Origin of the sequence: Halomonas organivorans (assembly GCF_014192055.1) — a bacterium.
Taxonomy (GTDB): Bacteria; Pseudomonadota; Gammaproteobacteria; order Pseudomonadales; family Halomonadaceae; genus Halomonas; species Halomonas organivorans.
Genome location: NZ_JACHXM010000009.1, coordinates 110654 through 163858, shown reverse-complemented (window position 1 = coordinate 163858; position 53205 = coordinate 110654). Strand labels below are relative to the sequence as shown.

Sequence of the window (53205 nt, the reverse complement as noted above, 5' to 3'; positions counted from 1 at the left end):
CTGCGCCCGGTGTGCTACCAGAACCTGCCCCAGGGCCTGTTGCCCGAGGCCATCCGCGACGGCAACCCGGCCGGCGTCAGCCGCCTGGTCGACGGAAAGCGCGAGGCCTGAGGATCCCCACCGCGAGGGCCAACGGCCCAGCCAACCGGCTTTGTCTGCCGGCGGCCATCGGGGGATAATGGCGGCTCCATTCTCGACCGGTACGCCCACCATGTCCGATGCCGACCGCCGCCGCGCCCCCCGGGCGGCCCACTCCCGCCGCGAGCCGATGCGCCGTGCCCGCGAGCCCCGGGCCAGCGTCGGCGAAGTCGTCTACCTGCCGGTGGTGACGGTCAACGAGACCGGCGCCTTTCTCGACTGGGGCCACTCCCGAGACCTGCTGTTGCCCTTCGGCGAGCAGCGTTTTCGCCCCACGGTGGGCCGCCGGGTGCTGGTGATGATCCACGAGGACGACCGCGGTCGCCCCTTCGCCAGCCAGCGGCTCGATCGCTATCTGTCCGATCATGCCGAGGGCCTGGCCGCCGGCAGCGCCGTCGCGCTAGTGATCGCCGATCAGACCGACCTTGGCTACAAGGCGGTGGTGGACGGTCGCTTCTGGGGGCTGCTCTACCACGACGACGTGACTCGGCCGCTGCGCCGCGGCCAGCGCCTCGAAGGCCACGTGAAGCGGGTCCGCGACGACGGCCGCCTGGACCTGTCGCTGCTGCCGCCGGGCCCGGCGCGGCTCGACGTGGTGGGCGAGTCGGTGCTCAAGGCGCTGCGCGAGAGCGGCGGCTACCTGCCGCTCTCCGACGCCAGCCCTGCCGGCGAGATCAAGGCACGGCTCGGGGTCAGCAAGAACGCCTTCAAGCAGGCCATCGGCCGGCTCTACAAGCAGCGCCGTATCGTCATCGAGGCGGGCGGCATCCGCATCGCTCCCGGCGATGGTCGGGACTGAGCGCCTTGGAGTCCGCCATGGCCGTGCGGCATACTGCGAGCCATCATTCCCCGCCGGACCGCTCCGGCGCAGACGAGTAGACCGATGAGCCAACGCCCCCTCAAGGTCGGCGTGGTGATGGATCCCATCGCCGACCTCAGCTACAAGAAGGACACCAGCCTGGCCATGCTGTGGGCCGCCCAGGACCGCGGTGCCTCGCTGTACTACATGGAGCAGGAGGACCTGTTCCTGCGCGACGGCCGGGCCCACGCCCAACTGCGCGATCTCGAGGTGTTCCGCGACCCCGAGCGCTGGTTCTCGCTGGGCGAGGCCGAGGCGCGACCGCTGGCCGAGCTCGACGTCATCCTGATGCGCAAGGACCCGCCGGTGGACGGCCACTTCCTCAATGCCGTGCACCTGTTGGGCTTCGCCGAGCGCGAGGGCGTGCTGGTGGTCAATCCCACCCGGGCGCTGCTGGAGTGCAACGAGAAGCTGTTCGCCCAGCAGTTTCCCGAGTGCTGCGCGCCGACCCTGGTCTCCTGCCGCGAGACCGAACTGCGCGCCTTCCACGCCGAACACGGCGATGTCATCCTCAAGCCGCTCGACGGCATGGGCGGTAGCGGCGTCTTCCACGTGCTGCCCGACGGCCGCAACCTGGGGGCGATCATCGAGACCCTCACCGAACAGGGGCGTCGCCAGATCATGGCCCAGCGCTACCTGCCGGAGATCAAGGAAGGCGATACCCGCATTCTGCTGGTCGACGGCGAGCCGGTCCCCTATGGCCTGGCAAGGGTGCCGATGGCCGGGGAGACCCGCGGCAACCTGGCCGCCGGCGGCCGCGGCATCAGCCGCGAACTCACCGATCGCGACCGCTGGCTGATCGCCCGGGTACAGCCGATGATTCGCGAGAAGGGGTTGATGTTCGTTGGCCTCGACGTGATCGGCGACTACATCACCGAGATCAACGTGACGAGCCCCACCTGCGTGCGAGAGATCGACGACCAGCGTGGCACCGACATCGCCGGCCAGCTGATGGACGCCATCGAGCGTCGTCTCGCCGAGCGCCGCCGGGGCTGATTCGGGAAGGCAGCATGGCCGCCCCCGTCAACGATCCGATTCGCTACGTGCCGGTGACCCGGCCCTATCGCTACTGGTTGGCCTGGGCGGCGTCGCTGCTGCTGCATCTGGTGGTCATCGGCGCGGTGGCGAGCCGTCAGTTCGCTCCGGCGCCACTCGAACGCACCGGCCTGGACGTGGTCCTGGTGAGCCGGCCCGCCGAAAGCCCGGTGGCGGCGGAGGCGCTGGCCGAGGCCGCTCAGCTTGCCGCCGGCACCGCGGCCGAAACGCCCCCCGCCGAGTCTCGCACTGCCCCGCGGGCCCGGTCGTCCGCGACGCCGGCGACGGTCCCGGCCGGAGCGCCGGCCACCCCGACCGAGCCCGACGTGGCCGCTCGACCCGAACCCGAGGTGCAGCCTGAGCCGAGTGCTCCGCCTGCCGTCGAGCCGGAACCTCCGCAGGAACAACAGGCTGCGGAGTCCCCTGAACCCCGTCCCAGTGTGGCCCAAACGGAGAAGGACGACGCCCCAACGGCGACCGACACCCCCGTGTCGGGGCGCGACCTGCTGGCGCAGGCCACGGCCAGCATTCGCGAGCAGGGGCTGTCCGCCGACTATGCCGGCGAGGCGATGGGGCAGGCGCGGCCGGCGGCCCAGCAGGCCGCCGAGGCCCGCTATATCGATGACTGGACGCGGCGGGTCGAGGATTACGGGAATCGGGTCCATCCGGCGCCGCCCGAGCTGGAAGGCCAACTGCGCATCCGGGTGGTGATCGGCCGCGACGGTCAGGTTCGGCGAGCGGAAGTGATACAATCCTCGGGACATTCCGAACTCGACCAGGCGGCCCTGGACACCGTCCACGGCGCGGCGCCCTATCGCCCCTTCGACGCGGGCATGGGCGATCTGGACAGCCTGTCCATCACTCGCATATGGCGGTTCGGTGAAGGCAACGATTACGGCGTGCGCTAGGCTCCGCAAGGCCGCGCGCGCTGACATTTTGCGGACCGCGCCGGTGGCGCGCCGCATTCCGCTGGGGAGCTCCATGCAAAGCTTGAAAAATCACTTCCTGATGGCGATGCCGCACCTGGAAGATCCCAATTTCGCCGGCACCCTCAGCTACCTCTGCGACTACGACGACAAGGGCACCATGGGGGTGATCGTCAACCGGCCCCTGGAGCTGACCCTCGATGCCCTGTTCGAGCAGCTCGAGCTGGAGTGCACCGGCAGCCCGCACCTCAATGCGCCCGTCTACTATGGCGGCCCGGTGCACAAGGATCGCGGCTTCATCCTGCATCAGGGCGATAGCCAGGAGTGGGACTCGAGCCTTCAGGTGGCCGATGACATCGCGCTGACCACGTCCATGGACATCCTCCAGGCCCTGGCCGAAGGCCGCGGCCCGGAGAAGTTCCTGATCTGCCTGGGCTGTGCCGGCTGGGAATCCGGCCAGCTCGAACAGGAGCTCAAGGACAACGCCTGGCTGACCGTGGAAGGCCGTGCCGACATCCTCTTCGAGGTGCCGCCGGAACAGCGCCTGGGTGCCAGCGCCAACCTGCTGGGGATCGACCTGAACCTGATGACCCGCGAGGCGGGGCACTCCTGATGACGGGAACGGACTGTGCTCGCTCGGTGCGTTCGCCGGTCGGGTGCCGCATCGGGGAGCGATGCCGATGAGTGGCTGTGGCCAGCGTCTGATCCTGGGCTTCGATTTCGGCACCCGGCGCATCGGCGTGGCGGTGGGCAACGAGCTTACCGCCAGCGCCAGGGCCCTGGAGCCGCTGCCGGCTCGCGACGGCATTCCCGACTGGGAGCGTGTGGCGCGACTGGTGGACGAGTGGCGGCCGGACCTGTTCTTGGTCGGCCTGCCGCTCAACATGGACGGCACCGAGAGCGTGATGAGCACCCGCGCCCGCAAGTTCGGCAAGCGTCTGTACGGCCGCTACGGCATCCCCTGCGAGATGGCCGACGAGCGCGGCTCCACCCGCGAGGCCAAGAGTATCGCCCGGGAGGCCGGCCATCGCGGCAACTATCGCGACGACAGCGTCGACGGCCTGGCCGCGGTGCTGATCCTGGAAGGCTGGCTGGCCGACCGGGAAGGCCTGCCGCGCTAGTCTATCCTCGCCGTCTCTTCAACGAACCTCCGACACGGGATACTAGGCCGTGTCTGGCTCGTCACGGTACTTGGCCACGAAATCCCGCACTTCAATGCAGGTGAACGTCTCGATGAAGCCGGCGAGCGTCGCCGGGCGGCGGAAACGTTGCTCGAAGCGTTCCTCCGCATCGCCCTGGCCCCGCACCACGCAGGCTCGGTAGTGATCGCCCTCGCGGAAGACGTTGACGCTGGCGGGGCGGGAGGACTCCTCGCGCTTTTCTACCTGCAGCTCCCGCCGGCGCTCGAGCAGCGCGTTCAGGGCCCGGCCGCCTTCGAGCTCGGCCGGCGAGGCCCAGAGATCCTGGTCGCGATCGCCGTAGCGGAACAGCAGCAGGGCCGGCAGCGAAGTGAAGATGACATTGGCCAGCAGCCAGGTGAGTTCGGCGCTGGTGGGAGAGGTCGTGAACACCAGCCAGAGGTTGGCCGCAATGCCGATGGCGAGAACCCCGGCGAACGGCCGCCAGGTGCGCCAGCTCATGACCTGTCGGCCCAGCAAGTAGCCCCACAGGCCGATGACGCTCACCGCGCCGATGGCCAGCTGTAACAGCGAGAGCGGCGTGCCGCCGCCCATCACGACGGCGAGGACGCCGACCGCCAGCAGCACGGTGTAGAACATCGCCAGCAGAGCATAGGCACGTTGCAGGTTCATCGGCTTGTTTCTCCCCTGTCGCTTGCGCTTCCAGCCTGACCGATCGGCTGTCTTCCTGCAGCGTAGGCGAAACTCGCCGGCCGGGCTCAGAGGGCGATGCCAACGGTACTCAGCTTTCCCTGTCATCCACACCGACGGTGCTGGGCACGAACCAGGGCACGTCGCGCATGTCCTTCTCGACCAGGTCGTCGACCTGCAGCAGGGTGGCGAAGATTGCCATGCGCATGGTGAGCCCGTTGTCGGTCTGGCGAAAGATCGCCAGGCGCGGGTCTCCGTTGAGGTCCACGTCCAGGTCGTTGGCGTCGGGACGACTGTCGCGGGGCAGCGGATGCATGACGATGGTGCGATCGTTGCAGCGCCCGTCCATGAAGGCCTTGTCCACGGTATAGTCCCGCGACAGGCTGAAACCCTCGGTCATCTCGGCGGTGAAGCGCTCCTTCTGGATGCGCGTGGTGTAGACCACGTCCGCGTCAGAGAAGTCGCCGGCCAGGCTCTCGCGGACCTGCACGTCCAGCCCCTGGCGCGCCACGTGCTCGATCAGCGTGTGCGGCATTTCCAGACCCGGCGGGGCCACCAGGGTGACGCGCATGGGGCCGTAGAGGGCCAGCAGCTTGATCAGCGAATGCACGGTACGCCCGTACTTGAGGTCGCCGGTCATCAGCACGTGGGCCCCCTTCAGTGGCTTGCCCTGACGGGCGAACTCCTTGTGGATGGTGTAGATGTCGAGCAGCGCCTGGCTGGGGTGCTCGCCAGGGCCGTCGCCGCCGTTGATCACCGGTACGTTGGTGGCACGGGCGAACTCGGCCACCGAGCCCTGTTCCGGATGACGCATGACGATGGCATCGCAGTAGCCGCTCATTACCCGGCTGGTGTCGTAGAGCGACTCGCCCTTGGCCATGGAGGAGAAGGTGAAGCCGGTGGTGTCGCAGACGCTGCCGCCGAGCCGGCAGAAAGCGGCATGGAAGCTGACTCGGGTACGAGTGCTGGCCTCGAAGAACAGGTTGCCGAGCACCGCGCCCTCCAGCACCCGGGTGATCTTGCGGCGCTGGGCGACTGGCTCCATCCGCGCCGCCACGCGCATCAGGTGATCGACATCGTCTCGAGACAGGGAATCGACGGAGAGCAGGTGAGAACTCATGTGGGGGCCTCGGCTGGCGGTGGGGGTCGGGCGCTAGTTTACTCTCCGTGGTGCCTGGCTTCAGCCTTCTGCATCAAGCAGCTCCCCTGCAACCTCGCCGATACGGCGTACGGCCGCCTCCAGCTCGGCGGTCGGGGAGGCCGCGTAGCTGAGTCGCAGACAATGCCGATACTTGCCGGAGGCCGAGAACATCGGGCCAGGCGCCACCTGAAGGCGCTCCGAGGCCAGGCGCTCGTTGAGTCGCAGGCTATCGAATCCCTCCGGCATCTCCAGCCACAGCTGGAAACCGCCCTGGGGATGGCTGATGCGCGTCGCGGCAGGGAAGTGGCGTGCCACCCATTCGATCATGATATCCCGCTGGCGCCGGTATCGGCGGCAGATCTCGCGCAGGTGGCGCTGATAGCGGCCCTTGTCGATAAAGGCGGCGACCGCGCGCTGAGGCGGGGTCGCCGAGGCGCCGGTCGACACGTATTTCTCGTGCAGGGCCTGGTCCCGGTAGCGGCCCGGGGCGATCCAGCCGACGCGCAACCCCGGTGCCAGCGTCTTGGAGAAGCTGCTGCAGAGCAGCACCCGTTCCTCCGTGTCGCACGCCTTCAAGGCCAGGGGGCGAGGGTTGTCGAAGGCCAGATCGCCATAGATGTCGTCTTCGATGATGGCCACGTCATGGCGGCTGGCGAGTGCCACCAGGTCCCGCTTGCGGTCGTCGGGCATGGTATAGCCGAGAGGGTTGTTGCAGGTCGGCGTGACCAGGATGGCACGCACCGGCCACTGATCCAGCGCCAGTTCCAGTGCCTCCAGGCTCATGCCGAGGCGTGGATCGGTCGGGATCTCCAGCGCTTTCAGCCCATGGGCCGCCAGGATCTGCATGGCGCCGTAGAACCCCGGTGAGTCCACGGCCACCACGTCGCCGGGGGAGGTGAGGACACCCAGGGCGATGGCCAGGGCTTCCTGGCAGCCGGTGGTGACCAGGACATCGTCGGGGTGCAGCAGACAGCCCGAGGCCGTGGCCAGGCGTGCAACCTGCAGGCGCAGCGCCGGATCGCCGGCCAGGCTGTCGTAGCCGAGGTGACGAGCGTCTGCGGCGTGGTAGCGGCCGGACAGCAGCTGAACCAGCGGCCTGAGTGTCGCAGCGTCCAGGGCCGGCGTGCCGGAACCCAGTCGGTGCAAGGGCTGAAAACCGGGAACAGGTTCGACGATCGTCAGGACCTGGTCCCATTGCGATACCTCGAGGGGGCGCTGGGCGGGGCGTGACACCGTTGGCAACTGATCGAGGCGGCGTTGTGGCAGCACATAGTAGCCGGACCGAGGGCGCGCCTCGGCAAGCCCCGACGCCTCCAGGCGCGCGTAGGCGGCCTGCGCGGTGGTGATGCTGATACCTTGCTCACGGCACAGGGTGCGAATCGAGGGTAGCCGGTCGCCGACGGGATAGATGCCTTGGGCCATGCGCTGGGCGAGGAGGTCGGCGATCTGCTCGTAACGTCTGGGAGCGCTCATCGTTCGGAGTTCCGGGAGTCGGCGGTACAGAGGGAGGGAACGCTTGCGGTACAGCGGCGCCAGCGGCAAGACTGTACCGCACATAAACTTATATCCTGAATCTGTACCGATCAAGGCGCCGGACTTAGCCTGTCGAAACACTCGAGTTCGACAGGAGCCCGACCATGATCCGCAATCCACTGAGAGCCTGGGCGCAGGCATGGCGTCGCCAAGCCCTGCGGCATCGTACCCGCCGTCATCTGAGCCGTCTGGACGAGCGTTTGCTCAAGGACGCCGGCATCAGTCCGGCCCAGGCTCGACGGGAGGCTGGCAAGCCGTTCTGGCGGCGCTGAGGCACTGAGTAGCGAGGCTTACCCTTGCCGCGCGAGGATCTTGCCGTCTTCCGGCGTCGGGCCGCACTCGCTGAAGATCCGCTTGTGGCAGGTCTGGCAGGTTCCCGGGTCCAGCGCCGGGGCGATGGCGGCGATGGCGGCCTCGGGCGTCTCGAAGAATCGCTCCTCGCCGAGCCGGCCCAGATCGCCGCGACGGCGCAGCTCGTCCAGCACCGTGCCCTTCAGCGAGCTGATCATCAGCTCGCCGCCCCGGCCGCGAAGGCGCCGAGCTTCCTGGAGCAGCATCTCGGTGCCGGCGGTGTCGATGAAGTTGATGCCCTTGCCGATGATCAGCATTCGGGTGCCCGGTGCAGCGCTGAGCGCCCGCAGGCGGCGCTGCACGTGGTCGGTGGCGCCGAAGAACAGCGAGCCGTCGATACGCAGGATCTTCAGCTGCGGGCACTGGGCGAGGTCGTAGCGCCGGACGTTGCGGATATGGCGGCGCGGGTGATCCTGGCGCGGTGCCACCTCCATGACGGTCGGCCGCGAGGTGCGCTTGAGGTAGAGCACCAGCGACAGCAGCACCCCCACGTAGATGGCGAATTCCAGCGCCACCAGCAGGGTGGCGGCGACGGTGGCCGCCAGGATCAGCGCCTCATGGCGGCTGGCGCGAACCAGGTGGGCGATGTGGTGGCCGTCGATCAGGTTCCAGGCGATCAGCAGGATGCCGCCGGCCATGGCGGGCAGTGGCAGGTAGGCGGTGATGCCCGGGGCCAGCACCAGGATCAGCGCCAGCAGGGCGGCGGCGAATACCGACGCCAGCGGGGTGCGGGCGCCGGCATCATGGTTGGCGCCGGAGCGGGTGAAGGAACCGGAACTGGCGTAGCAGGAGAAGAAGCCGCCGACGATGTTGGACAGTCCCTGGCCGATGAATTCCTGGTTGCCGTCGATTACCTGCCCCGAGCGCAGGGCGATGGCGCGGGCGATCGACACGGCCTCGATCAGCCCGAGCAGGGCGATGGCGAAGGCGCCGGAGGTCAGGGTGCGCAGGCTGTCCGGCGACAGCTCGGGCAGCGACAGCGGCGGCAGGGTGCCGGGCAGGGCGCCGACCAGGGCGACGCCGTGGGCCTTGCCGTCCAGCAGCCAGCAGGCCAGGCTGCCGGCGGCCAGCCCCAGCAGCAGGTGCGGCGCGCGGCGGTGGAGGCGTCGCACCACCAGTGAGGTCACCAGCGAGATCAGGCCGATGGCCAGGGCGTAGGGGTTGGTCTCGGGCAGCGCCCGAATCAGCTGCGTCAGTTCCACCAGGAAGCCCTGGCCCTCGACGGCGACGCCGAGCAGATGCTTCATCTGGCTGGTGGCGATCAGGATCGCCGCCCCCGTCGTGAAGCCGATCACCACCGTGTGGGAGATGAAGCTCACCAGGCTGCCAAGTCTCAGCAGCCCCATGCCCAGTTGGATGACGCCGACCAGCAGGGTCACGGTCAGCGCGGCGGCAAGGTACTCCGAGGGCGACAATGCGCCCAGGCTGCCGACCACGCTGGCCAGCACGATCGACAGCGCCGCGGTGGGCCCCGAGATCATGTGCCAGGAGCTGCCGAACAGCGCGGCCACGCTGGCGGCGACGATGGCGGAGTAGAGGCCGACTTCCGGCGGCAGGCCTGCGATGAAGGCATAGGCGACGCCCTGGGGCAGCACCAGGATAGCGCCGGTGAATCCGGCCATCAGGTCGGCGCCGAGCATCCGGCGGTCGAGAGCCTGGCCCCAGCTCAGGAAGGGCAGAAATCGCGAGAGTCTGGGCGCCATGGGAGAAACCTCGAGATATGCATGGGGGAAGCAAGCCTAGGGAAAAGCTGGCATGCTGGAAAACAAAATTTTTTGGGCTTCATGAACAGAAAAATCGAAGGTGGCTCCCATGGACACCCAACTGCTGGAAACCTTTCTGGAGGTCGGCCGACTGCGCAACTTCGGCAAGGCCGCCGAGAGCCTGTGCGTATCCCCCTCCACGGTCAGCGCACGCATCCGCCAGTTGGAAGAGCACCTGGGGTTGGCGCTCTTTACCCGCGGCCATCATCGGATCGACCTGACGCCGGCCGGAGAGCGCATGGAACGCCACGCGCGCTTCATTCTCGGCGCCTGGGAACGGGCCTTTGAAGACACGGCGCTCAGCGAGCGGCATCAGCGGCGCCTGGTGGTGGCCGGGGTCGCCAGCCTGTGGGACATCTTCCTGCAGGACTGGCTCACGGAGATCTATCGCGCCCATCCGACGCTCGGGCTGCGCGCCGAGGAGAGCACGCCGCTGCGCGTGGTCGAGAAGCTGGAGCAGAACATGATCGATGTCGGCTTCCTCTACGATACGCCGCGGCTGCGCGGGGTGGGCGTCGAGGAAGTGGCGAGCATCCCCCTGGTGATGGTCGCCAGCCGGCCCGGCATCGAGGCCGAACGGGCGGTCGGTGACGGCTATATCCGGGTGGAGTGGGGCACGGCCTTCGCCAGCGTCCACGAGAGCCGTTTCCCCCAGCGCTTGCTCGCCCGGGGGCGAGTCAACAGCGGGCGCATCGCCCTTAACCTGCTGCTGGAGTGCGGCGGCGCCGCCTATCTGCCGCGGGATATCGTGGCCCCCTGGTGCCGCCGCGAGCGGCTGTTCGTGGTCGAGGACGCGCCGACGATCGAGCTCAAGGCTTACGTGGCCTATCACCTGCACGGCGAACACCGCGAGCTTATCCGAGGGCTGCTGAAGCGGCTGCGGTGATCTCCCCTCCTAAGCCGGCAGAGCGGGCTGAGATCCATTGCGCAGCTCTCCTAGGCGGTGGCTTACCAAATCCCGAACAGATAGCCGCGCTGATGCGCCGTATCCGTGTTCGATTCGATGCGCTGGTTGCTTACGGTGACCCGCAGCTTGCGCTCGCGGCACCAATCATAGAGGGTCGCTTCCATGCGGCGGCACACTTCATCATGGGCTTTGTCAGGCACCAGGTCATGCAGCTCTTCTGGATCGTTTTGCAAATCGAAGAGTTGTGGACGATGTTGCTCGTAATGAATGTACTTCCACCTACCATCGGTGACCATGTAGGCCTTGGCCTGATCGGGCGGAAGCTGTAGGGCAAGGCGTGCCGGGCGCCAGGCGTAGTCTGACTCGCTGAAGGCATGCGTGCGCCACTCACCGGACTGGCCGTTTACTACCGGCTGCAAGGAGCGGCCCTCGAGCCGATGGTCCAGTGCTTTGCTGTTGCCACTGGCGGCATCGATGAAGGTGGGGACCAGATCGATGGCTTCCACCAGGCGTTCATCGCGGGTGCCTCGAGTGGCATCGGCCTCGTGACGCGGGTCGACCACGATCATTGGGATCCGCGCGCTGGACTCGTGGAACAGCTCCTTCTCGCCCAGCCAATGGTCGCCCAGGTAGTCGCCGTGATCCGAGGTCACCACGATCAGCGTGTTGTCCAGTTGTCCGCGCTCTTCCAGGAAGCCCATCAGGCGACCGATATGATCATCCAACTGAGTGATTAAGCCCATGTAGGTGGGGATGACGCGCTGTCTAACTTCGTCTCTGGCGAACTCACGGGACTCGGAGTGCTGCATAAAGGCATCGACTACCGGATGGGGGGCGACACGTTCTTGCTCTGAGCGGATGGCGTGAGGGATATCCTCTTGCCCGTACATGTTGTGATACGGGGCTGGCGCCATATAGGGCCAGTGGGGTTTGATATAACTGAGGTGCAGGCACCACGGGGTATCACCGGCCTCATCGATGAAGTCCATGGCACGGTTGGTGGTGTAGGCGGTCTCGGAGTGTTCCTCGCGGACCCGTATAGGCCGATGGCAGTGGCGCATGTGCCAGCCACTCAGGATGTTGCCGTCATCGTCTTCGGCGGAGTTGGCGTAGTCATGCCAGGGGTTACGGCTGTCGTATCCCTGGCAGCGCAGATACTGGTTGTACCTGAGATCGGGATCGGCGGATTGATCGGGATGCAGGCCATCGTCACGCTCGAAGGGTTCGAAGCCGCACTGGCTGACCAGCACGCCCCGGGAGGAGTCGGGCGAGATGCCAAGGTGAGCCATGCCTTCGTCGTCGCGTTTCATGTGGGTCTTGCCGACGAGGGCAACTCGGTAGCCGTGCGGGCGCAGATGGTCGCCCAGGGTCCGCTCGTCGACCCGCAGCGGGACGTTGTTGTAGCTGGCGCCATGGCTCGCCGCATAGCGCCCGGTATAGAACGACATGCGGGAGGGACCGCAGACCGGGGCCTGGCAATACGCCCGTGTGAAGTTGATGCCCCGGGCTGCCAAGGCATCGATGTGAGGCGTGCGGATGCTGGGGTGTCCGTTGCAGGCCAGGTAGTCGGCCCGCAGCTGATCGGCCATGATGAACAGGATATTAGGCTTTGCGGTCATGTTGAGCCTGCTGGTATTTAGCATCGAGAGATGTTGCGGATGCCTTCTACCTTCGCGTCATGGTGGAGAGGCTGCAAGCCGATGTTTCATGAGGTGAAAGGGGCGAGGGTGTCTGGGCGGCATGGCCTTCCTCTTGATCGCGTTCCGGCCATGGGGGAAGGCTCGGGCTGGTAAGACGCCTCCGAATACCGGCCGATCTTCTGAAGAAAGGTGGTGTCACTTGCGATGTGATGGAAAGATGTAAATGAACAAGAAAATCAGAGCTCTGGAGAGAGGGCTGGACGTGGTGGGGGCGATCAATGACGCGGATGGCCCCATGTCTCTCGGCGAGTTACACCAGGCAACGGGTCTGGATAGAGCCACCATCCTGAGGATACTGGCCACCTTGGAGGACAAGGGGTGGGTGTATCGGGGCATGGGAGATAGTCGATATCGACTCACCTACAAGCTCCACGAACTGGGCAGGCATGTTAGCGTGGATGATGCCATCGCCCATGCTGCCGCGCCCGTTCTGGATGCCCTTCAGCAGCAGTTGGCTTGGCCATCGGATATATCCGTCTACGATGGTGACGGGATGGCCATCATCGAGACGTCTCGTCGCAAGAGCGCCTTCGTCATCAACCGCGAAGTCGTCGGCTACAAGCCCAGCATGCTGCAGTCTGCCATGGGGCGCGCTTTCCTGGCCTACTGCGACGAGCGGACGCTTGACACCATACTTCGGCGGCTGCGGAAGAAAGGCGGCGAGGATGGAAGGCTGGCCGCCGACCTGAGCTACATTGCGAATACCCTCGGCCAGGTCAGGGAGAAAGGCTATGCGGTGAGAGATCCCAGCCAGTCGTCTTTGCCCTCCGAAACGACAGAGGAGTTCAATGCGATCGCGGTGCCCGTCATCGTGCTGGGGGATGTCCAGGCTAGCCTGAATATTGTGTGGATGAAGTCAGCCTACAAGGACGTGGCAATGATCGAGGATCACTTCTTTCAGTACCTGAAACCCGCAGCCGAGGAGCTCTCCAAGATCTTCCATGAGCATGGCATATATTGAAGGAAGCGTGAGGCGGCTGACTGGTAGAGCATGGCGATGGGAAAGGGACCTGACCTTGCACCCGGCCATAGCCGGGTGCAAGACGTTGCTTACTGAGCTTCGGGTGGAATGAGATTTTCGGGAATATCGAGGCCCACTTCCTTGTAGTAGCGAATGGCACCCGGGTGAAGCAGCGTGTTCATGTCCTGAAAGACCGTATCGAGAGACAGGTTGCGCATCTGCGGCAGTGCCTCTTGCTTCTCTTCGAGGTTTTCCCAGAATGCCTTTGTCATCGTATAGATCGCGTCTTCCGGCATGTCCTTGTTGGTTGCCATGCCGATTGTCACCCCGATGGAGCGAGCCGGCTCGGTATTGACCTGATTCTCGCCATAGATGTCGGCGGGCAGTTCGACCACGCGATAACCTGGGCGACCAAGCACTGCCGACAGCTCACCTTCTTCCACTTCCGGGATGCTCAAGAAACGAATCTTGTTGGCCATGGCGATTTGGGTCAGGATCGGGCTCGGCGCTTGGGTCGGGTTAAAATAGGCATCCAGGTTCCCATCCTGAAAACTCTGAGAGGCGGCATCCCAGCTGATGTTGACGACCTCGTAGTCTTCGCCGGCCTTGTAGCCGGTAATGGCTTCGATTAACGGCTCAACGGTTTTCCGGGCCTGCCCAGTCGGTGGTCCAGTGAATACGCGTTTACCCTTGAGGTCTTCGTACGTTTCGATTCCAGAATCCGCGAACACCGCCCCATGGTACAGCCCCATCGGATAGCTGAAGAGCATGCGCATGTTGCCATACAGGTCGGACGCCTGAGGAAGAGATGTGAACATGCCTTCGCCGTCTCTCATCAGGGCAGCGATACCGGGAGAAAAGCTGGACGTGAACTGGGTCACTCCCCGAGCAGTGGTGACGGCGTGTTCGGGGCCGCTGCCGGTAGCATCGACCTGAACCCTGTCATCCGTGTTGTTGTTCACGATATCCGCGAACACGGTTGAGACGACATAGGGCGAGCTGCCTGTGCCCAGTGTCTTCAGCCGGTAGTTCGACTGCGCCTCCGCTTCATCGAGGCTCAGGCCGAGCAGCCCGCTCAGCAGAATGCCGCTCAGTATCGCCATCGTCGAGGTGGTCTTTTGAATGGTCATTTTCAACTCCTTCTCGGGCTTTTGTTGTTCATAGAGATTTGGTCAGGAAGAACCCGCTACGCGATGCCGCCACCAGGGTGGCGATTCCCAGCAGGGCACCCGCCAACTGCAGTGGCAGCAGTGGGGTCACGAGAGTGATCGACACGATGGCAGACGCCGCCCACCAGGCCCGACCGAGGATGCTGATCCTGGCGATCAGGTAGGCCGCCAGGGCGAGCCGGAGGATCGACCAGACGAACTCACCGAGCGAGAAGTCGGTAATCAGCAACATCGACGGGCTATAGACGAACACGAAGGGGGTCAGGAAGCCGATGAGGGCCAGGCGCCCCATGGCCGTCATGCCGATCACCATGGGATTGGCTTGCGCAATGGGTGCCGCCGCGAAGGCGGCCAGCGCCACGGGGGGCGTGATGGCGGACAGTACGGCGAAGTAGACGACGAACATATGCGCCGCAATGGTGGGGACACCGAGGGCTTCCACCGCTGGCCCCATGATCAGAATGATGATCAGGTACGCGGGGACGGTGGGCATGCCCATCCCAAGCACGAGACATGCCAGTGCCATCAGAAGGAGCGAGAGGAACAGCGATCCATCGGCCATGGCCTGAACCGAAGAGGCGAAGCGCAGGCCCAGTCCCGTCAGGTTCATAACGGCGATGATGATGCCCACGGCCCCCACGGCGACCAGGATCGTGCCGCCCGCATTGGCACTGCTACCGACGATGTTCAGCAGGGCCTTGATATTGCGTGCCTTCGGATTGAACAGCAGTCCCAGCGTCACGGCGGCCCCGATGGCCCAGAGCCCGGCCATGGCCGGAGAGCGGCCCTGCATCATCATCACTACGATAAGGGCAAGGGGGACCACGAAGGCCGAGAGCAGCAGCCAGTCCTGGCGGCTCAGGGTCGGCAGGGTGTCACGATCGGGCGCCTGGATGCCCGCGCGACGTGCCTCGGCGCCGACGCTGGCGAACAGGCTGCCGTAGAACAGCAGGGCAGGAATCAAGGCCGCCAGGCAGATCTTGAGATAAGGAATGCCGGTCATGTCCGCCATGATGAAGGCGACGGCCCCCATGATCGGGGGCATGATCTGTCCTCCGCTGGAAGCGGCGGCCTCCACGGCACCCGCGAAACGAGCACTGAAGCCGGTCTTCTTGATCATGGGCATAGTGACGACGCCCGTCCCCACGACATTGGCCACGACGCTGCCCGAGACGGTGCCGAACAGGCCGCTTGCCATCACCGCGGCATAGGCCGCGCCGCCACGCAGCCGTCCCAGGCTGCGGAGCGACAGGTTGAGCAGTACCTGGCCTATGCCCAGGGCTTCGAGCACGGCACCAAAGATGATGAAGACCAGGATGGTGCTGGTGACCACGGCCAGGGGTTGGCCGAACACGCCGTCGAAGCTGTACCAGAAGGTCTGGAGCAGCTCAGGGTAGGAAATGCCCGCATGGCTGAGAAAGCCCGGCAGGGCATCCCCGAAATAGGCGTAGGCGGTCACGAGCAGGGCGACGATCACCAACGGAACGCCGATGACTCGGCGCGTCAGCTCGATGAGAGCCAGGATTCCCGCCAGGCCGCACCAGAGATCGAGAGGCTGAAGAAAGTAAAGTCCTGACTCCAGCCGCGCCGAAATGATGAAGTAGCGCCAGGCCGCGATGACGATCATCGCCACCAGGGCGATATCCAGGAGCCGCCGAAGGGGGGAGCCGGGCTGCCGCAGGGAGTGCAGAAGCAGGAACAGGGCACCCAGGGAAAAGCCGCCGACGCGTACCAGCGCATCGTCGAACACGCCGAACTCCGCAGTATAGAGGGCACCACCAATGAGGAGTGCCCCAACTAGATACATCAGAGTCGTGGAGAGTATCGCCAGCGGGGAACGGGATTGGGGAGAAGCTGACATGGCGTTTCCTTTACTCAAGCATTTGTAGTTATTGCATTTTTTAATATTTACAGGTTTGTGAAGATCTTAATATCTTCAACCCTAGGGAGAGAGCGGGCTAGGCGCAATGCATAATTTCACAAGATGAAAAGACCAGTGCTAGCCGAGTCCGTCATGTCTTGTGCCACGTCATCCGCATGAGTCTAGCTGCACTGGCAACTGGGCAGCGGCGGGCCGACCGCCATGCCCGTTGCCCGAAGGTGGCGGTCTGGAGTTCATGAGCCACAGCTGCCGTGTTCATCCGCCTCTGGCCTCGTGAGGGAAGCGACATCAGTCCCGAGAGGTATCCGATGTCGCCGGGGGCGGCAGGCCTCAGAAGCTAACGCTGATCCCCGCGGCAAGGTTGTCGTCGCTGTTCTGGTAGGTGGCGGCCTCGAGGAATGCATAGACCTGGTCATTGAAATGGTGGCGGACGATGCCGGTGACGTTGCTGTTGTCGGCATCGCCCGGCTTGTTGTTCTCGGCGTAGCCGAGCGAGGCCGACCAGGCGTCAGTGAAGCGCGCGGAGGCGTTCAGGCCCCAGGCCTCGAAGCCGCGATCCATGCCGTCGGCACGGTCGTCATTGTGCTCGTAGACGCCGCCGAGGCGGATCATGCCGAAGTCATAGCCGAGCCCGAAGGAAGTGCGGGTGAGATCGTAGCCGTCGTCCGCGGGCGTATCGATACGGGTATGGCCAATACCGGCATTAAGGGGACCCTGATCATAGACCAGGCGCCCGGTCACCACGTCGAGCTCTTCATCGTTATGGTTGTCGGGTGTCAGTACCGCACCGATGAATCGGAAGCCGTGGAACGTCGGAGAACCGTAGGAGAGTACGTCAGAGCCTTGTTCAGGCTGGCCGAAAATGGCGTTCTGGCCCGTTTGCTTGTGCAAGCGGTTGTACTCGAATGTGTCGATGTTGCGATAGATCTGCCCCCAGAACCCCGAGGGGGCTCTCGGCTGTAACCCGAGGCTGCCGTAGTCGGTCAACAGAAAGACCCTGGCGGTGCGGACATAGATCTCGCCCTCTTCCTGGGCATGCGCCCCGGGCGTCCAGGTCTGGGCATCCACCGAGTTGATGGCATTGGCGAAGTCGCCGATCAGTTCATAGCGGATACGCAGGTCGTCGTTGACCCGGTAGAGCCCATCCACGCCGGCTTCCGCCTTGAAGGCCCAGAGATCGGTGTCGCGATCATCGACGTTGAGGACGCCGCCACTCAGAGTGCCCGAGAAATGTGGCCCGGCGTGCGGCACTTCGGCCACTGCTTGGGCGGGAATCGTCAGGAAGAGCGCCAGGGGCGCCAGGGGCACGAGGGCTAGGCGTGTCGTGGTTGTCATTATGTATTCCCATGATGGCTGTTGTTGTCGTTGACATCGGGTGTCGCGGAGCAAGGCTCTGAAATAAGCGATCGTGGATCAATTCTATTTTTCACTGTGTGAAAAATAGGCGAGTCCACATGCCTTCATGGGCGAGATGGTGTTGCCATCGTGTCGCCAATTGTCGGCGACATCATGAACACTCCGATCGATGGGCGCCGGAGGTGTGTCCTCGTCGCCGGGAGTTTTTCATTAATCATCTGATGTTGAAGAGAATTATTGCTTCTTGGCGCCTGGATGATGTCTGACTGACGAGCCTTCGGCATGCCCATGCCGGCGCCCTCGGAGCATGGAAACGCCGTACCAGGTCGTCGGGATAGACCATTGGAGGCCCCGAGCATGAATTGCCGATTTGTGCTAACGCCGGCGTCGACTGACACGCACTATGTCAGTCGATGAGAAGCTCCCGCTGAGGCTCGTTGGCCGTCATCTCGCTCGTCTCGAACCGTCGATGCCGCCAGCCCGATGCCCAGGAGCGAGTTGACGTTGAGGCTCGACAGCGCCCCTATCCTCTGGCCTGCGAGCTTCACACCCAACAACAAAGCGGAATTCCAGCATGGCCAACGATACCCGGATCAACTTCATCTATCTCTCCGAGCAGGACATGATCCGTGCCGGCGTCACCGACATGGCTGCCTGCGTGGACACCATGGAGGAGATGTTCGGACTGCTCTACCACGGCGACTACCGCATGGCGGGCCCCAACAACGATTCGCACGGCGCCATGATCATGTTTCCGGAAGATTCGCCCTTTCCCAACATGCCCAAGCCCACCGCCGATCGTCGCATGATGGCCATGCCGGCCTATCTCGGCGGCAGCTTCTGCACCTCGGGCGTCAAGTGGTATGGCTCCAATATCGCGAACAAGGAAAAGGGGCTGCCGCGCTCCATCCTCATGTTCACCCTCAGCGACGCCGATACGGCCGCCCCCCTGGCCTACATGTCGGCCAACCTGCTGTCGGCCTACCGCACCGGTGCGGTGCCCGGCGTCGGCGCCCGCCATCTGGCGCGCAAGGATTCGAAGGTCGTGGGCATCTTCGGGCCCGGCGTGATGGCGCGCACCTCGCTGGCCGCTTTCATCGCCGCCTGTCCCCAGATCGACACCGTCAAGGTCAAGGGACGTGGCAAGAAGAGCCTCGAGGCCTTCACCGACTGGGTCCATGACAACTACCCGCAGATCACCGTCCAGGTGGTCGACGACATCGAAGCGGTCGTGCGCGACTCCGACATCGTGACCTACTGTGCCTCCGGGGAAGTGGGCAATCCCGACGACTACCCGCTGGTCAAGCGCGAGTGGGTCAGCCCGGGCACCTTCCTGGCCATGCCGGCGCCGTGCAACTTCGATGCCGGCATGGAAGTGCCGGACGTGCGCAAAGTGCTCGACAACACCGGCCTTTACGAGGCCTGGTACGAGGAAGTCCCCAAGCCGGCTCACCACTGCATTCCGCTGGTCGGCATGAAGTTCATGGACATGATCGAGGAAGGCCGCTTCTCCGCCGATGGCCTCGAGGATCTGGGCGCGATCGTGGCCGGCGATGCCCCGGGCCGCCAGAACGACGACGAGATCATCATGATGTCGGTCGGCGGCATGCCGGTCGAGGACGTGGCCTGGGCCACCGTGGTCTATCGCCGGGCGATCGAACAGGGCATCGGCGTCAAGCTCAACCTCTGGGACACCCCCGCGCTCCGCTGAGACCAGGCGCAGGCTCCCCGGCCATCGCCGTCCGGCGATGGCCCCTTTTTCCATCCGATGACGTTACCGGGAGAGATCATGACCCATATCGTGAAGGTCAAGACAGGTTCGAAGTTCGAAACCCACGCCAGCTATTCGCGGTTGGTGGCCGTCGACAACTGGATCCTCGTGTCCAACACCGCGGGGCGCAACCCCGAGACCAAGGAGATCCCCGAGGACGTCAGCGAGCAGCTGCTGCAGGTCTTCGCCAACATCGAGACCGCGCTCGGCTCCGTGGATAGCGGCCTGGCCGACATCGTATCGGCGAAGATCTTCATCCAGAATCCGGCCGACACCGAGACCGTCATGACCCTCTTCGGCCAGAAGATGCGCGGCGTCGACCCGTCTATCACCGTGACCTGCCCGCCGCTGGGCTCCGAGGTCTACAAGGTGGAGCTGGAAGTGACCGCCTATCGTGGCGCCGGCCGCGCCGACGTGGAGCGGATCGACACCTCCGCCCAGTAAGGCGGCCGCTCGTTCTTGCCGCGGTGACCGGCCAACAGGGCCGGCCGCCGCGCGCTCGTCGTTCACCGACTCGTTCAGGATTCCCGCCATGGCAGCACCGACAATCGAGCCCGTTCAAACGTCCACCGACTTCCCCGCCTCGACCACCGTGGTCATCATCGGTGGCGGCATCATCGGCCTGACGGCGGCACTGGCCCTGTCAGAGCGCAACATCCCGGTGGTGGTGCTCGAGAAGGGGCGTATCGCCGCCGAGCAGTCCTCCCGCAACCTGGGCTGGATTCGCAAGACCAGCCGCCAGCTGGACGACGTGCCCCTGGCGTTGGCCTCGGATCGGTTGTGGGCCGGCATGCCCGAGCGTGTGGGCAGCGATGTCGGCTATCGTCAGACGGGCATCATGTTCCTGGCCCGCACCGCCGAGCAGCTGGCCGCTCACGAAGCCTGGCTGAAGTCGGTCGAGTCGCTGTCGCTGGACTCGCAGCTGCTCAGCCCCGGTGAGATCGATCGCCGGGTGCCCGGCGGCAAGGGCGACTGGGCCGGCGGCATCTTCACCGGCTCCGATGGCCGGGCGGAGCCGACCCTGGCCTCCAGCGCCATCGCCAAGGCCGCCATGGCCAAGGGCGCGGTGATCGTCGAGAACTGCGCGGTGCGCACGGTGTCACGGTCGGCCGGCAAGGTCAGCGGCGTGGTGACCGAGAAGGGCGAGATCCGCTGCGATCAGGTGCTGCTGTCCGGCGGCATGTGGTCCCGGCGTTTCCTCGGCAACCTCGGCGTCTCGTTGCCGGTCCTGCCGCTGATCTGTTCGGTGTTCAAGACGACGCCGATGGAAGGGCCGACGGACATCGCCGTCGGCGGCCCCGATTTCTCCTTCCGCAAGCACCAGGACGGCGGCTTCATCGTCACCCAGCGCGGTGCGCTGGATGCTCCCCTGATGCTGGATCACCTGCTGGTCGGGTCACGTTACCTGGGATCGCTGCGCTCCCAGCGCCACCTGCTGCGGATCTCGCTGGGCAAGCATTTCCTGCGCGACCTGGCGCTGCCGAGGCGCTGGCGCGGCGGCAAGACCTCGCCCTTCGAGCGCGTCCGGTCCCTGGATCCGGCGGCCAACTCGACGATCAACGCCGAGGCCCAGCGCAATCTCGCCGCCGCCTGGCCGATCTTCGAGCAGGCCACCGTGGAGTCGGCCTGGGCGGGGATGATGGACATCACACCGGACTCCAATCCGGTCATCGGGCCGGTGCCCGGCATTCCGGGGTTGAGCATCGCGTCCGGCTTCTCCGGCCACGGTTTCGGCACCTCGCCGGCGGCGGGACAGCTGGCGGCCGACCTGCTGTCCGGCGAAACGCCGATCATCGATCCATCCCCCTACCACTTCGAGCGCTTCTGAGGGCCAGCCCCAGGCGCTTACGCCGGGCGTCGCCGCCGCATGAGGCGGCGACTGTGGTGGGCGGCGGCCCGCTTCATGCCGGTCACGCTGCCCGCGGTCGTGGACTCCGAAGAAGGCTTGCGCATCATGAACGATCACCCGGATGCCCAGCGCTTTCAGCGTGAAACCCTGGCCTTGATCGGCCGCCTGGTCCCTCTGAGCGGTTCGGCATTCTTCCTGATCAACCCGGACATGCGGCATGCCGGCACCCTGCTGTATAACCTGCCCCCGGATGCCGAGCGCGAGTACTGCACCGAGTATGGCGCCCTGGATCCGCTGCACCCCGAACGCTTCGCCGGCCGTGACGACACCGTGGTGACGCTGGACTCGCAGATCGATCCTCACTTCCTGAGACAGACGCTCTATTACCAGCAGTTCATGGTGCCGCATAACCATCGCTACGTGGCGGACATGTTCTTTCGTCGCGAAGGCAGGATCATCGCGGGCATCACGATACTGCGCGAGGCATCGATGGGGGATTTTCGGCCGCAGGAGCTGGATCTGCTGCGCCAGGTCCAGCCGTTCATCGAGTTCTCCCTCAACGCGACCTATCTGCCCCAGCGCGACCGGGAGCGGGAGGGCGTCGCCGCGACCTATGGCCTGACCGATCGTGAGCTGGATGTGCTGGAGTTCGTGCTGCGCGGCGGCGGCAACAAGGAGATCGCCCAGCGGCTGTCGCTGGGCCTGGCGACGGTCAAGACCCACCTCCACCATATCTTCCGGAAGGTCGGCGTGCGCACTCGCAGCGAGCTGGTCGCGAGAGTGCTGGCGGACCTGAATCGTTGAACTCCATCCTCTGATGGATGCCGTCTCGTGGCGGAACACCGAATACTGGTCTCGCATTCATCGCTCGTTTCTCGCTGAGGAGGCGACTCACACTATGGCCGACGATCAGGCTAAGGATCTTCTTTCCAGAAGATATCGCGTCATGGGGCACCACTCACCGCTGTTTTACGACAAGCCGTTGCATCTGGTGCGCGGCGAGGGCGTCTGGCTCTGGGACAGCGAGGGGAAGCGGTATCTGGACGTGTACAACAACGTGCCCCACGTGGGGCACTGCAACCCCCGCGTCGTCGAGGCGATGCACCGCCAGGCCTCGACCCTCAACATCCACACCCGCTATCTGCACGACAACATCGTCGATTACCTGGAGCGGCTGACTGGCACCTTCGACGACGGCCTGCAGATGGCCATGCTGACCTGCACCGGCAGCGAAGCCAACGAGCTGGCGCTGCGCATGGCGCGCTTCTGTACCGGCGGGCAGGGCATCATCGTCACCGACTTCGCCTACCACGGCAACACGGAGGCGGTGGCCGAGATCGGCACGGGCTTCATGCCGGAGGCCCGGACCACCAAGCGCGTGAAGTCGTTCCCGATCCCGGACGCCTATCGTCCCCTCGACGGGCTCTCGGGCGAGGCCCTGGCCCAGGCCTATGCCGACCGGGTCCAGCAGGCGATCGATGAATTCCACGCTGAAGGCATCAAGGTGGCCGGCATTCTGGTGTGCCCCGACTTCGCCAACGAAGGCCTGCTCGACGTGCCGCCGGGCTTCCTGGAGAAGGCCGTGGCGAAGGTCCGCCAGGCCGGCGGCGTGTTCATCGCCGACGAGGTGCAGGCGGGCTTCGGCCGTAGTGGCCGGCATTTCTGGGCCTACCAGTGGTACGACGTCACCCCCGACATCGTCACCATGGGCAAGCCCATGGGCAACGGTCACCCGCTGGCCGGTGTGGTGGCGCGCCCCGAGATGATCGAGGCGTTCAGCAAGGAGGCGATGTACTTCAATACCTTCGGCGGCACGCCGGTATCCACCGCCGTCGGCATGGCGGTGCTCGATGCCCTGGAAGAAGACAGCCTGATGCAGAACGCGGTCACCACCGGTGCCTATATGGCCGAGGGCTTGCGCAAGCTGCAGCGGAAGCACGAGCTGATCGGCGATGTCCGCGATCTGGGCATGTTCTTCGGGGTGGAGCTGGTCAAGGATCGCGCGACCAAAGTGCCGGCCCAGGCCGAGACGCGTCGCCTCATCAATCTGATGCGCGACAAGGGCGTGTTGATCAGCAAGATCGGCGTCCATGACGCCATCCTGAAGCTGCGCCCCCCCATGCCGTTCCAGACCGAGCACGCGGATATCCTGCTGCACACCCTGGATGAGGCCCTGACGCAACTGACCGAGGAGGTGACCGCATGAGCACGTTCGACAGCCTGTCCCCGGAGCATCAGGGCACTCATCTGAAGGAGCTGGCGCAACGCTCCCTGCGTCACTGGGGGCTGGAAGGCAGCGATCTATCGCTGGTGAAATACCGCGAGAATGCGGTCTACCAGGTGTCCGCCGGAAACGGTGAGCGCTACGCCTTGCGGATCCATCGTCACGGCTATCACAGCCTCGCCGCACTGCAATCCGAGCTGCAGTGGATGTCGGCGCTGAACGACAGCGGCATCGCCGTCCCCGAGGTTCTGCCGACGACCGACGGCCGCCTGCTGGTCAGCGAATCCACCGCGGTCATCACGGCGCCTCGCCATGTCGATCTCTTCGCCTGGATCGACGGGGCTCCCCTGGGATCCGAGGAAGAAGGCCTGGGCGACAACGCCGAGTATGTCGACAAGCTGTATGCCGACCTGGGGCGGACCGCCGCCGAGCTGCACAACCAGTCGAGCCGCTGGGCGTTGCCGGAAGGGTTCGAGCGACACGCCTGGGACCATGACGGCCTGGTGGGGGATGCGCCCTTCTGGGGGCGCTTCTGGGAACTGGAGCTGCTGAACGACTCTCAGCGGCGGTTGCTGGAAACGGCGCGTGACCGCATCAGCCGCGAGCTGTCGGAGGTCGACCGCTCGCCCCAGCGCTATAGCCTGATTCACGCCGACTTCGTGCTGGAAAACCTGATGGCCGATAACGGTCGCCTGCGTCTGATCGATTTCGACGATGCCGGGTTCGGGTGGCACATGTTCGAGCTGGCCACGGCCCTCTACCACATTCAGGAAGAGGCCTGCTATCCGGTGGCCAAACAGGCGCTGATCGACGGCTATCGGGAGCGGCGCGCCCTGTCGGACGACGATCTGGATCGCCTGGAGCTGTTCCTGACCGCGAGAGCCTGTACTTACCTGGGCTGGATCCGCAGCCGCCAGGAAACCCGTACCGCGCGTGAGCTGGCGCCCGAGCTGATCCGTCGCGCCCGCGAGCAGGCGGAACGGTATCTGTCCTCACGGTCCTGACGACCGACGTGGCGCCGAGGGGCCGCTGCCACATGGCAGCGGCCCCTTGCGTTTGTTCCGGTGCAGGGTAACGGTCTTCCGTCGTCGATGCCGAGCATAAAAAAAGGCTCCCGGTTGGGAGCCAAAAGCAGCCTCTTGATGCAAGAGGTGCCCGAGAGATGCTCGGTTCACTTACGGGAATTGATCACCTGGAGCTGGGTGTATTCCAGCAGCCCTTCGAGGCCGAATTCGACGCCGACCCCTGACATCTTGCTGCCGCCGAATGGAATGTTCGGCAGTACCTCGGCGTGGTTGTTGATCCAGACGGTGCCGCATTCCAGCTGTGTGGCGAGGTGATTGGCCAGCTCGAGATCCGCTCCCCATACCGAGCCGCCGAGACCGAAGGCGCCGTCGTTGGCCATGCTGACGGCGTGCTCGAGGTCGCGATAGGCGACGACCGGCAATACCGGCCCGAACTGTTCCTCATCGACCAGGCGATGGCCGTTGGAGACGTCCGCCACGATGGTGGGGGAATAGAAATAGCCCGGCCCATGGGGCGCCTCGCCGCCGCAGACGATGCGTCCGCCGTGTGCGCGGGCGTCCTCCACCAGCGCCGAGACGAGCCGGTGCTGGTCGGCATTCTGCACCGGGCCGAAGGTGGTGTCGGGGGCGAACCCGTCGCCGACCTTCTGCCGCTCGGCCAGCTCGGCCAGCCGGGAGCACATCGCCTCGTACTGGCCCTCGTGGACATAGAGCCGCTTGAGGGCGGAACAGGTCTGGCCCATGTTGATGAAGACGGTATCGAAGATGCGTTCCGCGACCGCGTCCAGGTCGGTGTCGGGAAGCACGATGGCGGCATCGTTGCCGCCGAGTTCCAGGGTGAGGCGCTTCAGGGTACCGGAGGCGTTGGCCATGATGTGCTGGCCGGTGGAGGTCGAGCCGGTGAAGATCACCTTGTCGATATCCTCGTGAGCGCTGATCGCGCTGCCGATCTCGGCCTCGCCCATCACCACATTCACGACCCCCGACGGCAGCACCTCATTGATGAGCTCGACGAGGCGCAGCGTGTTCAAGGGCGTCAGGCCTGAGGGCTTGGACACGACCGTATTGCCCGTGCGGAGTGCCGGCATGATGTGCCAGACGGCGATCATCAGCGGCCAGTTCCAGGGCGTGATCGAGGCCACGACGCCCAGCGGTTTGCGGCAGGCCGACACGTGCCGACTGTCGCTGTCCTCGAGCAGGGGCTCGGGAATCTCCAGGTCGGCGTTGTAGCGTGTCCAGGCGGCTGCGGCGCCGACTTCCATCTGCGCGAGCGCAAGCGGCTTGCCCTGTTCCTGCACGATGATCCCGGCCAGCTCGTCTGCGTTCTCCTCTAGGCGGTCGGCGATCCGATGCATGAGCCGGCACCGCTCCGCATCTGGGGTCTGGCGCCAGGTCGCGAAGGCGCGTCGCGCGGCAGACACGGCCTGGTCAAGCTGTTCGACGCTGGCCATGTTGCACTGGCAGATCGCGTCTTCCGTGGCCGGGTTGATGACCGAGAAGGCATCCCCGGTGCCGATCACGGGGGACCCGTCGATGAGCATTGAACGTTGAGTCGTCATGAGAGGCAAGGCTCCTGATCTGGGCGGACGAGGGCCGGTCGGCCCTCATCACCAGGTCGTATCAAGGGTTTCGTTTAGAACGGAACGACTGCGATCAGCTGTGCGTAGACGTTCGTGTCGTCGTTGCCGATCTGCGTGCCGCCATTCGCATCGCTGTGGTCCGGCGAGTAGAACCCGACCAGCGGGCTGACGATCAGGTGCGGGTTCACCACCCACTCCGCGTACAGGTCGATTTCCTGGCCATCGAGGCCGCCGCTGCCTCCGGTGGTGTCGCTGAAGTCGAAGAACAGCGTACCCAGGCTCAGGGTCTCCGTCGGCGAGGCCTTCAGGCCCAGGTGATGCACGTCGGCGTCCGAGTTGAACGGGCCGGCATAGTTGGCTGCCACTTCGCCCTGGAACCAGGTGCCGTAACCGCGGTTGAAGCCGAAGAACAGCGGGTCGAAGCCTTCGTCGAAGGTCGAGTAACGGTAGTTGACGCTGGGCGACCAGGGCAGGTCGGCAAAGGTCCAGCCGGCTTCCAGGTACCAGGCGTCGGCGTCTTTGGAATCGTCGCCCTGGTCCTGGGTCACGAACTCGCCCGACAGGAACAGGTTGTTGACGCCGGCATTGCCCTGATAGCGCAGGCTGACCGTCTCCTGGCCGTCCCGGTTGGCGTATCCGAAGTCCTCGTTGACGTCCAGGCCCTCGAGATAGGTCATGCCGAAGGTCCCTTCCGGGATGACGTACTCGAGGTTGAGGCCGGCCAGCTCGGTTTCCGCCTGGGCCTTGTTGTCGGATTCCAGCCAGAACAGATCGCTGCGCAGGCCTTCGCTGCCGCCGATGCGGGCAATGGCGGTGCGGTCGAAGGCCTTGCGTGCGGCCAGCCAGTAGGCGCCGCCACGGTCAAGATCGTTCCCCAGGGCATCGCCGAGGTTCAAGGAGTCACCGTTGATCAGGAAGCCGTCGCCGATGACGAAGTTCTGGCGGCCGAAGGAAAGGTCCAGGCCATCCTGCCCCAGTGCCGGGATCAGGTTGCCGGAACGCCAGCCCACGTAGGCGTCTTCCAGGTCGGTCTCGGATTCGTCGCCGGAGGTGAAGCCCCCCGCATCGCCATCACCCCAGGTCGCGGAGCTGACGAGGTTCAGGGCGCCATAGAGGCTGGCGCCGGACGAGTAGGTGTGCTGGCCGGAAAGACCATACTTGAGATAGCCCTCCTGCCAGTCGGAGCCGCCTCCTTCTGGCTTGGGCCGGTAGTTCTCCTGGCTGGAGAACACCCCCAGGGCCGCCTCGATATCCAGGTCCAGTTCGGTGCCCGCTTCGCTATAAAGGTTGTAGGCGGACGCGGAGCCGGACGCTGCTGCAATGGCGGAGCCCAGCAGGATCGCACTCAAGGAGGGCTTTACGCTTTTCTTCATTGTTGATTCCCTTGGTATTGGCAGTTCTTGTCGTTGAAAACAGCGGCTCTTAAGGCAGCCGCCGACGTGGCGTGCATCATTGCTTTCAAGGCGTCTTGACGAACGCATTCGCACGGCGTCGATGCTCGTTTTCCAGAAAAAGCAGTTGTGCTCCCAGCAGGTGATCATCATGTCGCCTGTCCGCTCACTGGTCAGACATGGCACGAAGAATGGCGGTCTCTATCCGCTGGCCGGTCATGACGCTTCGCACCGGCGCTGGCGCAGCTGGCTCCAGGCAAAGATGCCGAGCGACAGCACAATCATGACGAGCAGGGTCAGGCTGATCGGTCGCTGCAGGAAGATGGTCAGGTCGCCGCCGGCGACACCCAGCGCCTGCTGCGTGCGGGTGAGGAACAGTGGGCCCAGTACCAGTCCCAGGATGATGGGAACGGCGGGGATCTGATTGCGCTTGAGCACATAGCCGAAGATGGCGAAACCAAGCGCGATCAGGCAGTCGCTGTACTGATAGTTCTGGCTGTAGCTGCCGATGAAGCCGAGCACCAGGATGAAGGCACCGATGAAGCGGCCCCTGACGCGTGTCAGGTTGACGATCCACTTGGTGGCGAAGGTCAAGTAGGCGAACACCACCACATTCATCATCAACAGCGAGATATAAAGGCCGGAGATGAATTCCGGGCGTTCCACGAACAGCGTCGGACCGGGGATATAGTTGTGCACCATGAAGACCGCCAGCAGCATGGCCATCAGGGCATCGGCGGGAATGCCGAACGCCAGCAGTGGCACCATGACGGAAGCGGTGACGGCATTGTTGGAGGTTTCCGAGGCGATCAGCCCTTCGGGGGCACCGTTACCGAACCTCTCCGGCGTCCTGGAGAACTTCTGTGCCAGGGTGTAGGAGAAAAACTGCGACCCGAACTCGCCGACGCCGGGCAGCAGGCCCATGACCACGCCGAGGGCGGCCGAGCGGGCGACGGTCAGCTTGTGTTTGAGCAGGTCGAAGACGCCGGAAAACAGCCCGCTGCCGGACAGCGTTGTTTCCTGCGCATCGTTGCCGCGCTGTGACAGCAGGATGAACGCCTGCGACATGGCAAACAGGCCGATCACCGCCGGCACAAGCGGGATACCCGAGAGCAGCCAGCTTTGACCGAAGGTGAAGACCTGGGTGCTGTAGGACAGGTCCAGGCCGATAGTGCTCAAGAAGATGCCTACCCCCAGCATCATGGCCGCTTCGACCACGTGCTTTCGGTGTGCCAGGACGACGAAGATCATGCCCAGCGCCGCCAGCATGGCGAACTCGGCGGAGCCGAACTGGCGAGCGATCTGGGACAGGGTCGGGGCCAGCAGGATCAGGGAAAAGACGCTGATCAGGCCGCCGACGAAGGAGGATGTATAGGCGATGGACAGCGCTCGGCGGGCCTCGCCGCGCTGTGCCATCGGGTAGCCGTCATAGGTCGTCAGCACCGCGACCGGCGTGCCGGGCGTGTTCATCAGGATGGCGGGGATGGCGCCGCCGTACCAGGCGCCGCCATAGACGCCCAGCAGCAGAGACACGCCGGGCAGGGGCTCCATGGCGAAAGTCATCGGCAGCAGGATCGCCATGACGCCAGCGGGTTCCAGCCCTGGAATGGAGCCGATGGTGACACCGATGAGGGCCCCGATAACGATCGCCAGCATGACGTCCAGGGAGGCCACTTCATTAAGGCCTAGCAGTATTGCATCCATGATGCTGAAACCTCTCAGAAATAGCGGTTGGCGAAGTCAGCCAGCTGATCGGGCAGCAGGGAATACAGCCATACATCGGGCATCCAGACGGATACGGTGACCCGGAAGATGAGCACCAGCGCCATCACCGTTCCGAGGCTGGCGAGCAGCCAGGTACGGTTCAGGAGTCGAGAGAGCCACAGCAGCACGGTGACGAACATCAAGGTGGCCAGCACGAAGCCGAGGATGGGCAGCGACTTGATGTACAGGAAAAACAGCAGCGAAGAGATCAATGCCGTCCGGTAGCTGTCCAGCAGTTCCACCAGCGTTTCGAGCGGGTTTTTCCGAAACAGGGGGCAGCGGCCCTGACGGATCTCGTATCGCGTCAGCTGCAAGGCGCGATAGGCAGAGAAGATCGCCAGGGTTCCCAGTCCCAGCAGCGCTCCCATCATGGGCTGTGTGTACCAGCCTCGCCGGGTGTCTACCCAGGCGGCCTGGTCGGGAACGAGTATCAGCAGCACGATGGATACGACGAGCAGTATCCAGTAGATATCGGCTTTGACGGTGGTCTGTGTTGGCACGGCAGCAACCTTCCGAAGGCATCGGGACACTTGGGGTGGCGAGCGAAGCGGGAATGCGGCCGGTCACTCGGGCCGCATTCCCGTCGGTGGGTTACTGGTTCATGAAGTCGAGCAGTACCTTGGAGTTCTCGAAGTCGCGAGCCACCATCTCCTCGGCCTCTGCTCCGTCGATCCAGTAGATGCCGGCGCCGGTCGACTCGCTCAGCTCGCGTACGCGATCCGACTGCAGTGCCTGCTGAGCGATCTCCGCGATCCTGTCCTTCACCTCTTGCGGGGTTCCGGCTTTCACGAACAGGCCGTTCCATGTGGTCTGGGTGATGCCTGCCTGCTCGGCCAGGGTGGCCACGTCCGGTGCGATGGGCAGGCGCTCCTGGGTCAGGGACGTCAGGAGCTTGACCTCACCGGATTTCAGGCAGGAAAGGATCAGCTGGGTCGTCGTGTTGATGATGTCGGCGTCACCGGTCGCCAGCGTCGCGCAGTTGTTTTCATCGAAGGCGGCATAGGAGGCGATGCGGATGCCCGTCTGTTTGGCGGCCTGCAAGGTGATGGCCGTCGGCAGCGCCTGGTAGCCGAAGTGACCCAGGGCGATATCGTGATCCTGGGAGTACTCGGCCAGCTCCTCCAGGTTGTCGTAAGGTGCGTCGGCATTGGCGGCGATCACGAAGGGGTAATCGAGGAAGATGCCGACTGGCTCGAAGGTGGAGCGGTCGTAGGGGGCGTTGCCGGAATGGATGTGGGTGGTGAGTATATCTGCCACGAAGGAGCCGATGGTCTGGCCGTCTGGACGCGACTGGGCGACGTCCAGTGCGCCCACGATGCCGGCACCGCCGGGCTTATTGATGACGGAGGCCGGCGTGCCGGTCTCGTCCGTCATTTCCTCGGCGATGATGCGCGTGAGAATGTCTTCCAGGTCGCCGGGTGGCCAGGGGACGACGAACTGGACGGGACGCTCGGGATATTCCGCCATGGCCGGTGCGGCGGCCAGCAGTGGAGAGAGGGCCAGCGTGGCGATGGACAGGGTTCTTGTCAGCTTGTTCATGGTCTTCCTCTTTATTGTTGCGTTATTGAAGTTTGCCGGTTTAGCCCCCGAGGGGGACGATCAGGACCGGTATCCTCGTCTGCTGCATGACTTTCTGCGTGGTCGAGCCGAGGAACAGTCGGGAAGCGGCAGATCCGCCGCGGTCGCCCATCACGATCATGTCCGCCTGCTGCTGCTGGGCGATGTTGACGATCACCTCGTCGGGACGCCCGGTGGCAACCTCGATCTCCGGCGCCTGTTTCAGGTGAGTGCCGTCGGGGATCTCGCTGCGCAGGAAGTCGGAGATCCGCTTCTCGATCTTGCTGCGATACTGGTCCAGCAGTTGGCGGGTGTGCTTGAGCTGTGCCTGGGAGAGCAGGTAGTCGCGCACCATGTCGCTGGTATCCGTGTCCATCGGCTCGATGGCATGGAGGAAAATAATGCGAGCGTCATGCTTGACGGCCTGCTCGATGGCCATGCGGAACGCCGGACGGCTGCCCGTGGTGATATCCGATGCATACACGATCGTCTTTATTGTCGGCAGCATGCGTCTGGCCTCTCTTGGATCGCAGTGTGCGGGAGAGAGGAGATTGCCCCTCCCGCCTGTTCACCTGGATGCGGATATTGCACCGCGGATGAAAGCCGGCTCCTTCGAACGTGCCTGGCTCTAGTGGATGTTGCATGGCCGGGAACGCTGGCGTTAGCACAAATCGGCAATGCCTCGAGCCGTCGGATGCCGGGGGGGCGCTGTAGCAGGGCAGCAGGACAAGGGCGCTGTCTGCCAGCGCCCTGAGGAGGGGAATGTCGAGAGACCTTTCCTGCGCGGCGGCCCTAGAGCGCCTGGAGACGGCGCAGGGTGGTGGAGGGGGGCTCCTGAAACAGGCGCCGGTACTCGCGGCTAAAATAGCTCTGGTGGAAGAAACCTTGTCGTGCGGCGGCGTCGGCGATGCCCTGGGACGGGTCCTGCAGCAGGCTTCTGCGTACTGCATTGAGGCGCAGCGCGCGCAGGTAGTGGACCGGAGAGAGGCCGGTTTCCACCTGGAAACTGTACTGCAGGGTGCGGCGGGAGATCTTCAGCCGGTTACACAGGGACATGATCGAGGGGGGATCGTCCGGCTTCTCTCGGGCCAGCGCATGGCAGCGGTCGACGATGTAGCGGCGGGTGCGGTAGCAGGTGTCGTCGAGCCGCGGTGAGCGCGAGGCGTCGCCCATCAGCAGCTCGACGCCCTCCTCGAGCTGGCGCGAGAACGTGCGCTGCAGCGCCGGCGACGGCGCCTCCCGCGACGCGAGCAGGTAGTCCGTCATGGCCTGCCACTGTGCCTTGACGTCGGCCAGCAGCGAGGCGGGCGCCTCGAGCCGGCGCAGACGGTGGCCGTCGCGCTCCAGCCATTCGTAGCGGTGGCGATCGATCGACACCACCAGCAGGTCGTAGTTCGCCGGTGCTACGCCCCGGAACTCCTTGCAGTGCGGCAGCACGTTGATGGCTTCGGTCTGAAACAGCGAATGGCTCGGCCAGTGGATCGGCAGCACCAGATGCCATTGCGATTCCGGGAAGTGCATCAGGTGCGACAGCCCGAGGTTGCCGCTTTCGCGGAATAGCCTTATCTCATGGCCGCTGACATCGACGATATCGCCGGAGAAGTGTCCGGCTTCGATCTGGTCGTATTCCTGCTGCCAGCCGCTCAGCCGCTGGGCATGCTCGGCGACATCCTCGCAGTGATGAAGTGAGACGGTCATCGGCAACGCCTCCTGAATCGTGTTGTTGTCGTTATCGCGACCGCGAGACTGCCGGATCGCCGGCGGTCTCGCGGTCGGTAGTTCGCGTCGGGGTCAGTCTGTCATGTCCGGTTCGAAGAGTCCCTTCTTCATCTTTAGCTTGACCCAGAACAGGGCGATCACGGCGACGATGCCCAGGACCGCCCCCAGCAGGGTGTAGACGGTGGCCGTCAGATCCGGTGAGGGGGATGCATGGGCGGCCACGTAACCCATTCCGATGATCCCGATGATCTGTGGGATGGGGTAGAACGGCGTTCGGTAGGGACGGGCGTGCGATGGCTTCCGGAACCGCAGCACGACGACGTTGATGTGGGCGACGATGTAGGCTAGCAACCAGCTGGTCGAGGCGCCGATCAGCAGCAGCACGATGTTGTCCGGGCTGACGAGCAGGAAGGGCACCGCCACGATCACGGCGAGGAACAGAATGCCGACCCAGGGCGTGTCGAAGCGGCGGTGTTTCCGGCCCATGATGCCGAAGGCCTGACCGTTGGCGGCCATACCGGAGAGCATCCGAGGCACCGAGGCGAGCACGGTGTTGACGGTACTGCAGGTCGCGGTCAGGCCCATGACGGTGGCGATGATCAGGCCCACCTTGCCGAAGACGCCGTCCACCAGGTCCAGATAGGGCAGCGACGATGTCGTCAGCGTCTCTTGGGAAAGATAGCGCCCGCCGCCCAGGCTAAACAGCGCGAATAGGGCGAAGATGACGAGCAGCGACACGAACATCGCGCGGGGCACGCGGCGTTCCGGCTGACGGATGTCCTGGATCAGGGGGCAGATGAACTCGCAGCCGACGAACAGCCACATCGCCAGCGCCGTCAGGCCGATGAAGCTGCCATCAGAGATGCCATCGAGCCCCCAGTCGATGCCGGCCGCCGCCTGGGTGATCGGTGCCGAGGGTGTCTCCAGTAGCGACGTCGCCCCGACCAGCAGGATGGCCGCGATCATCGAGAAAGTGAACAGGTTCTGTAGCCGGGCGAAGACATCGGTGCCGAGGATGTTCAACGCCGCCAGGCCGAACAGCAGCAGCAGCGGCACCAGGTAAGGGGGAAGCACCTCGGGGAAGAGCGTCTGCAGCAGAGCGTCGACCATGATCAGTTCCGCTGAGAGGCCGAACATCGCCACCACCACGTAGCCTGCGAACACCGATACTATCGCCGGGAAGTGGCCGATGGCCTTCTGCGTGTAGGTCGCCAGGGTTCCCGTGGAGGAGGGATACATCAGGGAAAGTTCGGAAAAGCTGATGGCGTTGCAGAAGGCGAAGATCAGCGCCAGGACCATGGCCGCCAGGAAGCTCAGGCCGCCGATGCCGAAGCCGATCAGCGACGAGGCCATCGCCCCCTGTACCACGACGCAGCCCACGCAGATGGCGATCATGGTCTTGAAGCCGATCGTGCCTGGCCGTTCGGCGATACCGCTCCCTGTTGGCGTCCGGCCCACCATCGTGCTGCTCATGTCGAATCTCCTCAGGCTCTTGTGCCTCTTTTTTGTGCCCAGCCTCTGTCGTTTCATCAAACCAGAGAGACGTCGACCCCAATCTGCCTGCAATCGGATGTCACGTCTTGACTGCCACTGCCAGACAATTGGTGCTCCCTGCCAGCGGCAGAACGCGTGCATGGCAACGATCGGGCCGGGCTCAGGCGTCATCGAGGAAAGGCCGGCGGCTTGGCGGTACCGCAGCGGGTGCCAAACGGCGCGGCGAGGGCGACGCTGCCGCCAGCGCCATCGACTAAGGCCTGGGGCTCAGCATCGCGCGGAGTATCGTGATGGCGCACCACAGCCGGTTGATGCTCGAGAGCCGCACTGGCGGCGGGCTGCGAGTCGTGATGCCCGGCAGGCATGAGCCGCTGAGTCAAGCGGCCCGGGGGCCGCTTGCCATCAGATGTGCGATATGCAGAGAAACATCAGCGCCTCAGTACCATTCCATTTCTCCCATGGCCACTTTCGCACTCAGTGCCAAGGAGCTTTCGCCGGCGAGCTCGGGGTAACGGGCTTGCATCGCCGCAATCAGCTCCTTTGAGTCGCTCGCCCGCGCCTGAGGCGCTCCTTGCGGGATGGAACGTATCATGACGTCGGCACGCCCGAGGATAAATGCATACAATGCAAACCGACTGTATGCCAAAAACTGACAATGGAGCCTTCCCGTGGCGACTGGATCCTCAAACCTTAATCGCCTGAGCTACTTCGTTGCCGCAGTAGAGACCGGCTCGTTCACGGCCGCGGCAGATCGCCTCGGGATCACCCGTGCGGTGGTCAGTCATCAGATCGCTCGGCTTGAACGCGAATGCCGCACGACGCTCCTGATCCGCAGCACGCGGCGCGTGAGCACCACCGAGGCGGGGCAGGCGTTCTACTACCGCTGCGCGCTGATTCTCGAGGAAGCAGAGGATGCCTTTGGCGAACTGGCCGAAGCCGTGCAGGAGCTCACCGGCACTCTTCGCCTGACGGCTCCCGTCGACTACGGCATCGGGGCGGTCGTTCCCGCTATCACGGCGTTTTCCGAGCGCTACCCCCAGTGTCGGGTGGACGCTCAATTCAGCGACCAAACCGTAGACTTGGGCGACGGCCGGCTTGATCTCGCCATTCGCGCGGGCTGGCTGACCGAGCAACACCTTCCGGCGCGGCGGATCGGGCGATTCGAGCAGCGCCTGGTCGCCGCCCCGCAGTGGTGGTCATGCCTGGACGGGGCGACCTCGCCGGAGACGCTCGCCGGCTTTCCCATCATCGCCAACATGGCCCTGCGTGACCCCGCCCGTTGGACCTTCCATCGTGATGCACTGACGCAGCAGAGCGTCACCCTCCAGGCAGCGCTCAGGCTCAATGCGACCCTGGCCGTACGCCAGGCGGCCCTGGCCGGTGCCGGCTTGGCGGTATTGCCGGACTATGTCGTCGACCCAGACCTGGCTGCCGGCCGGCTGTTCGACGTGCTGTCCGACTGGCATCTGCCCCGAGGCGACATTCATGCCGTGTTTCCGCCGGCCCGCTACCGCCCGGCCCGGGTCCGCGCCTTCGTGGAGTGTCTGGCGCAGTAGGCGGAGGCCTGAACAGCAGCCATCGAAGACAAAGGCGCCCCAAAGCGGAGCGCTTCGTCGTCGAGCGAGGTGAAGGCGGGGGACGTCACTCGACGCTTCTGGCACCAGAGGTGGCGTCCCGGAGTTCATCCTGGAGCTCGGCGTCAGCAACTACAATGCGACCCAGCTGGTGCGCGGTCGAGATCAGCGAGGCGCCGATCGCGACCAAACAGGTCGAAATTCATCCCTATCTGGATCAGTCGACGCTGCGGCAGGTGGCGCGCTTGGTGTGCCGCTGACGGGATTCTTCGTGATGGCAACGGGAGCGGTGCCCCGCGACCCGCTGCTGGCCCGGATTGGTGCGGCCCATGGCAAGATCCAGTATCTCTCCCGCCGCAGGCGAAAGCCGGGCTCGACGAAAGGGGCGATTGACCTCCGAGTCTGGCGGCGTTATTTTTAATAACATATTAATAAAAAAATGATAACGACGCGGCCACCTGACAGGAGGTCCTGTGATCTCTGCCCATCCCCAGCAAGATTCGTTTTCCGCCTGGCTCGCCGAGCTGCAACGTACCTGCGGCCAATTCCAATCACGCCCTCTGCCCGACGACATGCCCTTCCACGGCTCGGTCGGCAAACGGCTCGCCGGCAGCCTCGAGGTTGCCGAGATCACTACCAATGCGCAGCGAATCGTTCGCCAGCGGCCCAGCAGCGACCGCGAAGAAGACCGCTACTGCTTCCTGATCGTGCAGCGTCAGGGGCGCGCCCGCCTCATCCAGCAGGGACGCGCCATCGACATGCTGCCAGGCGAGATGGCCCTGCTGGATTCGGCGCGTGACTGCGAGATCCTGCCTCAGGGCTTCATCGAGCACAGCTCCTTCCATCTGCCTCGCGATGCCGTCATCGAGCGTTTCGCCGATCGCCGGGTCCCGTTCGGCAAGTTGAACACCGGCAATGCCAGCGGCCAGATCCTGCAGCTGATCGTCAATCGCGTGGTATCCCGGCAGCTGAGCGCGCCCCTGACCGAAGAGGATGGTATCGGCCTGCGTGATTCGTTGCTGTCCCTGCTGGCGCCGACCTGTCGGGAAGGCGCCGATGCGGTCACCGAGGCGCCGGCGGAGGAACTCTATCGCTGTGCCCAGCAGCTGATTGATCAGCGCCTGGAGGAAGAGCGCCTCTCGCCGACCTTCCTGGCGGAGCAGTTGCACATCTCCGTCCGTCGGCTGTATCGGCTGTTCGAGCACCACGGCGACAGCGTCTGCCGCTATGTCCAGCGGCAGCGCCTGGCGCGCTGTGCCGAAGCGCTGTCGGACCCGAGCCGAGCGCGGTACTCGATTACCGAGATCGCCTACCACTGGGGCTTCACCGATTCGGCCCACTTCAGCCGAGCCTTCAAGAAGTCTCACGGCATGTCGCCGCGGGACTACCGCCGGCACCATTGTCTGCATTAAAGCGCTTACCCCATGAATGCGGGCGGCAGTATGGCCATGGATGCCAAGTATCGGCCGAGGGCTGCCCTGCTTTGTTGCCCCCATTGCCCATTGACGCGCCTGCCGGCCCCTTGGCCCGGCAGGCGCACCGGCTCATGCCGGATGGAGTGACGACTGCCAACTCCTCGCCAGTTCGTCGAGGCGCTCGCGCTGGAAGGCGCGAAGCTCGGCGTTGGGCTGTTGCGCCTGGATGAAGTCCAGCAGCGGATCCTCTACCCCGGTGGTGACACCCGCCAGCTCTTCAAGGGCGGCGTGGCCACAGAAGGGAACATAGGCCTCTGAGTAACCGCCCTCGTGGACCATGACCAGGCGGCCGTCACACAGCTGCTCGGCGGCCTCGCGCACGATCCGGGTCATGTCGCGGAATGCCTCGCTGGGCAGCAGCATGCGTGCGAGGGGATCCAGAGCATTGGCGTCGTAACCGCAGGCAACGATGATCAGCTCCGGGGCGAAGTGCTCCAGGGCCGGCACTACCAGCCGCTCCAGAGCATGACGATAGGCGTCCTCGCCCCCGCCGGGAAGCAACGGAATGTTCAAGTTGAGGCCTTTGCCGGCTCCTTCCCCCCGATCCTCGGCGCCCCCATATCCTGGCGGAAAGCAGCCTTCCTGGTGCAGCGACACGGTCAGGACATCGCCACGATCGTAGTAGATCGCCTGGGTGCCGTTGCCGTGGTGCACGTCCCAGTCGATCACCGCTACCCGCTCGAGCCCGAAACGCGCCTTGGCCGCCTCGATGGCGATGGGGATATTGGCCAGAAAGCAGAATCCCATGGCCTGATCGGGCAGGCAGTGATGACCTGGGGGGCGGGACAGCGCATAGGCATTGTCGGCCTCGCCGCGGAGTACCGTCGCTACTGCCTCCATGGCCAAGCCCGCCGATTGCTTGGCGATCATGTAGCTGCCCGGCCCGATGGGCGCGGTTTCGCCGAGTTCCCCGCCGCCAGCCTCGCTCAATGCCTGGAAGCGGTTGAGGTAATCCGCCGGGTGGATACGCTTCAGGTCGACCTCTTCGGCGGCGGGCGCCGAGCGTACTGTCAGGACGTCACTGAGCCCTGATACGTCCATCAGGCTTTTCAGCCGGCGTTTGGTTTCGGGCGATTCGGCAAGTCCCCCTGCGGCCGGCGGCTGCACCCAGCCGCCTACCGGCATGATCAGGGCATGCTGACCGGCGCTGTGCCACATGCAGTGCTCATCGAAAAAGAAGGCGGTTCGGCGGGTCATGGCGTTTCTCCGGAAGGGGTCGAGGGTGAACGGGAAGAGCCGGTGGTACCACGCTGCGCGATCATTACCAGCACCAGGGACAGGGTGACGATGGCGGCAGCACCTCCGAGCAGCAGTTCGAAGCCGCTGCTGGACTCCAGCGCACGGCCGGCCAACGCCGGACCAATCGCCAGACCGCCACCGATTACCAGGTTGGTGGTGTTCATGAGCCGACCGGAGGTATCCAGATCGGCCAGCGTGGCCAGTACGAAGGGCAGCACGAAGGTCCAGGTGAACTTGAAGGCCAGCGCGGCCAGGGTGAAGCGCACCAGCGCCGGACCCTCCAGCAACAGGGCCACTGCGGCGATCATCAGCGCGTAGCCGACGACCAGCCAGAGACGCCGTCCCCCCCGGGCGCCGATCAGGGTGGCCCCAGCGGCGCCCAGGATGCCCATCACGGTGGCAGCGGCGAGGATCTCGCCGCTAGTCTGCGCCGAGAGTCCACTATCGCTGGCGATGCTGCCGATGAAGGTCCATACACCGCTCAGGCCGATGTAGAAGGTCAGTACCGCCAGGATGCCTAGCGTTGCCTCCAGGCGCGGCACGGGCGGGCGGTCCGCTGCAATGGCCCGCTGGCGCCTGCGACCTGGGAAGGCTCGGGTCAGAGGCAGGCAGGCCGCCATTAGTCCGGCCAGTAGCCAATAGACGACGGCTAGGCCGAAACGCTCGAAGAGCGCCGGTAGCACGGCCAGCCCGATGGCGCCGATGACCAGCTGTCCCATGACCCAGAGGCCGTAGACGCGATCCTTGTTCGCGGTCAGAGCGGCACTGGAGATGCACAGCACCATCAGTGAACCGCCGGCGAAGGCGCTGAGCATGCGCAGCGCCATCAAGGTGCCGTAATCTTGCATCATCGAGGAGGCGATGTTGCCTACGATGAAGACCAGACTCGCTACCAGGGCCACCCGACGCCAGGAGAAGCGCGGCAACCACCAGTAGGCCGGCAGGGTGGCGAGACTCATGGCTCCCAACTCGGCGGAAAACAGGTTGCCCACCTGGCTGGGCGCGAGCCCGAGTTGGCTGATCAGCTGTGCGGCGATGGCCGGCGCCGCCATCAAGATGGCCGGTGTGATGGCGGCGCAGGCCACGATGGCCAGCACCAGGCGGCGTTGCGGGGTCGCAGCCAGAGGGTCCGGAGGGGAAGTAGGAATTGATGACATGCGCGTGGCTCCTTTGTGGTTGTCGTTGCCGTCGGGGAACGGGGAATCACCAGACATGTGAGAAGCGCAACAGCGCCTGGCTGCCATGGAAGGCGTTCTCGGTGTCGATGTCTTGGGACAGGGCAAGCAGGATCCTGTCTCTTGGGGTCACGTTGTGCGCCAGCTCGGCCCCCAGGCGGGTATAGCGCTGCTCGGTATCGGCGATCGTCTCGCCATCGATTTCCAGCTCGCCGCCCTGGCCGTAGATTAGCCGCAGAGCGCCGTAGGTCCTGGGTGTGATGTCATATGACGCAAAGGCTTGCAGGCGATACAGCGGTTCCTGCTCGAGAGTGGATCCGTGATAGTCGTCGTTGCTGCCGTAGAGTTGGGCTTCCAGATTGCCCTCCACGATCCAGCGCTCCCCGATGCCCTGGGTGTAGTTGTAGGCGAGGTGGGTGGCCCAGCGGTTGGCCCCGGCCGAGATGCCGGGCCGGTTGGCGTCATACTCGCCGAGGGGCAGGGACACCAGGGTCAACAGGCCACTGTAGGTCCGGGTCTCCGGATCGTTGATGACATACAGCGTGCCGCCGATCTGAGGGTCGGCGAAGCCAGCTTCGTCGGCATCGTGCGGCTGTCCGGGAGCCTTCACCGTGAAATCGAGGTAGGGCAGGACGAACTGTGGGGTACACAGGGTGCCGCAGATATCGCTGAACCAGAGTTGTCGATAGGCCAGCGCGTTGACGTTGAGATAGGCATCGTCGTCGGCGCCGTGGAACTCGTCGGCGTGTTGGTTGCTCAGGTAGCTCGCACTGATGACCGTGCCTACCGGGGCCGACACGAAGTCTCGTGCATTGAGGTTCACCGCGGAGGCCGTGGCGGGAAGCCCCAGCAAGCCGGCGCAGGAAAGGATGCATAGTGACGTCTTGAGGGCAGTCGAGGTGGGGGTCTTCGTGTTGTTCATTGTCTTTCCTTGGAGTCGGTGCTGTCAGCGATCGTGATGGCCCGTGATATACACGTCCGGGGCCCTCGCCTGCCGGTTAGGGGCAGCGATTGCGTGTAAGGGTGGGGAAGAGTGAGCCGGATGCTAGCCAGGCGGCGTTCGGCTCAATAGTGTGGCGACGCTGGCTTTGTCATGTACATCGAGCTTCTGGTAAAGGCTGCGTAGATGGTGGCGCACCGTGCTTGGCGCGATGCCGAGCTCCCGGGCAATTTCCTTGTAGGTCTGCCCCTGGCTCAGTTGGCGTGCCACGCTCAGTTCGCGCGCCGACAGGCAGTCGAGGGGGCTGCGTCGATAGACGGTCAGCAGGAACAAGTCCTGGTCGACTTGCGACTCGATGCGTATGGTTCGCCCCAGGTAGCCGCTGGGTTGGCAACCCTCGGGAAGTTGCGACCCTTGCCAATCGGGCCACTCTTCGGATAACAGCTCGGCAAAGCCGCGTTCGGCACTGTGCAGTACCCCATGACGATCACAGACGGCGAGTGCAAGGTTCTGTTGTTGCGTGAGCCGCTCGCGGCGAGCGATCAGGGTACGAATCTGATTGGCATCGACGGCGGCTGACAGATGTGCCACCAGATGAGTCAGCAAACGTCGGTGTCGATCATCGAAGCGCGCGCCCAACGGGCAATATAGTGATAGGTGGTCAGTGAGCTGGGTCAGGGGGTTCGTATGGATGACGCACACTAGCTCGCCCAGCCCGTGGCGCTCGCCGAGCCAACGCAAGCCGGACGTGTGTGCGTGCATGTCGACGATGACGGCCTGCCCCGGCAACTCATGGGCATGCTCGACGGTGACGTCGTCGTGCTGGATGGAGCGCCAATCCTCGACAAACCCTGCCGCGAGGCCGAACAGGTGAAAGCTGTGTTCTTCGATACGGCCGTCGATGTGTGCCGCTCGCCCCCACCAGGCCTTGTCGAAGGGCAGTACCTGCTGCAGGCGCTGCAGGGCTGCATCGTGAAAGGCGGCTAGAGACCGTTCCCTGGACAGGCGATGGATATCTAGTAGTAGTGTACTGAGCTCGGCCAGCTGGCGTTCCGTCTCGGTTGCCGCTTGTTGAGCCATGTCAGACATGTTGCCATCCCCCTGTTGTTGTCGGTCGCCTCGCCGGGGTCAGCGGGAAACCTGTTCTCGACCATCCTTCCACCCGCCGGCGGCCATGCACATCGTGCAGATGAACGGTGGTGCCTGGGCATTATGCGACGACTCGAAGGGGCTCGTGCCCCCCTCATTCATCAGGAAGCCACGAGGCCCGGATCGCTCATTCGAAGACGTCGCCATCGTCGGCCAGGACGACATTGCCGTCGTAGGCGGCCTGCATTTCTTCCAGCAGCACCTCTTCTGGTGCACCCAGGAACAGCGGATGGATCATGACCAGCAGCTCCGGGTCGATCTCTCGGGCGATCTCGGCCAACTGATGCGTTGTGGTATGGGCATCCAGCATATAGTTCTGCCAGTCCTGTGACATCGCTTCCATGCCGGCTACCGACATGACTTCGTGGAGCAGGATATCGGCGCCTTTGGCATGTTCCAGCAGGTTGGGACTGGGGCGGGTATCGCCGGAGATCACGATGGTCTTGTCCGGCGCTTCGATGCGATAGCCGTAGGCCTCGCCCTGCTCCCAACTGCCGTGATCCACGTTGAACGCGCTGACTGTCACGTAGCGGTCCTGATAGACGGTACCGGGATCTGAGCCTAGCTCTTCCACAATGCCGGTGTATGGCGCCTCCTCACTGATCGGAAGGCTCCCCAAGCGGTGCTGTATGTCCGGTTGATAGGCCTCTACCACGCCGTCGACCACGGTCCGCGTGCCGGCCGGGCCCCAGATGCGAACCGGCTGTTGACGTTCCAGTACCCAGCCACGAAGCAACAACTCGGGGATGCCCAGAATATGGTCGGAATCCAGGTGGGTCAGGAACAGCTTATCGAGGAAGGTGGGCAGCATGGCGTTGGGGTTGGGGGATGTCGGAGGAAAGATGTCACGTTTTCCCTCCGCTTCGAAGTGACCAAGGGTCTGCATGAAACCGGAGCCAGCATCGAACAGATATACCTGGTCTTGATTGACGATCACCGCCGTAGCGGTACCGGCACGACCAGCGTCGATCGAGGGAGTACCGGTACCGAGGGTGACGACGCGTGTTGGTGCCTGCAGCTCCTCGGCGGAGACTTGCTGGGGGCTGTCATCGGCATGGGTCGACGGGGTCGCCAGCAATAGGGCACTGACGGTCGTCAGCGTCATAGCGAGACCGCGGGAGGCGCGCGCTACTCTTTGGTTCAGGTTACTCAAGGGAGAGGTTTGCATATCGGAGCCTCGTGTTATCTGTTGTTCTCGCTCGTGATGGTTCGAGGCATCCACTGTGTCGACGAGTGATTCTCGAACCATTGATGGCGTCCCCCAGACTGCCGCTTCGCCAAACTCCACGCTATCGATCATATGCGGGATGCCGAGGGAAAAATGAGGATGGCAACTCGGTCCAGCAGGCTGACCGCCGTGGAACAAAGGTGCCCGGTGCCTTCAGGCAGGCACCGGGCGCAAGGTGACGCAATTCCGAGTCACGTCCAGCAATGATCAGTAGGCGATGCATACCGACTTGAGTTCGGTGAAGGATTCGATCGCTTCGCGGCCGAATTCGCGGCCTATGCCGGATTGCTTGACGCCGCCGAAGGGCAGGTTCGGGTCCAGGGTGACGTGCGTGTTGACCCACACCGTGCCGGCCTCGATCTCGGGGATCAGGCGCATGGCCTGCGACAGGTCATTGGTCCACAGACTGGCGGCCAGGCCCAGGTCGCTGTCGTTGACCATGGCTAGCGCCTCGTCGACGTCGTCGAAGGGGATCACCGACAGCACCGGGCCGAAGACCTCTTCGCGTGCCAGGGTCATCTGCTGGGTAACGTCGGCCAGCACCACCGGGGAAACATAGAAGCCGGTGTCATCGGGAGCCTCGGCGCCTCGCAGGACACGGGCGCCCTCGCGCTCGGCGATCTCGAGATAGTTCAGGATGCTCTGCTGGTGGCGCTTGGAGACCACCGGGTTGAGCTGGGCCGTGGGATCCAGTCCCGGCCCCAGCGACATGCCGCTGACGGCCTGATGCAGGCGTTCGCAGAAGGCCTCGTACTGGCGGCGATGCACGTAGAAGCGCGAGGCTGCGGCGCACACCTGCCCCTGATTGAGCAGCCCGGCCATCAGGGCCCCTTCCACCGCCTTGTCCAGGTTGGCGTCCTCGAGCACCAGCATGGGGTTCTTGCCGCCCAGTTCGAGCGAGAAGTGGGCCATGTGGTCGACCGCGGCGTGACCGATGCGCTTGCCGATCTCTGTACTGCCGGTGAAGGTGACCTTGCGCACGTCGGGGTGCTCCGCCAGCCGCTGCCCGGCGGTGGAGCCGCTACCTACCACCACGTTGAACACTCCGCTGGGAATGCCGGCCTCCAGGGCCAGCTCGGCGAGGCGCAGTACGCTGAGCGGCGTTTCCGTGGCCGGCTTGATGACCACCGTACAGCCCGCGGCCAATGCCGGGATGATCTTCCACAATGCAATCATCAACGGGAAGTTCCAGGGCACGATGCCGGCGACGACCCCCACCGGTTGGCGCATGGTGTAGGCATTGAACTGGGCATCGGCCGGCATGCCGATGGACACCTCGCCGGTGCGGCCCTCAAGCTTGGTGGTCCAGCCGGCCGTGTAGCGCATGAAATCCACCGAGAAGCCGACGTCGACCATTCGGGTCACGTTGATCGATTTGCCCTGGTTGAGGGTCTCGATCTGTGCCAGTTCCTCGGCGTGCTGCTCGACCAGATCGGCGAAGCGCAGCAGGATACGTTCCCGCTCGGCCGCCTTCTTGCCGCGCCAGGACCTGTTATCGAAGCGTGCCTTGGCGATGGCCACGGCGTGATCGACCTCGACCTGCGAAGCGAGCGCCAGGCTAGCCAGTGGCTCTCCGTTGGAAGGGTCCACGGGACGAGTCTGCCGCTCGCCCTCGGTCAGGTAGTGCCCATCGATAAAGGAGCCGGTGGCTCGTGACAGGAAGTCCTTGACTTCCTCGAGAACGGAAATGGCCTGGGTGTTCATGATTACCTCCCGCAGAAGAGTTGGTACCGCCTCAAGATGGGGGACACGATTAGACAAAAATCTCGACGACGAGCTGGACATTCACAGGCTCTTGCCGTCCTCGTTCCGTTGAAACCCGTCCCTATCGGCTGCCTGGACGACGGCCGTAGCCCCAGCAGCAGTGCCAGGCCGAGTTTCTGTGCTCCGGTTCTGCGCTCATTGCCCTCGTGCATGCCGTCGCTCGAAGCTACTCGGTTGCGTTCATGGGCGCTTGGGCCTGCCTGCCAGGCTGTTGTACCTGCTTGCCAGCGGATCGGAGTGACAGAGGTGGCCATTGGAGGCTGGATGCTGGCATCGTGCACCCTTCTAGCCATGGGAACGTGCGGTAGCTCCGGGCGGAGCGCGAAGCCAGCCTGACACGGTACTCTGAAAGGGTTGGACGCCGGGTCGACAGCGCCAGAAGGAAGTGGAAGGCTCATCCCGTCGCTCGCCTGAACGCGCGGGTCAGAAGGGGAGCGGTAACGTCAGGCCGACAACGGGATGAGAAATGATCGAGGACGAATGCCTATTCTTCGGGATGCAGGTCCTGCACCTTGCGTAGCAATTGCATCAGCGTCTTGAAGTTGTCGTCGCCGAGTTCCTGCTGGATGCGCTTGTACTGGCGCACCATTTCGTCGCTCATCTCGTCGAACAGGGCCTCGCCTTGGTCGGTGAGGGTGACGCACAGCCGGCGCTGGTCGGTTTCCGGCTTCCAGCGTCTCACCAGCCCGTTTCTCTCGAGGCGCACCAGCACGCCGGTCAGGCTGGGGCGCAATATACAGGCAAGATCGGCCAGCTCACGACTCTCCAGGGTGCTCTTCGGCGATTGCTTGAGCATGCGGATGACCCGCCACTGCTGCTCGGTCAGGCCGTAGCGGTTCAGCAGCGGGCGAAAGAAGCCCATGGCGGATTCCCGGGCCTGGAGCAGGGCGAGGGTCAGCGAGGGTGTCGGTCTGGACATGGGAGTGGCGGAGTCCTTGCAATGAGCCGGGGCCGGGGGCCCCGGTCGATCGGGGGTCAGCGGATCCCCAGGCACATGTACTTCACTTCGAGATAGTCCTCGATGCCGTAATGGGAGCCCTCGCGGCCGAGGCCGGACTCCTTGATCCCCCCGAAGGGCGCGACCTCCGTCGAGATGATGCCTTCGTTGATGCCGACCATACCATACTCGAGGGCCTCGCCGACGCGCCAGGCGCGCCCCAGGTTCTGGGTATAGACATAGGAGGCCAGGCCGAAGGGGGTATCGTTGGCCAGGCGGATGGCCTCCTCCTCGTCGGAGAAACGGAAGACCGGTGCCAGCGGGCCGAAGGTTTCCTCGTCGGCGACCCGCATCTCGTCGGTGACGTCCCCCAGTACCGTGGGCTCGAAGAAGCCGCCGCCCAGAGCGTGTGCCTCGCCGCCACACAGCAGGCGGGCGCCCTTGCCGACGGCGTCGTCGATGTGCTGGCGCACCTTGGCGACCGCCTGGTCGTTGATCAGCGGGCCCTGCTGGGCCGCCTCGTCCTCGGCCGCGGCGACCTTGAGCTTCTTCACGGCCTCGACCAGGCGCTCGCAGAAGGCCGCGTAGACGCCCTCCTGGACCAGGAAGCGGTTGGTGCACACGCAGGTCTGGCCGCTGTTGCGGAACTTGGAGGCCAGTGCCCCCTCGACGGCGGCGTCGAGATCGGCGTCGTCGAAGACGATGAAGGGCGCGTTGCCGCCGAGCTCCAGGCTCAGCTTCTTGATGTCGCCGGCGCACTCTGCCATGAGCCGCTTGCCGATGCCCGTGGAACCGGTGAATGACAGCTTCCGCACGGTGGGGTTGCCGGTCAGCTCGCCCCCGATCTCGCTGGAACGGCCCGCGACCACGTTGAACACCCCGGCGGGGAGGCCGGCGCGTTCGCCGAGCTCGGCCAGCGCCAGCGCCGACAGCGGGGTCTCGGAGGCGGGCTTGAGCACCATGGTGCAGCCGGCGGCCAGCGCCGGCCCCGCCTTGCGGGTGATCATGGCGACCGGGAAGTTCCACGGGGTGATGGCCGCCACCACGCCGATGGGCTGCTTGATCACCACCAGTCGGCGGCCGGCCTTGTCGTGGGGGATCACGTCGCCATAGACCCGCTTGGCCTCTTCGGCGAACCACTCGATGAAGCTGGCACCGTAGGCGATCTCGCCACGGCTCTCGGCGAGCGGCTTTCCTTGCTCCCAGCTGAGCAGCCGAGCGAGGTCTTCCTGATGCTCCAGGATCAGCTCGAACCAGCGGCGCAGCACGGCCGCGCGATCCTTGGCGGTCCTGTCGCGCCAGGCGGGCAGCGCCGCCTTGGCCGCGCCGATGGCCTGGCGGGTTTCGCTGGCGCCTAGCCGGGCTACTTCGGCGATGGTGGCGCCATCGGCGGGGTTGGTCACCGCGAAGCGCTCGCCGTTCTCGGCATCGACCCAGCGGCCGCCGACATAGGCCTGATGGCGCAGCAGGGAAGTATCGTGGATTTTCATGGTCGGGGTTCCTTCAGTAGACGCTGTCGCGCGAGGGCGCATCTTTTGCTGGGCCGTCCTTGAAGGCGCCGGCGAGCTCCTTGAGGGCGCCCATCAGCAGGCTGGTGTCCACGCCGACGGCGACGAACAGGCAGCCCAGTTCCAGGTAGCGGCGTGCCAGCTCACGATTGGCGGAGAGAATGCCGGCGGCCTTGCCGGCCTGCTGGGTGCGGGCGATGCCATCCTCGATGGCGGCCTGCACGTCCGGGTGCCCCGGATTGCCGCGGTGGCCCAGCGACGCGCTCAGATCGGCCGGGCCGATGAATACGCCATCGACGCCGTCCACGGCGGCGATGGCATCCAGGTTGGCCAGCCCCTCGCGGCTTTCGATCTGCACCAGCAGGCACATTTCCTCATCCGCCTGATCCAGGTAGCCGGGAATGCTGTTCCAGCGCGAGGCTCGGGCCAGGGCGCTGCCCACACCGCGCACGCCCTCCGGCGGATAGCGCATGGCGCGCACCAGCTCCCGGGCCTGATCGGCGCTGTCGACCATCGGCACCAGCAGGGTCTGGATGCCGAGATCGAGATACTGCTTGATCAGGGCGGTATCGCCCACCGGCGGGCGCACGATGGGCTGGACCGGATAAGGCGCCACGGCCTGAAGCTGGGCCAGTAGGCTCTTCAGGTCGTTGGGGGCGTGTTCGCCGTCGATCAGCAGCCAGTCGAAGCCGGCATTGGCGGCCAGTTCGGCGCAGTAGCCGTTGGCTAGGCCCAGCCACAGGCCGATCTGGGCATGCCGCTCGGCGATCGCCTGCTTGAAGGTATTGGCGGGAATCTGCATCTCGAGTTCCTCGTTCGAGGCGCATGGCGGGCCCGGTGGCTCGTCATGCACGATGTAGGGGCCCCGCGGGGGTCACCAGGGCAGCGGGAAGACGGCGTTGATCTGGCCGGTGCCGGAGCTGCCGAACGGCTCGGTGAGGATCTCCACCGGCTTGTCGTAGTCCTCGCCACCCAGCAGGCCGAGCAGCATGGCGGTGTCGTGCATGCCGCCCTCGCCATAGCAGTGCTCGGCGTAATCCGGCAGCATGGCGCAGAACTCCTTGAAGCGCCCCTGCTTCCAGAGCTCGACGACGTGCAGGTCGACCTGGCGATCGAACTCCCGCGTCCACTTGTGCAGGTTGTCGCCGGCCTGGCGGTCATCGGAGAAGCGGTGGGAAAGCGAGCCGGAGGCCAGCACCAGCACCTTGCGATCGCTCTTCTCGATGGCCCGGCGCACCGCGGCGCCGAAAGTGAAGCTGTCCTCCAGGCGGTGCCAGGCGTTCCAGGCGGCGACGGAGATCACCTTGAAGCGCTGGTCCTCGGGCACATCCATGTGCATATAGCGCATCGGTACCAGGGAGCCGTACTCCAGCTCGAGGCTGGGAATGTTGTGGGCCAGGGTGCGCACGTCGGCGGCGTTGGCCTCGGCGGCGATGGCCTCGCCCAGCTCGGGGCAGCCCGGGTACTGGTACTCCATGTCCTTGATGAAGTGCGGGAGCTCGTTACTTGTGTAGACCCCCTCGAAGCGCTCGCCGCAGTTGATGTGGAAGCCACTGTTGACCATCCAGTGGACGTCGAAGATCACCGCGGTGTCGGCGCTCATCTCACGGGCGCGACGGCCGATCTCCTTGTGCCCGTCGATGGCCGCCTGGCGGCAGCCGTGATGCTCGCCGGGCAGCTCCGAGAGGTACATCGACGGGACGTGTGTGATTTTTGCTGCAAGAACGACTTCACCCATGGTGGGTCTCCAAGATGTGGCTTGAGCGGCCTCGGTCACGCGAAGCGCAGGTGCACCGAGCCGAAGGGGCCGTAATCGGCATGAATGTCCGTCCCCGACGGGCACTCGACGGGGCCGATGAAGGACCCCGACAGCACCACCTGGCCGGCTTCGATGCGCTGGCCGTAGGTCGCCATGCGACGCGCCAGCCAGATCAGGCCGGTGACCGGGTCGTCCAGTACCCCGGCGCCCAGGCCGGTGGCGACCACCGTGTCGTTCTGCTTGACGATGGCGCCGACCCAGCGCAGGTCGAAGGCGTCGGGGGCGCGGCGCTCCTGGCCCAGCACGATGCCGGCATTGGCGGCGTTGTCGGATACCGTGTCGAAGATGGCGCGGGGCTGGCCCGTCTCGGGATCCTTGCGCAGCACTCGGGTATCGAGGATCTCGATCGCCGGCGCCACGTAGTCGGTGGCGGCCAGGACGTCTTCCCGGGAGACATCGCCCTCCAGGGGCGCCTTCATGACGAAGGCGATCTCGGCTTCGATGCGCGGCTGGATGAAGCGCGTCTCGGGGATGGTGGCGCCGTCTTCGAAGCGCATGTCGTCGTAGAGCACCCCGCTGTCGGGGGTGTCGATGCCGAGGGCATCCTGCATCGCCTTGGAGGTCAGGCCGATCTTCCAGCCGATGACCTCCCGCCCCTGAGCGAGCTTCTGCTCCATCTGGGCGGCCTGGATGGCATAGGCGTCATCCAGGGTCATGCCGGGGTGAGCGAGGGACAGCAGGCCGATCTGCTCGCGTCTCGCCTCGGCGGCGAGCAGTGCCTCGGCGGCCGCGGCGACCTGGTTCGGTGACAACATCATCGCTCGTCCTCCACGCCGTTGACCAGCGTGCCAATGCCCTCGGCCTCGACCTCGATCACATCGCCGGGCTTCAGCCAGATCGGCGGCTCGAAGCGAGCGCCGGCGCCGGTGGGCGTGCCGCAGACGATGACGTCGCCCGGCACCAGGGTGGTGAAAGTGGAGACATAGCTGACGATGTAGCGGAAATCGAACATCATGCGCGAGGTGCGATCCTGCTGGCGCACTTCGCCGTTGACCCGGGTGGTCAGTTCGATGTCGTCCAGTTGGTCCGCCGAGCGGAAGGGCACCAGCCAGGGGCCGATCGCGCCGGTGGCGTCGAAGTTCTTGCCCTGAGTGACGTTGAACTTGGCATGGCGCACCCAGTCGCGGATCGTGCCTTCGTTGCATAGCGTCAAGGCGGCGATGTGCTCATAGGCCTTCTCCTCGGAGATCCGGCGACCGCCCTTGCCGATGACGATGGTCACCTCGCCCTCGTAATCGAGCTGTTCGCTCTCCGGAGGACGCACCAGGTTGTGGTGGTGGCCGACGAAGCTGCGCGGGAAGCGAATGAACAGCGAGGGCTTGCTGGGTGCGGCCTGACCGTCCTTGTATTCCTCGTTACGGGAGGGAAAGTTGACGCCGACGCAGATCAGCTTTTCCGGGTCGGCGATCGGGATCAGGAAGCTCACGTCCTCCTCGCGGTAGGCGGGGTCGCGGCCTTCGGCGGCCTCGAGCAGTTCGTCGAGGGCACCGGCCTCGATGACCTCCTTGAGCCGAGGAAAACGTGGGCCGAAATCCGGCGTCAGGTCGATGATGCCGTCGTCGGTGACCACGCCGTAGCGGTCCGCACCGTTGGCGTGGAAGGCCGCGAGGCGGGCGGGGATGGAGCGGGTCATGGGATTCCTCCTGGCGCTCCGTCGAAGCCGGAGTCGCCGCTGTCAGTATTGCCGAGGTCGCTGCGGTTGGGGGCAGCGGCCTGTCGAAGCGGGGCGCTGGGCCGTCGATGAGCCCCGGCACCGCCGAGGCTCGCGGGGCATCAGCCGAGTTTCGGTACCTGGTGCACCTGGCGCGGAAAGGCGACGTTGACGGTCTCCATATAGAAGTCGAAGGACCAATCACCGCCGTCGCGGCCGATACCGGAGGCCTTGACCCCGCCGAAGGGGGCCGGTAGGTGACGGACGTTCTCCGAGTTGACCCACATCATTCCGGCTTCCAGCTCGTCGGTCATGCGTATTGCCCGGTTCAGGTCGTTGGTCCACAGGTAGGCGGACAGACCGTACTGGGTATCGTTGGCCAGACGAAGCGCCTCGTCCTCGTTCTTGAACGGGATGGCGGTGAGTACCGGCCCGAAGATTTCTTCCTGGGCGACGGTCATGTCGTTGGTGGCTTCGGTGAACAGCGTCGGACGTACGAAGCAGCCCTCCTCGCCGACCTTCTCGCCGCCGGCGGCGATGGTGGCGCCTTCTTCACGCGCCTTGGCGAAGTAGGACAGCACCTTTTCCTCGTGCTCCGGGTGGATCAACGGGCCGACCACGGTATCCGGATCGAGCGGATGACCGACCTTGATGTTGTTGGCCACCTCGGCGACGCGGCGAGTGAAGTCTTCGTAGATCGAGTCCTGCACCAGCAGCCGCGAGGAGGAGGTACAGCGTTCGCCGTTGAGGGAGTAGATCATGAAGCTGGCGGCATCGACGGCGCGCTCCAGGTCCGCATCATCGAACACGATGACCGGGTTCTTGCCCCCCAGCTCGAAGTGGAAACGCTTCAGGGTAGGCGCCGCCTGGGCCATGATCATCTGCCCGGTGCGGCTCTCGCCGACGAAGGCGATGGCCTTGATGGCCGGATGTTCGGTCAGCGCCTTGCCGGCATCCTCGCCGAAGCCGTTGACTAGGTTGAGCACCCCCTTGGGCAGACCAGCTTCCTCGGCGATCTCGACCAGCAGCTTGGCGGTCATCGGCGAGAACTCGGCCGGCTTGTGGACCACGGTGCAGCCCGAGGCCAGGGCCGGGGCGATCTTCCAGGTCGACAGCATGAACGGCGTGTTCCAGGGCGTGATGACCCCCACCGGACCCAGGGGGCGACGCGAGGTGACGTTCATCTGGTTAGCGTTGCGCAGCGCCTGGCCATCCTCGGCCCCCGGGGCCTTGTCGGCGAAGAAGCGGAAATTAGCGGCACCGCGGATGGCGGCCTTTTCCATGAAGCGCAGCGCCTGGCCGGTATCCAGGCACTCGGTGAAGGCGATCTCCTCGGCACGCGCCTCGATGGCCTCGGCGACCCGGATCAGGATGGCGCGCCGCTCCTTGCCGGGGGTCTTGCTCCAGGTCTTGAAGGCCTTGTCGGCGGCCGCCACGGCGCGGTCGATATCGCCGGCATCGCCCCTGGCGACCGAGGCGAGGGGCTTGAGGTCGACCGGCGACAGCGTCTCGAAGGTCTTGCCCGACGCGGCCGGCACGGACTCGCCATCGATGTGGTTCATCACGCCACCGTCACGGAAGCGCGACAGATAGCCTTCGGCGCGGGACAGGTTATCGTTCAAGGTATTCATGATCTTCCTTCCTTACTTGTTTTGGCTCGAGAGTCGGGCGTGAATCGGGGTGTCTTTCCAGCTCAGGTCCGGATCTATGACGCGGATCTCCAGCGACAGGGCGAAGTGGGGCGTCGCCAGCGGCTCGGCCAGGACGTCCCGAACGGCGGCGAAGATCCGCTCCCCAGCGGCTTGTAGCGCCGGTTTGTCGCGCCCGGCGCCGACCGATAGGGTCAGGGCGGCGAAGTCGTTGTCGGCCAGGTCATCGGCGACGATGCAGTGATCGGCGGCGAAGGCACGCACGCGAATGCCCGCCAGCGGGAAGATGCCCGCTTCCTTCATTGCCGTGTAGGCGGCCCGGCAGACGGCGTCGATATCGGCGCGCTCGGCCAGTCCGGGCGAGTATTCGATGCTCAGGTGCGGCAAGATCTGGCTCCTCCAGGTGGATGTGGCGGCTGCGACGAAAGCATAGGGGGCTACCCTCCCCTATATCGTTAACATGTTCATGTTATAGATTAACATCTTCATGAAGTCAATGCGCATGTCGCCATGCGTTAGGCTGCGTCATGAAACGAAGGAGAGTGATGCCATGTCCGATTCGTCGCCGATACCCAACATCGATATCGGAGAGGTCTATGACCAGCGCTACGCCGATGCGGAGGTGCACTACGATGCGCTGGGACGCATGGCGGACTTTTTTGGCCACAATTCACCGGCGCATCGCCATGACCGCTTCTTCCAGGTGCACTACGTCAAGAGCGGCATGGTTAGGGGGTACCTGGACGAACGGCAGTTCCACCAGCGAGCGCCGATGTTCTTCCTGACTCCGCCGACGGTGACTCACGCCTTCGTTATCGAGGAGGGCTGCGACGGCCATGTGTTGACCGTCCGCCAGCAGTTGGTCTGGGACCTGTTGGAAGAGAGCGGCGAGCTCGGTGACGTCCACGCGGTGTCACCGTTGTGCGTGGCAACGGGCCGACTCGGCGGCCGCCACTCCGCCGAGGTGGCGCGCGTGGAGATGCTGTTCGAAGAGTTGCGCCGCGAATTCGACGAGGACCGGCCTGGCCGTGCTCTGGCCATGCAGACGCTGACCCGGCTGATCTTCATCAGCTTGTTCCGGCTGGCGAGCCATGCCTTGCCCGCACAGCCGGTACGTCACGAGGATCTCGCCGTGTTCCAGCGTTTCCAGATGCTGATCGAGGACCATTTTCC

The 53205-nt window shown here is 64.8% G+C and carries 47 protein-coding genes (1 of these 47 running past the window's edge); 17 read left to right on the top strand and 30 right to left on the bottom strand.

The window, feature by feature from the left end; all coding sequences use genetic code 11:
• Positions 1-211 precede the first annotated feature (211 nt).
• From FHR96_RS11630 to ruvX, 5 genes are all read left to right on the top strand, one after another.
• Entirely contained in the window at positions 212-937 is a 726-nt protein-coding gene (locus FHR96_RS11630; RefSeq protein WP_379685138.1) for a CvfB family protein, read from the top strand.
• An 84-nt stretch (positions 938-1021) separates the two neighbouring features.
• Positions 1022-1993 carry a glutathione synthase gene (gshB, locus tag FHR96_RS11625; protein WP_183387845.1) on the top strand — a complete coding sequence of 324 codons (972 nt, stop codon included), beginning with the start codon at positions 1022-1024 and terminating at the stop codon, positions 1991-1993.
• A 14-nt stretch (positions 1994-2007) separates the two neighbouring features.
• Positions 2008-2940 (top strand): energy transducer TonB, encoded by a 933-nt coding sequence (locus FHR96_RS11620; protein ID WP_183387844.1) that lies wholly within the window; start codon positions 2008-2010, stop codon positions 2938-2940.
• A 73-nt stretch (positions 2941-3013) separates the two neighbouring features.
• On the top strand, positions 3014-3571 hold the full coding sequence (locus FHR96_RS11615; protein ID WP_183387843.1) for a YqgE/AlgH family protein: 558 nt from the start codon (positions 3014-3016) through the stop codon (positions 3569-3571).
• 67 nt (positions 3572-3638) lie between these two features.
• Positions 3639-4079, top strand: a complete 441-nt coding sequence (gene ruvX / locus FHR96_RS11610; protein WP_183387842.1) for a Holliday junction resolvase RuvX — start codon at positions 3639-3641, stop codon at positions 4077-4079.
• Between the two features lie 42 nt (positions 4080-4121).
• On the opposite strand, the gene FHR96_RS11605 is transcribed toward ruvX, so the two are convergent.
• From FHR96_RS11605 to FHR96_RS11595, 3 genes are all read right to left on the bottom strand, one after another.
• On the bottom strand, positions 4122-4769 hold the full coding sequence (locus tag FHR96_RS11605; protein WP_183387841.1) for a hypothetical protein: 648 nt from the start codon (positions 4767-4769) through the stop codon (positions 4122-4124).
• 109 nt (positions 4770-4878) lie between these two features.
• Positions 4879-5907 (bottom strand): aspartate carbamoyltransferase, encoded by a 1029-nt coding sequence (pyrB, locus tag FHR96_RS11600; RefSeq protein WP_183387840.1) that lies wholly within the window; start codon positions 5905-5907, stop codon positions 4879-4881.
• A gap of 60 nt (positions 5908-5967) precedes the next feature.
• Positions 5968-7401 (bottom strand): aminotransferase-like domain-containing protein, encoded by a 1434-nt coding sequence (locus FHR96_RS11595; protein WP_183387839.1) that lies wholly within the window; start codon positions 7399-7401, stop codon positions 5968-5970.
• Between the two features lie 164 nt (positions 7402-7565).
• Here FHR96_RS11595 and FHR96_RS11590 point away from each other — a divergent pair, with 164 nt between their 5' ends.
• Positions 7566-7733 carry a DUF1127 domain-containing protein gene (locus FHR96_RS11590; RefSeq protein WP_183387838.1) on the top strand — a complete coding sequence of 56 codons (168 nt, stop codon included), beginning with the start codon at positions 7566-7568 and terminating at the stop codon, positions 7731-7733.
• 18 nt (positions 7734-7751) lie between these two features.
• On the opposite strand, the gene FHR96_RS11585 is transcribed toward FHR96_RS11590, so the two are convergent.
• Positions 7752-9515, bottom strand: a complete 1764-nt coding sequence (locus FHR96_RS11585; RefSeq protein WP_183387837.1) for a SulP family inorganic anion transporter — start codon at positions 9513-9515, stop codon at positions 7752-7754.
• A gap of 109 nt (positions 9516-9624) precedes the next feature.
• On the opposite strand from FHR96_RS11585, the gene FHR96_RS11580 reads away from it, so the two are divergent.
• Positions 9625-10461, top strand: coding sequence for a LysR family transcriptional regulator (locus FHR96_RS11580; protein ID WP_183387836.1), 837 nt, complete (start codon positions 9625-9627; stop codon positions 10459-10461).
• Positions 10462-10523: 62 nt separating this feature from the next.
• On the opposite strand, the gene FHR96_RS11575 is transcribed toward FHR96_RS11580, so the two are convergent.
• Positions 10524-12101, bottom strand: a complete 1578-nt coding sequence (locus FHR96_RS11575) for a sulfatase-like hydrolase/transferase (RefSeq protein WP_183387835.1) — start codon at positions 12099-12101, stop codon at positions 10524-10526.
• 244 nt (positions 12102-12345) lie between these two features.
• Here FHR96_RS11575 and FHR96_RS11570 point away from each other — a divergent pair, with 244 nt between their 5' ends.
• Positions 12346-13143, top strand: coding sequence for an IclR family transcriptional regulator domain-containing protein (locus tag FHR96_RS11570; RefSeq protein ID WP_183387834.1), 798 nt, complete (start codon positions 12346-12348; stop codon positions 13141-13143).
• Between the two features lie 89 nt (positions 13144-13232).
• Here FHR96_RS11570 and FHR96_RS11565 read toward each other — a convergent pair whose 3' ends face one another.
• The 3 genes from FHR96_RS11565 to FHR96_RS11555 form a co-directional block, all read right to left on the bottom strand.
• Entirely contained in the window at positions 13233-14273 is a 1041-nt protein-coding gene (locus FHR96_RS11565; protein WP_183387833.1) for a TAXI family TRAP transporter solute-binding subunit, read from the bottom strand.
• Positions 14274-14301: 28 nt separating this feature from the next.
• Entirely contained in the window at positions 14302-16173 is a 1872-nt protein-coding gene (locus FHR96_RS11560) for a TRAP transporter permease (protein ID WP_246392904.1), read from the bottom strand.
• Positions 16174-16524: 351 nt separating this feature from the next.
• A complete protein-coding gene (locus FHR96_RS11555; protein WP_183387832.1) occupies positions 16525-17529 on the bottom strand; it encodes a porin in 1005 nt (334 codons plus the stop codon).
• A gap of 595 nt (positions 17530-18124) precedes the next feature.
• Between FHR96_RS11555 and FHR96_RS11550 the strand changes: the two genes are divergently transcribed.
• The 6 genes from FHR96_RS11550 to FHR96_RS11525 all read left to right on the top strand — a co-directional run bounded on the left by FHR96_RS11550 (position 18125) and on the right by FHR96_RS11525 (position 24398).
• Positions 18125-19261 (top strand): ornithine cyclodeaminase family protein, encoded by a 1137-nt coding sequence (locus FHR96_RS11550; RefSeq protein ID WP_183387831.1) that lies wholly within the window; start codon positions 18125-18127, stop codon positions 19259-19261.
• Positions 19262-19339: 78 nt separating this feature from the next.
• Entirely contained in the window at positions 19340-19765 is a 426-nt protein-coding gene (locus FHR96_RS11545) for a Rid family hydrolase (RefSeq protein WP_046078975.1), read from the top strand.
• An 88-nt stretch (positions 19766-19853) separates the two neighbouring features.
• Entirely contained in the window at positions 19854-21149 is a 1296-nt protein-coding gene (locus FHR96_RS11540; protein ID WP_183387830.1) for an NAD(P)/FAD-dependent oxidoreductase, read from the top strand.
• A 39-nt stretch (positions 21150-21188) separates the two neighbouring features.
• The gene (locus FHR96_RS11535; RefSeq protein WP_246392903.1) at positions 21189-21974 is read left to right on the top strand and encodes a helix-turn-helix transcriptional regulator; all 786 of its coding nucleotides are present in this window, start codon (positions 21189-21191) and stop codon (positions 21972-21974) included.
• A gap of 142 nt (positions 21975-22116) precedes the next feature.
• Complete coding sequence (locus FHR96_RS11530) at positions 22117-23376, top strand: aspartate aminotransferase family protein (protein ID WP_246392901.1); 1260 nt, start codon at positions 22117-22119, stop codon at positions 23374-23376.
• Positions 23373-24398: a phosphotransferase enzyme family protein gene (locus FHR96_RS11525; RefSeq protein WP_183387828.1), complete on the top strand. Its 1026-nt coding sequence runs from the start codon at positions 23373-23375 to the stop codon at positions 24396-24398. The genes FHR96_RS11530 and FHR96_RS11525 overlap by 4 nt, the downstream gene beginning before the upstream one ends.
• A gap of 167 nt (positions 24399-24565) precedes the next feature.
• Here the strand turns inward: FHR96_RS11525 and FHR96_RS11520 are convergent, their stop codons facing one another.
• From FHR96_RS11520 to FHR96_RS11485, 8 genes are all read right to left on the bottom strand, one after another.
• Positions 24566-25978 (bottom strand): aldehyde dehydrogenase family protein, encoded by a 1413-nt coding sequence (locus FHR96_RS11520; RefSeq protein ID WP_246392899.1) that lies wholly within the window; start codon positions 25976-25978, stop codon positions 24566-24568.
• 74 nt (positions 25979-26052) lie between these two features.
• Entirely contained in the window at positions 26053-27372 is a 1320-nt protein-coding gene (locus FHR96_RS11515) for an alginate export family protein (protein WP_183387827.1), read from the bottom strand.
• A 234-nt stretch (positions 27373-27606) separates the two neighbouring features.
• Positions 27607-29094 (bottom strand): tripartite tricarboxylate transporter permease, encoded by a 1488-nt coding sequence (locus FHR96_RS11510; RefSeq protein WP_183387826.1) that lies wholly within the window; start codon positions 29092-29094, stop codon positions 27607-27609.
• 14 nt (positions 29095-29108) lie between these two features.
• Positions 29109-29654: a hypothetical protein gene (locus tag FHR96_RS11505; protein WP_183387825.1), complete on the bottom strand. Its 546-nt coding sequence runs from the start codon at positions 29652-29654 to the stop codon at positions 29109-29111.
• Positions 29655-29745: 91 nt separating this feature from the next.
• The gene (locus FHR96_RS11500; RefSeq protein WP_183387824.1) at positions 29746-30693 is read right to left on the bottom strand and encodes a tripartite tricarboxylate transporter substrate binding protein; all 948 of its coding nucleotides are present in this window, start codon (positions 30691-30693) and stop codon (positions 29746-29748) included.
• A gap of 40 nt (positions 30694-30733) precedes the next feature.
• The gene (locus tag FHR96_RS11495; protein ID WP_183387823.1) at positions 30734-31219 is read right to left on the bottom strand and encodes a universal stress protein; all 486 of its coding nucleotides are present in this window, start codon (positions 31217-31219) and stop codon (positions 30734-30736) included.
• A 284-nt stretch (positions 31220-31503) separates the two neighbouring features.
• On the bottom strand, positions 31504-32409 hold the full coding sequence (locus FHR96_RS11490; protein ID WP_183387822.1) for a helix-turn-helix domain-containing protein: 906 nt from the start codon (positions 32407-32409) through the stop codon (positions 31504-31506).
• Positions 32410-32502: 93 nt separating this feature from the next.
• A complete protein-coding gene (locus tag FHR96_RS11485) occupies positions 32503-33903 on the bottom strand; it encodes an APC family permease (protein ID WP_183387821.1) in 1401 nt (466 codons plus the stop codon).
• A 689-nt stretch (positions 33904-34592) separates the two neighbouring features.
• On the opposite strand from FHR96_RS11485, the gene FHR96_RS11480 reads away from it, so the two are divergent.
• Both FHR96_RS11480 and feaR read left to right on the top strand, forming a co-directional pair.
• Entirely contained in the window at positions 34593-35480 is an 888-nt protein-coding gene (locus FHR96_RS11480) for a LysR substrate-binding domain-containing protein (protein ID WP_183387820.1), read from the top strand.
• 491 nt (positions 35481-35971) lie between these two features.
• Positions 35972-36910, top strand: coding sequence for a transcriptional regulator FeaR (feaR, locus tag FHR96_RS11475; protein ID WP_183387819.1), 939 nt, complete (start codon positions 35972-35974; stop codon positions 36908-36910).
• Positions 36911-37042: 132 nt separating this feature from the next.
• On the opposite strand, the gene FHR96_RS11470 is transcribed toward feaR, so the two are convergent.
• From FHR96_RS11470 to FHR96_RS11405, 14 genes are all read right to left on the bottom strand, one after another.
• Complete coding sequence (locus FHR96_RS11470; protein WP_183387818.1) at positions 37043-38170, bottom strand: class II histone deacetylase; 1128 nt, start codon at positions 38168-38170, stop codon at positions 37043-37045.
• Positions 38167-39369 carry an MFS transporter gene (locus FHR96_RS11465; protein WP_183387817.1) on the bottom strand — a complete coding sequence of 401 codons (1203 nt, stop codon included), beginning with the start codon at positions 39367-39369 and terminating at the stop codon, positions 38167-38169. Before FHR96_RS11465 ends, FHR96_RS11470 begins: the two co-directional genes overlap by 4 nt.
• A gap of 46 nt (positions 39370-39415) precedes the next feature.
• Positions 39416-40309 carry a transporter gene (locus tag FHR96_RS11460; protein WP_183387816.1) on the bottom strand — a complete coding sequence of 298 codons (894 nt, stop codon included), beginning with the start codon at positions 40307-40309 and terminating at the stop codon, positions 39416-39418.
• Positions 40310-40432: 123 nt separating this feature from the next.
• Entirely contained in the window at positions 40433-41416 is a 984-nt protein-coding gene (locus FHR96_RS11455) for a helix-turn-helix transcriptional regulator (RefSeq protein ID WP_183387815.1), read from the bottom strand.
• A 187-nt stretch (positions 41417-41603) separates the two neighbouring features.
• Positions 41604-42644: an MBL fold metallo-hydrolase gene (locus FHR96_RS11450; RefSeq protein ID WP_183387814.1), complete on the bottom strand. Its 1041-nt coding sequence runs from the start codon at positions 42642-42644 to the stop codon at positions 41604-41606.
• A gap of 267 nt (positions 42645-42911) precedes the next feature.
• The gene (locus FHR96_RS11445) at positions 42912-44408 is read right to left on the bottom strand and encodes an aldehyde dehydrogenase family protein (protein WP_183387813.1); all 1497 of its coding nucleotides are present in this window, start codon (positions 44406-44408) and stop codon (positions 42912-42914) included.
• A 544-nt stretch (positions 44409-44952) separates the two neighbouring features.
• Positions 44953-45387, bottom strand: coding sequence for a homoprotocatechuate degradation operon regulator HpaR (gene hpaR, locus FHR96_RS11440; protein ID WP_183387812.1), 435 nt, complete (start codon positions 45385-45387; stop codon positions 44953-44955).
• 56 nt (positions 45388-45443) lie between these two features.
• Positions 45444-46895, bottom strand: coding sequence for an NADP-dependent succinate-semialdehyde dehydrogenase (gene gabD, locus FHR96_RS11435; protein ID WP_183387811.1), 1452 nt, complete (start codon positions 46893-46895; stop codon positions 45444-45446).
• Positions 46896-46908: 13 nt separating this feature from the next.
• Complete coding sequence (gene hpaI / locus FHR96_RS11430) at positions 46909-47715, bottom strand: 4-hydroxy-2-oxoheptanedioate aldolase (RefSeq protein ID WP_183387810.1); 807 nt, start codon at positions 47713-47715, stop codon at positions 46909-46911.
• Positions 47716-47787: 72 nt separating this feature from the next.
• Complete coding sequence (hpaD, locus tag FHR96_RS11425) at positions 47788-48651, bottom strand: 3,4-dihydroxyphenylacetate 2,3-dioxygenase (protein ID WP_183387809.1); 864 nt, start codon at positions 48649-48651, stop codon at positions 47788-47790.
• Positions 48652-48686: 35 nt separating this feature from the next.
• Positions 48687-49490: a 2-oxo-hept-4-ene-1,7-dioate hydratase gene (gene hpaH, locus FHR96_RS11420; RefSeq protein ID WP_246392897.1), complete on the bottom strand. Its 804-nt coding sequence runs from the start codon at positions 49488-49490 to the stop codon at positions 48687-48689.
• On the bottom strand, positions 49487-50365 hold the full coding sequence (locus FHR96_RS11415; protein ID WP_183387808.1) for a fumarylacetoacetate hydrolase family protein: 879 nt from the start codon (positions 50363-50365) through the stop codon (positions 49487-49489). The genes hpaH and FHR96_RS11415 overlap by 4 nt, the downstream gene beginning before the upstream one ends.
• A gap of 140 nt (positions 50366-50505) precedes the next feature.
• Positions 50506-52014 (bottom strand): 5-carboxymethyl-2-hydroxymuconate semialdehyde dehydrogenase, encoded by a 1509-nt coding sequence (gene hpaE / locus FHR96_RS11410; protein ID WP_183387807.1) that lies wholly within the window; start codon positions 52012-52014, stop codon positions 50506-50508.
• A 12-nt stretch (positions 52015-52026) separates the two neighbouring features.
• Positions 52027-52419, bottom strand: coding sequence for a 5-carboxymethyl-2-hydroxymuconate Delta-isomerase (locus tag FHR96_RS11405; RefSeq protein ID WP_183387806.1), 393 nt, complete (start codon positions 52417-52419; stop codon positions 52027-52029).
• A 163-nt stretch (positions 52420-52582) separates the two neighbouring features.
• Here FHR96_RS11405 and hpaA point away from each other — a divergent pair, with 163 nt between their 5' ends.
• On the top strand, positions 52583-53205 hold the 5' portion of the coding sequence (gene hpaA, locus FHR96_RS11400; protein WP_183387805.1) for a 4-hydroxyphenylacetate catabolism regulatory protein HpaA. 277 nt of this gene lie beyond the right edge of the window; only the first 623 of its 900 coding nucleotides appear in the window; its start codon is at positions 52583-52585; the stop codon falls past the right edge of the window.

What these genes read in the sequence shown, in the direction of transcription:
- FHR96_RS11620 (WP_183387844.1), top strand. Translation starts at nt 2,008, where the DNA reads ATGGCCGCCCCCGTCAACGATCCGATTCGCTACGTGCCGGTGACCCGG.
- FHR96_RS11585 (WP_183387837.1), bottom strand. Translation starts at nt 9,515, where the DNA reads ATGGCGCCCAGACTCTCGCGATTTCTGCCCTTCCTGAGCTGGGGCCAG.
- FHR96_RS11580 (WP_183387836.1), top strand. Translation starts at nt 9,625, where the DNA reads ATGGACACCCAACTGCTGGAAACCTTTCTGGAGGTCGGCCGACTGCGC.
- FHR96_RS11450 (WP_183387814.1), bottom strand. Translation starts at nt 42,644, where the DNA reads ATGCAAACCTCTCCCTTGAGTAACCTGAACCAAAGAGTAGCGCGCGCC.
- ruvX (WP_183387842.1), top strand. Translation starts at nt 3,639, where the DNA reads ATGAGTGGCTGTGGCCAGCGTCTGATCCTGGGCTTCGATTTCGGCACC.
- FHR96_RS11575 (WP_183387835.1), bottom strand. Translation starts at nt 12,101, where the DNA reads ATGACCGCAAAGCCTAATATCCTGTTCATCATGGCCGATCAGCTGCGG.
- hpaR (WP_183387812.1), bottom strand. Translation starts at nt 45,387, where the DNA reads ATGTCCAGACCGACACCCTCGCTGACCCTCGCCCTGCTCCAGGCCCGG.
- hpaD (WP_183387809.1), bottom strand. Translation starts at nt 48,651, where the DNA reads ATGGGTGAAGTCGTTCTTGCAGCAAAAATCACACACGTCCCGTCGATG.
- FHR96_RS11500 (WP_183387824.1), bottom strand. Translation starts at nt 30,693, where the DNA reads ATGAACAAGCTGACAAGAACCCTGTCCATCGCCACGCTGGCCCTCTCT.
- FHR96_RS11595 (WP_183387839.1), bottom strand. Translation starts at nt 7,401, where the DNA reads ATGAGCGCTCCCAGACGTTACGAGCAGATCGCCGACCTCCTCGCCCAG.
- FHR96_RS11495 (WP_183387823.1), bottom strand. Translation starts at nt 31,219, where the DNA reads ATGCTGCCGACAATAAAGACGATCGTGTATGCATCGGATATCACCACG.
- FHR96_RS11530 (WP_246392901.1), top strand. Translation starts at nt 22,117, where the DNA reads ATGGGGCACCACTCACCGCTGTTTTACGACAAGCCGTTGCATCTGGTG.
- FHR96_RS11415 (WP_183387808.1), bottom strand. Translation starts at nt 50,365, where the DNA reads ATGACCCGCTCCATCCCCGCCCGCCTCGCGGCCTTCCACGCCAACGGT.
- FHR96_RS11460 (WP_183387816.1), bottom strand. Translation starts at nt 40,309, where the DNA reads ATGAACAACACGAAGACCCCCACCTCGACTGCCCTCAAGACGTCACTA.
- FHR96_RS11470 (WP_183387818.1), bottom strand. Translation starts at nt 38,170, where the DNA reads ATGACCCGCCGAACCGCCTTCTTTTTCGATGAGCACTGCATGTGGCAC.
- FHR96_RS11590 (WP_183387838.1), top strand. Translation starts at nt 7,566, where the DNA reads ATGATCCGCAATCCACTGAGAGCCTGGGCGCAGGCATGGCGTCGCCAA.
- FHR96_RS11490 (WP_183387822.1), bottom strand. Translation starts at nt 32,409, where the DNA reads ATGACCGTCTCACTTCATCACTGCGAGGATGTCGCCGAGCATGCCCAG.
- pyrB (WP_183387840.1), bottom strand. Translation starts at nt 5,907, where the DNA reads ATGAGTTCTCACCTGCTCTCCGTCGATTCCCTGTCTCGAGACGATGTC.
- FHR96_RS11510 (WP_183387826.1), bottom strand. Translation starts at nt 29,094, where the DNA reads ATGGATGCAATACTGCTAGGCCTTAATGAAGTGGCCTCCCTGGACGTC.
- FHR96_RS11455 (WP_183387815.1), bottom strand. Translation starts at nt 41,416, where the DNA reads ATGTCTGACATGGCTCAACAAGCGGCAACCGAGACGGAACGCCAGCTG.
- FHR96_RS11630 (WP_379685138.1), top strand. Translation starts at nt 212, where the DNA reads ATGTCCGATGCCGACCGCCGCCGCGCCCCCCGGGCGGCCCACTCCCGC.
- FHR96_RS11515 (WP_183387827.1), bottom strand. Translation starts at nt 27,372, where the DNA reads ATGAAGAAAAGCGTAAAGCCCTCCTTGAGTGCGATCCTGCTGGGCTCC.
- FHR96_RS11565 (WP_183387833.1), bottom strand. Translation starts at nt 14,273, where the DNA reads ATGACCATTCAAAAGACCACCTCGACGATGGCGATACTGAGCGGCATT.
- FHR96_RS11465 (WP_183387817.1), bottom strand. Translation starts at nt 39,369, where the DNA reads ATGTCATCAATTCCTACTTCCCCTCCGGACCCTCTGGCTGCGACCCCG.
- FHR96_RS11485 (WP_183387821.1), bottom strand. Translation starts at nt 33,903, where the DNA reads ATGAGCAGCACGATGGTGGGCCGGACGCCAACAGGGAGCGGTATCGCC.
- FHR96_RS11615 (WP_183387843.1), top strand. Translation starts at nt 3,014, where the DNA reads ATGCAAAGCTTGAAAAATCACTTCCTGATGGCGATGCCGCACCTGGAA.
- hpaI (WP_183387810.1), bottom strand. Translation starts at nt 47,715, where the DNA reads ATGCAGATTCCCGCCAATACCTTCAAGCAGGCGATCGCCGAGCGGCAT.
- FHR96_RS11555 (WP_183387832.1), bottom strand. Translation starts at nt 17,529, where the DNA reads ATGACAACCACGACACGCCTAGCCCTCGTGCCCCTGGCGCCCCTGGCG.
- FHR96_RS11525 (WP_183387828.1), top strand. Translation starts at nt 23,373, where the DNA reads ATGAGCACGTTCGACAGCCTGTCCCCGGAGCATCAGGGCACTCATCTG.
- hpaH (WP_246392897.1), bottom strand. Translation starts at nt 49,490, where the DNA reads ATGATGTTGTCACCGAACCAGGTCGCCGCGGCCGCCGAGGCACTGCTC.
- FHR96_RS11570 (WP_183387834.1), top strand. Translation starts at nt 12,346, where the DNA reads ATGAACAAGAAAATCAGAGCTCTGGAGAGAGGGCTGGACGTGGTGGGG.
- FHR96_RS11545 (WP_046078975.1), top strand. Translation starts at nt 19,340, where the DNA reads ATGACCCATATCGTGAAGGTCAAGACAGGTTCGAAGTTCGAAACCCAC.
- hpaE (WP_183387807.1), bottom strand. Translation starts at nt 52,014, where the DNA reads ATGAATACCTTGAACGATAACCTGTCCCGCGCCGAAGGCTATCTGTCG.
- FHR96_RS11605 (WP_183387841.1), bottom strand. Translation starts at nt 4,769, where the DNA reads ATGAACCTGCAACGTGCCTATGCTCTGCTGGCGATGTTCTACACCGTG.
- FHR96_RS11520 (WP_246392899.1), bottom strand. Translation starts at nt 25,978, where the DNA reads ATGACGACTCAACGTTCAATGCTCATCGACGGGTCCCCCGTGATCGGC.
- FHR96_RS11540 (WP_183387830.1), top strand. Translation starts at nt 19,854, where the DNA reads ATGGCAGCACCGACAATCGAGCCCGTTCAAACGTCCACCGACTTCCCC.
- FHR96_RS11445 (WP_183387813.1), bottom strand. Translation starts at nt 44,408, where the DNA reads ATGAACACCCAGGCCATTTCCGTTCTCGAGGAAGTCAAGGACTTCCTG.
- FHR96_RS11550 (WP_183387831.1), top strand. Translation starts at nt 18,125, where the DNA reads ATGGCCAACGATACCCGGATCAACTTCATCTATCTCTCCGAGCAGGAC.
- FHR96_RS11535 (WP_246392903.1), top strand. Translation starts at nt 21,189, where the DNA reads ATGAGGCGGCGACTGTGGTGGGCGGCGGCCCGCTTCATGCCGGTCACG.
- gabD (WP_183387811.1), bottom strand. Translation starts at nt 46,895, where the DNA reads ATGAAAATCCACGATACTTCCCTGCTGCGCCATCAGGCCTATGTCGGC.
- FHR96_RS11560 (WP_246392904.1), bottom strand. Translation starts at nt 16,173, where the DNA reads ATGTCAGCTTCTCCCCAATCCCGTTCCCCGCTGGCGATACTCTCCACG.
- gshB (WP_183387845.1), top strand. Translation starts at nt 1,022, where the DNA reads ATGAGCCAACGCCCCCTCAAGGTCGGCGTGGTGATGGATCCCATCGCC.